Here is a 57,671-nt window from a genome sequence, read left to right on the forward strand (position 1 = left end):
GGGAGTGCGCAGCACCTCGTCAACCTCATCGAGTCGGCGCAGCGCCCGCTGCTTGTGCGGCAGGTGCGGCACCCGACGCAGCTCCGTGCGGCACCGCGCGGTCGATGCTCCCGCCGAGAGCAGGAGAGTCACCACACAGAGCAGCACGCTCCGGTCGAATACGGGGTCGCAGCGCACCAGGTCGACCGCGGTGCGGAACGGATCGGTGACCCACACCGGTCCGGCGGCCACGATCTCGTGGTCTCCGAGCACGACCTGCCGCACCTGCCGGTCGATCGACGGCACGTCGCGGATGCGGTGCGACGAGCGGATGCACAGCTGCACGGGTCGCGGGAAACGCGGCGTCGCCCCGAGTACCCAGGCTGCCGACATCCGCTCGACCACGAGCCCATCGGGCACCAGCGGAGCGAGCGCCGACCCCCGCAGCGCGGCGGACGGATGTACGTCGACCGAGCAGTACGCGCCGCCGAGATCGCGCAGGTCGCCGTCGAGCCGCGCGGCGGTCAGCTCGGCGAGGGGAAGCTGGGTGTGGTCGAGAACGAGCGGGAGCGAGGGAGCCATGCACCGATGATGCCCGTCACATCCTCACGGCGAGGGGCTCACGGACGATCTGTGGACAAATCCGACGGTCGCTCCAGAAGTGGAGGAGCGACCGAGCCACCTCAACCCAGGGCGTCCAACCACACCTTGCGGGCGTCGAGAGCTTCCTGCAACTCGGCGACCTTCTTGGTGTCGCCCGCGGCCGCGGCGTCGTCGATCTCGCGCTGCAGCTTCTCGATCGCGCCGGTGAGCTGCGAGGCGAGGCCCTCCGAGCGGGCCTTCTTCTCGGGGTTGTTCCGGCTCCAGTAGTCCTCGTCGAGCTTGCGCACGGCCGCTTCTACCTTGCGCAGACGCTCTTCGACGGTCTTGACCTGATCGCGCGGCACCTTGCCGATGGCGTCCCAGCGCTGCTGGATCGAGATGAGCGCTTCGCGGGCACGCGTGCGGTCGGTCTCCTTCAGCAGTGGCTCTGCCTCGTCGAGCAGAGCGAGCTTCTGGGTGAGGTTCTCGCCGAACTCCTGCTCGTCGCGGGCGACCACCTCGCTGCGCGCCGAGTAGAGCACGTCGCCGGCCGCCTTGAACTTGTCCCACAGCGCGTCGTCGTACTTCTTGCCGGCGCGACCGGTGGCCTTCCATTCGGCGAGCAGGTCGCGGTAGGCCGTGATGCCGTCGACGCCGCGCGGAGCGAGGGCCTCGGCCTGGTCGACGAGTTCCTGCTTGCGGTTGCGGGCATCCCGGTGCACCTGGTCGAGCTCGGCGAAGAACGACTTGCGCTGCGTCTCCAGCGAGGTGCGAGCCTCGCGGAACCGCTTCCACAACTCCTGGGCTTCGTTGCGCGGAAGGCGCGGGCCCTCGTGCTGGTGCTTCTGCCACCGGGCGAACAGCTCGTCGATCTTGGTGGTGACCGCCTTCCACTGCGCCTTCGCCGGGTCTTGAGCGGCGAGCGCCTCGATCTCCACGACGATCTCGGTGCGGTCGAGAACGGCCTGAGCCACCTCGGCCTGGGCCTCGGCCGACTGCTTCTCGGTGATCTCGCTCACGGTCGAGGCGAGGGCCTCGAGGCGCGTGTGCAGCGATGCGAGGTCGCCGACGGCGTTCGCGGTCTGCACGGATGCGGTCAGGGCCTTGACCGCCTTGGCGATGTCGTTGGCGGGAGCACCGCGCTTGGCGCGCTGCTCGAGCAGGGTCACCTGGCCGGCGAGATCGGAGTATTTGCGCTCGAAGTAGGCGATGGCCTCCTCTTTCGAACCATCGGGATACTGGCCGACCAGTCGCTCACCGTCGGCTTCGAGCACGTAGACGGATCCATCGTCGTCCACACGCCCCCACGGGTGTTGATCACTAGCGGTCACGGAACCATCCTGTCGACGATGTCTGGAGTACGGCCACAAGCCTATTGCACCGGGCGCGCTGGGTTATTGAACTGTGACATTGGTGATGACGGCGGGAGCGGCGGGCTTGCCGTCGCCCGAGCCGTCGGCCGTGCCGGCCGCGACCACGCTCGACTTCAGGGCGTCGAGCCCGCTCGTCACCTGGCCGAGCACGGTGTAGCCGCCCGCCGCATCCGAGGGGATGGTGCTGTCGTCGTAGACGATGAAGAACTGGCTGCCCATGCTGTAGCCGTTGCCGCTCTGGCGGGCCATGGCGAGGGTGCCCGCGGGGTAGACGTCGTCGGCCGGGGCGTTCTCGACCGGGCCGTAGCTGTAGCCCGGACCGCCGGTGCCGGTGCCCTCGGGGTCGCCGCACTGGAGCACGAAGATGCCGCTCGTGGTGAGGCGGTGGCAGGAGGTGCCGGTGAAGAACCCGTCGGAGGCCTGGGAGATGAAGGCCGAGACGGCCTGCGGGGCCGCGGCGCCGTCGAGGGTGATGCCGAGCGGCACGTCGTTGATGGTGAGCGTGCCTGTCCAGTCGCGGCCCTCGGCGAGGGTCGACGACGGCACGTCGCCGGTGTTCTGGCCCGAGGCTTCGGTGTCGTCGGCCGGCGGCGTCGCCGAGGCGCTGGGGGAGGCGACGGACGAGCCCGGGCCCCCGTTGAAGTAGAACAGCTGGGCGGCGGTGACGCCGGCGATCACCACGACCACGACGACCGCGGCGATGACGTTGTCGCGAACGCGTCGTTTGGTGCGCTCCGTGTGAGCCGTCTGCCGGGCCTGGTAATCGCGCAAGCGGGTGCGGGCTTCTCGAGCGGCGCGCTCCTGATTGCTGGGTGCCACGGGTCCTCCATCGGTCTTCGATCGCCGGGCTCTGTCGGCCCATCACAGTACCCTAGACGTATGGCCTATCAGCAACCGGGACTCCACTCCGGAGCAGTCCCGCTCGCTGTCCGCATGCGGCCCCGCAGTCTCGACGAGGTGGCGGGTCAAAAACACCTCCTGCGCCCCGGTTCGCCGCTCGTCAATCTGGCCTCCGACACCGGGGGAACCACCGGTTCCGTCTCCGTCATCCTGTGGGGTCCTCCCGGCACGGGCAAGACCACGCTGGCCCAGGCCATCGCGCATTCGTCCGGTCGCAAGTTCGTCGAGCTCTCCGCGGTGACGGCGGGCGTGAAAGACGTTCGGCAGGTGATGGACGACGCGTTCCGCAACCGCGACCTCTACGGCCTCTCCACCGTGCTCTTCCTCGACGAGATCCACCGCTTCACGAAGGCGCAGCAGGATGCGCTGCTCCCGGGCGTCGAGAACGGCTGGGTCATCCTGGTGGCGGCCACCACGGAGAACCCCTCGTTCTCGGTCATCTCCCCGCTTCTCTCGCGCTCGCTGCTGCTCACCCTCGAACAGCTGACCGACGACGATCTCGGCGTCCTGATCGACCGCGCCGTCACCGACCCGCGGGGTCTGGCCGGCAAAGTCGCGCTCGACGACGAAGCCCGTGCCGCGATCATCCGGATGTCGTCGGGCGACGCCCGTCGTGCGCTCACGGCCCTCGAGGCCTCAGCCGGCACGGTTCTGGCCGCCGTTTCCGAGCAGCACAGTGACGACGACGACGAGGGCGAAGACGACGAGGTGCCGCTCATCACGGGCGCCGTGCTCGAGCAGTCCGTCGACCGCGCGCTGCTGCGCTACGACCGCAATGGCGACGAGCACTACGACGTGATCAGCGCCTTCATCAAGTCGGTGCGCGGCTCCGACGTCGACGCTTCGCTACATTACCTCGCGCGCATGTTCGAAGCGGGCGAAGACCCGCGGTTCATCGCCCGGCGCGTCATCATCCTCGCCTCGGAGGACATCGGCATCGCCGACCCGCAGGCCCTCCCGATCGCGGTGGCGGCCGCCGAGGCCGTGCAGATGATCGGGATGCCGGAAGGACGCATCCCGCTCGCCGAGGCCGTGGTGTACCTCGCCACCGCCCCGAAGTCGAACGCCGCCTACATGGGCATCAACGCCGCCATCGCCGATGTGAAGGCCGGCAACTTCGGCCGGGTGCCCAAGCACCTGCGCGACGCCCACTACGCGGGCGCCAAGCGGCTCGGGCACGGCAAGGGCTACAAGTACCCGCACGACGATGAGCTGGGCGTGGTGCGCCAGCAGTACCTGCCCGACGAGTTGGCCGGCACGACGTACTACGACCCCACCGATCACGGGCACGAGCGCGAGATCTCGGCCCGGCTCGCGAAGCTCCGGGACATCACGCGGGGGCCGCAGAAATAGGCGGATCGGCGGCATCCGCTGTGCTAGTCTTGTCGATGCCTAATCAGCGTCATTTCGGAGCGGCTGCCGATCGACACTGATGACGGGATCGCGTTCTTTAGCCGAACCGCCCGGCGCAACCCCTCTGAATTCATTGTCGCAGTAGCGACAGGTGCAGTCATCGACGCGCGCTCCGGCGCACACCACAACGACTAATTCAGATTCCAACGAAAGGACGTAAGTGGCTACCAAGTCGCGTACGCGCAGCAAGACCCGCCTCTCCCGGGCCCTGGGCATCCCGCTCACCCCGAAGGCAGCGAAGTACCTCGAGAAGCGCCCCTACGCTCCGGGCGAGCACGGCCGCACCAAGCGCAAGCAGGACAGCGACTACGCCGTCCGTCTGCGCGAGAAGCAGCGTCTGCGCGCCCAGTACGGCATCCGCGAGAAGCAGCTGAAGATCGCCTTCGAAGAGGCCCGCAAGGCGAAGGGCCTGACCGGTGAGAACCTGGTCGAGCTCCTCGAGATGCGCCTCGACGCCCTGATCCTCCGCGCCGGCTTCGCTCGCACCACGGCTCAGGCCCGTCAGATGGTCGTGCACCGTCACATCCTGGTCGACGGCCAGCTCGTCGACCGCCCGTCGTTCCGCGTGAAGCCGGGTCAGCTCATCCACGTCAAGGCCAAGTCGGAGGGCACCGAGCCCTTCCAGGTCGCGGCCGCCGGTGGTCACATCGACCTGCTGCCCAAGACTCCGGGTTACCTCGAGGTCGAGCTCGACAAGCTGCAGGCCCGCCTCGTGCGCCGCCCGAAGCGCGCCGAGGTCCCCGTGACCTGTGAAGTGCAGCTCGTCGTCGAGTACTACGCAGCGCGCTGATTCAGAGCACGACATACTAGAAGGCGGGTCACCCCAGGTGGCCCGCTTTCGCGTTTCTGACGAGCGCCGTATCCGAAGAGGGGTTGGACCATGACCGGTGGAGACATCGCAGGACTGATCGCCGCCGGCGTGTTCGCCGTGCTGGTTGCCATCATCGCCATCCCCCTGGTGAAACTCGGGGGAGTGTTCGACCAGACCCGCGACTCGATCAAAGACGTCAGCGACGGAATCACCCCCATCCTCTCCGAGTCGACGGTCACCATCCAGGAGGCGAACAAGCAGCTCGCCCGGGTCGACGTGATCACGCGCAACGTCGAAGAGGTGACCGGCAACGTCTCGTCGCTGGTGTCGCTGTTCGCCGCCTCGGTCGGCGGCCCGTTGATCAAGCTCGCGAGCTTCAGCGCCGCCGTGCGGGCCGCGATGCTGAGCTTCCGCGCTGCCAAGGGCGACGATGCCGACGGCACCGCGCGCCGGCCCAAGAAGCCTACGAAGACCAAGCACTAAACTGGCCGGAGGCTCTTGCGGCCGTCCGACACGAACGAGGAGAACGACGATGAAGAAGTTTCTGTGGTTGATCGCCGGAGTGGGCATCGGATTCCTGGTCGCGCACCAGTTCAACCAGACCGCTCGCGGCAAGCAATTCTTCAATGAGTTCGACAAGAAGACGAAAGAGTTCAGCGACTCGCTGATCGACGGATACCGCGAGCGCGAGGCTGAACTGCGCGCCGCCATCTCCGGCAAGTAACACCCCTGACGCCGCGGCCGGCCGCATCCGAGCCGGCCGTCGCGGCACGACCCGAGGACATCCCGAATACATGCTCACCGCTGACATCCGCTCCCGCTGGCTCGAATTCTTCGGAGATCGGGGGCACACGGTCGTTCCGTCCGCCTCCCTGGTCAGCGACGACCCGTCGCTGCTGTTCACGGTGGCCGGGATGGTGCCGTTCATCCCCTACCTCTCCGGGCTGGTGCCCGCGCCCTATCCGCGCGCCACGAGCGTGCAGAAGTGCATCCGCACCCTCGACATCGAAGAGGTGGGCAAGACCACGCGGCACGGCACCTTCTTCCAGATGAACGGCAACTTCTCGTTCGGCGACTACTTCAAAGAGGGTGCCATCGGCTACGCCTGGGAGCTCCTCACGAAATCCGAGAGCGAGGGCGGCCTCGGTTTTCCCGAGCGCGACCTCTGGGTCACCGTCTATGAAGACGACGACGAGGCCATCGACATCTGGAAGCGGGTGGCCGGGCTCCCGGATGCGCGCATCCAGCGCCGCGGAAAAGAAGACAACTACTGGTCGACCGGCCAGCCCGGCCCCGCCGGCCCCTGCTCGGAGATCTACTTCGATCGTGGGCCCGCCTACGGCGTCGAGGGCGGCCCCGTGGCCGACGAGAACCGCTACATCGAGATCTGGAACCTCGTCTTCATGCAGTACCTCCGCGGCGAGGGCACCTCGAAGACCGAGTTCGAGATCCTGGGCGAACTGCCCCGCAAGAACATCGACACGGGCATGGGGCTCGAGCGGGTGGCCTTCTTGAAGCAGGGCGTCGAGAACCTCTACGAGATCGACCAGGTGCGCCCGGTGCTCGACCGCGCCGCCGAGATCTCGGGCCGTCGGTACGGTGCCGTGCACGACGACGACGTGCGGATGCGCGTGGTCGCCGACCACGTGCGCAGCGCCCTCATGCTGATGTCGGACGGCGTGACCCCGTCGAACGAGGGCCGCGGCTACATCCTGCGCCGCCTGCTCCGCCGCACTGTGCGGTCGATGCGCCTGCTCGGGGTCGACACGGCCACCATGCCCGAGCTGCTCACCGCCTCGCGCGACGCGATGAAGGCCACGTATCCCGAGGTCTCGGCCGACTTCGACCGCATCTCGCGCGGCGCGTACGCGGAGGAGGAGTCGTTCCTTCGCACGCTCACGGGCGGCACGACCATCCTCGACACCGCCGTCTCGAGCACGAAGGCGGGCGGCGCGTCCGTGCTGCCCGGCGACACCGCGTTCCTCCTGCACGACACCTACGGCTTCCCGATCGACCTCACCCTCGAGATCGCCGAGGAGTCGGGGCTCGCCGTCGACCGCGTCGCATTCGAATCGCTGATGGCCGAGCAGAAGCAGCGCGCCAAGGCGGATGCGAAGGCCAAGAAGCTCGGCATCACCGACCTCACGGTCTACAGCCCGTTCCGCGCGCTCGGCGAGACGGTGTTCCGGGGCTACGACGAGCTCGAAGCCGAGGCGCCCGTTCTGGGACTCATCGTGGACGGAGTGTCGGTGAACTCCGCGGTGGCGGGGGAGCAGGTCGAGATCATCCTCGCCGAGACCAGCTTGTATGCCGAGTCGGGTGGCCAGGAGGCCGACTCCGGCACCATCGTGGGCGATGGCTTCGAACTCACCGTGCTCGATGTGCAGAAGCCCGTGAAGGGTCTGATCAGCCACCGCGCAGAAGTCACGAGCGGTCAGGTCGCCGTGGGTGACCTCGCCCGCAGCGTCGTCGACCCGCAGTGGCGTCGCGGCGCAACCCAGGCGCACTCGGCCACGCACCTCATCCACGCCGCCCTCCGGCAGACGCTCGGCGAGCAGGCGCACCAAGCCGGTTCGTACAACAAGGCCGGCTACATGCGGCTCGACTTCTCCTGGAACCAGCCGCTCTCGTTCGAGACGCGCACCGAGATCGAGGAGATCGCGAACCTCGCGATCCGCGACGACCTCGAGGTGGTGACCCGGGAGCTGCCGCTCGACGAGGCCCGCTCGATGGGCGCCATGGCCCTGTTCGGCGAGAAGTACGGCGAGGTCGTGCGGATGGTCGACATCGGCGGGCCCTGGTCGCGCGAGCTCTGCGCCGGCACGCACGTCTCGTCGAGCGCGCAGATCGGCATGATCAACCTGCAGGGCGAGTCGTCGATCGGGTCGACCAACCGCCGCGTCGAAGCCCTCGTGGGCATCGAGGCCTTCCGGGAGTTCGCCACCGAGCGTGCCCTGGTCTCCCAGCTCACCTCGTCGCTCAAGACTCCGCGCGACGAGCTCGCCACGCGCATCGCCGACCTCACCGCGAACCTCAAGGCGGCGGAGAAGAAGATCGCCGCGTTCGAGGCAGGTCAGCTGTCGACGCGCATCCCCGCGCTGGCCGCCACCGCTCATCCGGCCGGTGACCTCACGCTCGTGGCCGAAGACCTCGGTGAGTTGCGCTCGCCCGACGACGTGCGCCAGCTCGTCACCGGCGTGCGCGACGCGCTCACCGCATCCGGAACCGCAGCGGCCGTGGTGGCTCTGGCCGCGGTCGCCGCCGGCAAGCCCGTGGTGATCGTCGCGACGACGGAGGGCGCGCGTGCCGCCGGAGCGAAGGCCGGCGCCCTCGCGAAGCTCGCCGCGGGTGTGCTCGGCGGAGGCGGAGGCGGCAAGGACGACCTCGCCCAGGGCGGAGGGACCGACGTCACCGCGATCGGCGCCGCACTCACCGCGATCACCCAGTCGGTGGCCGGATAGCGGATGCGTCCAGGAGTCCGGATCGGCGTCGACGTCGGCAAGGCGCGCATCGGCGTGGCGCGCACCGACCCGCACGGGATGCTCGCGACTCCGGTGGAGACCGTGCCCCGCGCGAAGGATGGGGACGGTGACGCCGACATCCGGCGCATCCGTGCCATCGTCGACGAGCTCGACGCGATGGAGATCGTGGTAGGCCTGCCGCTCTCGATGAGCGGGAGCGAGACCGCCTCCACGCAAGACGCCCGCGACTTCGCCGGGCGGCTGGCCGCGGCCGGGGGTCCGCCCGTGCGGATGATCGACGAACGCCTCACCACCGTGTCTGCGCAGGCCGCCCTGCACGCCAACGGCCGGAATACTCGCAGTTCCCGTCCCGTGATCGATCAGGTCGCCGCGGTTATACTCGTGCAACACGCTCTGGACAGTGAGCGTTCCTCGGGAAAGCCGCCCGGCATCCTCGTCGACCCGAGTCAAGGAAAAGGTAGTGACTGACCGCCAGCCACCAGAGAACCATCCGTTCGCCGAGTTCTTCCGTGCAGAGACGCCCGTGGAGACGAAGGACGGGCGCGCCGCCACGCGCACCGGGCAGCCCGCCACGAGGCGCGACGCGCGGCGCGTGGCCGAGCAACCCGCCCACCACCGGGCCTCGAGTTCGGGAGGCGTCGGAAGCGGACACGGTGGCTACGACGACCGGGGCCACGAACGCAAGCCCCGGCGCTGGCTGAGACGGCTCATCGTCGCCGTGGTGATCGTGGGGCTGCTGACCGCGGCCGGCGTGTTCCTCTCCAACCAGTTCGGCGCCCAGGTCGCCACGCTGTTCGCCGGACAAGAGGTCGACGACTACGAGGGCACGGGTTCGGGCGAGGTGATGTTCGTGGTGAACGACGGTGACATCGGCGAGACCATCGGCGACAACCTCGCCGCCCAGGGCGTGGTGAAGAGCTCGGCGGCCTTCTACGACCTGCTGCTGAAGCAGGATCCGGCCCCGGTCTTCCAGGCGGGCACCTTCAAACTGGCCGAGAAGATGAGCGCCCAGGCGGCGCTCGACGCTCTGCAGAACCCCGACAACAAGGTCGACTACACCGTCACCATCCCCGAGGGCTCGAGCGCGAAGGGCATCTACCAGGAGCTCGCCGACGTGACCGGCCTGCCGCTGGCCGACTTCGAGGCCGCGGGCGCGAACTACGTGGCACTCGGCGTGCCGGCGCAGGCGCCGAGCATCGAGGGCTTCCTCTTTCCGGCCACCTACACCTTCGAACCGGGCCAGACCGCGGCCGACATGATCACCACCATGGTGCAGCGCACCTTCCAGTCGCTGGATGCCGCGGGCGTGGCTCCCGACGACCGCTTCCGTGTGGTGACTCTGGCCGCCCTCATCCAGAAGGAGGCCGGCAGCGTCGACGACATGTTCAAAGTGTCGCGGGTGTTCACCAACCGCCTCGACCAGGGCATGAACCTGGAGTCCGACGCGACGGTCGCCTACGGCGCCGGTCACAGCCGGGTGGAGACCACCTCGGCCGAGCGCGAGGACGCGTCGAACCTCTACAACACCTACGCGAACCCCGGGCTGCCCATCGGGCCGATCTCGAACCCGGGCGACGACGCGATCAATGCGGCGCTGCATCCGGCCGACGGACCATGGCTCTACTTCGTGACGATCAACCTCGACACCGGCGAGACCGTGTTCTCGGAGACCGCCGACGAGCACGCCGCCGCGGTGGAACAGCTGCAGCAATGGTGGGCGGATCATCCCGATGTCCAATAGCGTCGCGGTTCCCGACGACGGGCCCGACCTGCTGCGCGGCCCGCTGAAACTCGGCGTGCTCGGCTCGCCGATCGCGCACACCCGGTCGCCGCTGCTGCACCGCACGGCCTATGCCGCGCTCGGCCTGCCGTGGAGCTACGACGCCTACGAGGTGACGACGGACGCGCTCCCCGGCTTCGTCGACGCGCTCACCCCGGAGTGGCGCGGGCTCTCGCTCACGATGCCGTTGAAGGAGACCATCCTCGGTTCCCTCGATTCGATCGACACGATCGGATCGGCCACCGGGGCAGTCAACACCGTGCTGATCAGTCAGCACGACGGTCAGCGCCGGCTCGATGGTTTCAACACCGATGTCCACGGCATCCGCGAGGCCCTGCTGCGAGCCGGGGTGGAGCGCACGCTGCGCACCCTGGTGATCGGTGGGGGAGCGACCGCCCGGTCAGCCGTGGTCGCGGCCGGCCAGCTGGGCAGTGAGCACGTCGACATCGTGCTGCGGAGCCCGGCGAAGGCGGCCGATGTCGTGGAGGCCGCTCGATCGGCCGGTGTCAGCTCGACCGTGACGGCGCTGCACGACCCTGCGGTCGCCGGGCTCGAACCCGACCTCACGATCAGCACACTGCCCGGCGGCGTCGGCGTCTCGGTGAATTTCGTCGGCACGAGCATCCCGGCGTCCTCGACCCTGCTCGACGTGGCCTACCATCCATGGCCGAGCGAGCTGGGCGGGCTCTGGGAGGCCGAGGGGCGGCTCGCGGTGCCGGGTCTGTCGATGCTCGTGCACCAGGCGGTGGCGCAGATCCGGGTCTTCCTGCGCGGCGACCCCGTGGTGAAGCTCGACGACGAAGAGCGCATCACCGCGGCGATGCTCGACGCGGTGGGCCTCGACGCCGCCGGGCAGCCGCTGCCCTAGTTCCGGGCTGGGCGGACCGGGGTGCCGTCTGTGGGAAGATCGTAATCATGCTTCGTTGGCTCACAGCCGGCGAGTCCCACGGTCAAGAACTCATCGCGATCGTCGAAGGACTCCCGTCCGGCATCCCGGTTACCCTCGATCGACTCCGCGCGGATCTCGCGCGCCGCAAGCTCGGCTACGGCCGGGGAGCCCGGATGAAGTTCGAGCAGGACGAGTTGGCGATGACCGGTGGTGTCGTGCACGGCCGCACGCTCGGCAGCCCGGTCGCGGTGCGCATCGGCAACACCGAGTGGCCGAAGTGGACCGAGGTGATGGGCGTCGAGCCGCTCGACGAGGAGCTGCCCGGCAAGGGCCGCAGCGCCCCGCTCACGCGCCCGCGCCCGGGTCACGCCGACCTCGTGGGCATGCAGAAGTACGCGTTCGACGAGGCGCGCCCCATCCTCGAGCGCGCGAGCGCCCGCGAGACGGCGGCCCGCGTGGCGCTCGGCGCCATCGCCAAGGCCTTTCTCGAGCAGCTCGGCATCGAATTGGTGAGCCACACGCTGGCCATCGGCCCGGTTCGGGTGCCCGACGGCTCTCCGCTGCCGCGGCCGGGCGACGTCGACGCGCTCGACGCCGATCCGGTGCGCTGCTGGGATGCCGCGACCAGCGCGCTCATGGTGGCCGAGATCGATGACGCGCACAAGGAGGGCGACACCCTCGGCGGCGTCGTGGAGGTGCTCGCCTACGGTCTGCCGCCCGGACTCGGCTCCCACGTGCACTGGGACCGCCGGCTCGACTCGCAGCTGGCCGCCGCCCTCATGGGCATCCAGGCCATCAAGGGGGTCGAGGTCGGCGACGGCTTCGAGACCACCCGTCGCCGCGGCTCGGCCGCGCACGACGAGCTCTACCGCGAGGGCGACGAGATCACGCGGTCGACCGATCGCGCGGGAGGCACCGAGGGCGGCATGTCGACCGGCACCGTGCTGCGCGTGCGCGCCGGGATGAAACCGATCGCGACCGTTCCGCACGCCCTGCACACCATCGACGTGGCGACCGGAGAGGATGCGGCGGCGCACCACCAGCGTTCCGATGTCTGCGCCGTTCCTGCCGCCGGCGTGGTGGCCGAGGCGATGACGGCTCTGGTGCTCGCCAATGCGGTGCTGGAGAAGTTCGGCGGCGACTCGGTGGGGGAGACCCGACGCAACCTCGACTCGTACCTCGCCGCCATCCCCGCGGCCCTCCGAACCGACATCGCCCGCCCGTGACGCTCGTTCTGATCGGCCCGCCCGCCTCCGGCAAGTCGCGCATCGGCAAACGCCTCGCGCGCACGCTCGGCGTGGCGTTCGTCGACACCGACAAGCTCATCATCGAGAAGCACGGGCCGATCCCCGACATCTTCGCCACGCACGGCGAGCCCCATTTCCGCTCGATCGAGCGGGCCGAAGTGGTGCGGGCGCTCCGCTCCGACGCGGTGGTGTCGTTCGGTGGGGGAGCCGTGCTCGACCCGGACACGCAGCACGATCTCGCCGATCACGCGGTGGTGCTGCTCACTGTCGAGCCCCACGCCGTGATCGCACGGCTCGGAAACGGCAGACGGCCCCTGGTGCCCGACATCGACGCCTGGATCGCGCTCTACGAAAAACGGCGCGCCCTCTACGAGCGCCTGGCCGACCACACGGTCGATACCAGCGACCGGCCCACCGAGGAGATCGCGGCCGAGATCGCGGACTGGGCGCGCACCCGGCCGAACGCCCGGGCTCGCGCGACCGTCGACATCCGTTCCACCAGCAGCACCGACTTCACCAGCAGCACCGATTCCAGCAGCAGCACCGATTCCAGCAGCAGCACCGAGGAGACCGCCCGATGACCGCCGACGCCACCACCATCCCGGTGACCGGAGACACCGCCTACGACATCGTCGTGGGGCGCGGGGTGCTCGACCGCATCGGCGAGGGTCTGGGGCCCGGCGTCAAGAAGGTGCTCGTGGTGCATCCGCCGACCCTCGCCGTGCTCGCGGCGGAACTCCGCGAACAGCTGCTCGGCCGCTACGAGGTGCTGCTCGCCGAGGTACCGGATGCCGAAGCCGGCAAACGCGTCGAGGTGGCCGCCTTCTGCTGGCAGGTGATGGGTCAGGCCGATTTCACGCGCACCGACGCCGTGATCGGCTTCGGCGGCGGTGCCGTCACCGACCTCGCCGGCTTCGTGGCCGCCACCTGGCTCCGCGGAGTGACGCTCGTGCAGGTTCCGACGACTCTGCTCGGGGCAGTGGACGCCTCCGTGGGCGGCAAGACGGGCATCAACACCAACGAGGGCAAGAACCTCGTCGGAGCGTTCTACCCGCCGAGCATCGTGGTGGCCGACCTCGACCTGCTCACCAGCCTGCCGCGCAACGAGATCCTGGCCGGGTTCGCCGAGGTGGTGAAGGCCGGGTTCATCGCGGAGCCCGAGATCCTCGACATCATCGAAGCCGACGTCGATCGAGCCACCGATCCCTCCAGCGACGAGTTCCGGCGGCTGATCGAGCTCTCGATCGGGGTGAAGGCCCGCGTGGTGAGCAGCGATTTCAAGGAGGCCGGTCTCCGCGAGATCCTCAACTACGGGCACACGCTGGGGCACGCGATCGAGCACGCCGAGCGCTATCAGTGGCGGCACGGCGCGGCAGTGTCGGTGGGCATGGTCTACGCCGCCGAGCTGTCGCGGCTGACGGGCTCGCTGCCCGACGCCGTGGTCGACCGGCACCGCGAGATCCTCACGTCCCTCACCCTCCCGATCAGCTATCCGGCCGGCCGCTGGCAGACCCTGCTCGCCACGATGCAGCGCGACAAGAAGTCGCGCGGCGGCATGCTGCGCTTCATCGTGCTCGACGACATCGCCCGGCCCAGCGTGCTGCAGGGCCCGGAGACCGCGCTGCTGTTCGCCGCCTACCAAGAGATCGCGTCCTAAGGAGCACCCCATGGCATCCGTCCTCGTTCTGAACGGCCCGAACCTGGGGCGCCTCGGCAGCCGCGAACCGGATGTCTACGGGTCGCAGGATCTCGACTCGCTGCGTGAGTTGCTCGTCGCGACGGCCGACGGCCGGGTCGAGATCGACCTGCGGCAGACCAACGACGAAGCCGAGCTGATCTCGTGGCTCTACGAAGCCGTCGACACCGCGACCCCGGTCATCCTGAACCCGGCCGCGTTCACGCACTATTCCTACGCGCTGCGGGATGCCGCGGCCCTGGTGACCAAGGCGGGCATCCCGTTGATCGAGGTGCACATCTCGAACCCGCACGCGCGCGAGACCTTCCGGCACACCAGCGTGATCTCCGGCGTGGCGTCGGGGGTCATCGCGGGGTTCGGGTTCAGCTCCTACCGGCTGGCTCTTCAGGGCATCCTCGACGCCTGAGCTACACTCTTTCAGGACCGAAACGCCGGTCGCACCCCAGACTTCGAAACGGATCACCTCTTTCATGGCTTCAACGAACGACATCAAGAACGGCACCGTGCTGAGCATCGACGGTCAGCTCTGGAACGTCATCGAGTTCCAGCACGTCAAGCCCGGCAAGGGCGGGGCGTTCGTGCGCACCAAGATCAAGAACGTGATGACCGGCAAGGTCGTCGACCGCACCTTCAACGCCGGCGCCAAGATCGACACGGCCAATGTCGACCGCCGTGACTTCCAGTACCTCTACAAAGACGGCGACAGCTTCGTGTTCATGGACACGAGCGACTACGACCAGATCACCCTGCCGGCCACCATCGTGGGCGACGCGGCGAACTTCCTGCTCGAGCAGCAGACCGCCACGATCGCGCTCTCCGAGGGCGAGCCGCTCTACGTCGAGCTCCCGGCATCCGTGACCCTCGAGATCACCTACACCGAGCCGGGCCTGCAGGGCGACCGCTCGACCGGCGGCACCAAGCCCGCGACGGTCGAGACCGGCTACCAGATCCAGGTTCCGCTGTTCCTCGAGATCGGCACCAAGGTCAAGGTCGACACCCGCACGGGCGACTACCTCGGCCGCGTCAACTAGGCGCGGGCGTTGAGCGCACGCACGAAGGCCCGCAAGCGCGCCCTCGACATCCTGTACGCCGCCGATGTGCGGCAGATCCCGATCGCCGAATCGCTCGCCTCCGAGGCGACCCGGGCGGCGAGCGAGCCGGATCGGCAGAACTCCTGGCTCTATGCCCGCGAGATCGTCGACGGCGTCGTCGACCACTTCTCGGAGATCGACGAGACGATCCAGACCTATTCGCAGGGCTGGACCATCGCGCGCATGCCCACGATCGACCGCGCCCTGCTGCGCATCGCGATCTGGGAGATCCTCTACAACGACGAAGTGCCGGCATCGGTCGCCATCTCGGAGGCCGTGGAGGCCGCGAAGACGCTCTCCACGGAGGATTCCTCGAGCTTCATCAACGGCGTGCTGGGCAAGGTCGCCGAGAGCAGCTAGGGTCCTCCCTCCACTTTTCCGCGATGCGCCGGCCTTCAGCTGGCGCATCGTCTTGTGCTCGCGCCGCCGCTACTGCGGCGCGGTCGCGGCCTCGGCCTGGGTCGTCCCGGCCCGGCCCGCGGCTTTCACCACTGTTCTCATTACTCATTCGCCAAAAAAGGTCGGAATTGAGGGTGTCGTTGCGGCGTGTTTTGGCGTTTCGACACTCACGAGGGTGCAGAAGCAGAACCACTCCGATGGCCCGCGGGATGCGTTGCCGCTGGTAAGGTGGACGACGGTAACAACAGACATCCTTTAAGTCCGTCCGAGAGGCGGGGAAGGAGGTCGGTCGCATGGCGCGCACAGTGCTGCAGCAGGCTGACATAGCCCGGGCGTTGACTCGGATCTCGCACGAGATCCTGGAGTCCAACCGGGGAGCGAACGATCTGGTCATCCTCGGCATCCCGACCCGCGGGGTGGTCCTCGCCGATCGGATCGGTCGGATCATCGCCGGCATCGAGCAGGGCACCGACCCGAGTGCGATCGTCGGTTCTCTCGACATCACGATGTACCGCGACGACCTCGCGCGGCATCCCACCCGCACACCGAGCCCCACCCAGGTGCCGCGGCAGGGCATCGACGGCAAGACCGTGGTGCTCGTCGACGACGTGCTCTACTCGGGGCGCACCATCCGCGCCGCCCTCGACGCCCTGAACGACCTGGGTCGCCCTCGCGTGGTGCGGCTCGCGACCCTCGTCGACCGCGGTCACCGCGACCTGCCGATCCGCGCCGACTTCGTGGGCAAGAATCTGCCCACCTCACGCGAAGAGCGCATCAACGTGAGACTGACCGAGATCGACGGCACCGAAGAAGTGAGCATCGAGGAGGCGACGAGCGAGCGATGAGACATCTCCTCAGCACCAAAGACCTCGGCCGGGCAGAGGCGATCCAGATCCTCGACATCGCCGAAGACATGGCCGACGTGCAGAACCGGGAGGTGAAGAAGCTCCCCACTCTGCGCGGCAAGACCGTCGTGAACCTCTTCTTCGAAGACTCCACCCGCACCCGCATCTCCTTCGAGGCCGCCGCCAAGCGCCTCTCGGCCGACGTCATCAACTTCTCGGCCAAGGGTTCGAGCGTGTCGAAGGGCGAGAGCCTCAAGGACACGGCGCAGACCCTCGCCGCGATGGGCGCCGACGGCGTCGTCATCCGACACTCCGCATCGGGCGCACCGCAGGTGCTCGCGCAGAGCGACTGGATCGACGCGGGCGTGGTGAACGCGGGAGACGGCACCCACGAGCATCCGACGCAGGCTCTGCTCGACGCCTTCACGATGCGCCGGCGCCTGTTCCCCGGCGACAGCCGCGGCCGGGGGCTCGACGGGGTGAGTGTCGTGATCGTGGGCGACATCCTGCACTCCCGCGTCGCCCGCTCGAACCTCTGGCTCCTGGGCACCCTCGGCGCCACCGTCACCTTCGTCGCGCCCGCCACGCTCGTGCCCGTCGGCGCCGACACCTGGCCGGTCGACCTCAGTTTCGATCTCGACGCCACGCTCGCGCTGATGCAGCCCGACGTGGTGATGATGCTGCGCATCCAGAGCGAGCGGATGAACGCCGCCTACTTCCCCTCCGCCCGCGAATACGGGCGGCAGTGGGGGCTCGACGACGAGCGCCTGGCCCGGCTGCGCCCGGATAGCATTGTCATGCACCCCGGACCGATGAATCGCGGTCTGGAGATCTCGGCCGGAGCGGCCGACTCCGCGCAGTCGACGGTTCTCGAACAGGTCGCGAACGGGGTGTCCATCCGGATGGCAGTGCTCTATCTGCTCCTGTCCGGCGAACGAGAGGCCTTGAGTTGAGCGAGTCCAGCTACCTGCTGAAGGGCGCGACGCTTCCGAACGGCCAGGCGGCCGACATCCTGATCCAGGATGGGCGGATCACCTCGACCGCGCCCGGCTCGTCGGCCCCGTCGGGCGCGGTCGTCGTCGACGCCGCCGGCCTGGTCGCCCTGCCGGGCCTCGTCGACCTGCACACCCACCTCCGCGAGCCCGGCTTCGAGCAGAGCGAGACGGTGCTCACCGGAACGCGGGCCGCCGCCGCCGGCGGCTTCACGAGCGTGTTCGCCATGGCCAACACGATGCCGGTCTCCGACACGGCCGGCGTGGTGGAGCAGGTGCAGTCGCTCGGCGACGCCGCCGGCTACGCCACGGTGCGCCCGATCGGCGCCGTGACCGTGGGACTCGCCGGCGAACGCCTCAGCGAGATCGGCGCCATGGCGCAGTCCCGCGCCGCCGTGCGGGTGTTCTCCGACGACGGCAAGTGCGTGCACGACTCGCTGCTCATGCGCCGGGCGCTCGAATACGTGAAGACCTTCGACGGCGTCATCGCGCAGCACGCGCAAGACCCGCGGCTCACCGAGAACGCCCAGATGAACGAAGGCGCGCTCTCCTCCGAGCTCGGTCTCAAGGGCTGGCCCGCCGTGGCCGAGGAGTCGATCATCGCCCGCGACGTGCTGCTGGCCGAACACGTCGGCGCCCGCCTGCACATCTGCCACCTCTCGACGGCCGGATCGGTCGACGTCGTCCGCTGGGCGAAGGCACGCGGCATCCCGGTCACCGCCGAGGCGACCCCGCACCACCTGCTGCTCACCGAAGACCTCATCCGCAGTTACGACGCCCGCTACAAGGTGAACCCGCCGCTGCGCCGCGACGAAGACGTGCAGGCCCTGCGCGCGGGCGTCGCCGACGGCACCATCGACATCGTCGCGACCGACCACGCGCCGCATCCGCGCGAGTCGAAGGAGAGCGAGTGGGATGCCGCCTCCTTCGGCATGGTGGGCCTCGAGTCGGCCCTGCCGGTCGTACAGACCGCCCTCGTCGACACCGGGCTCCTCGGCTGGGACGACGTGGCCCGCGTGCTCTCCACCACCCCGGCTCGGATCGGCCGCCTGAACGGCCACACCCACTCCTTCGAGGAGGGTGCGCCGGCCAACCTCACCCTGGTCGACCCGGCCGACCGCAGCACCTTCACCCTCGACCGTCTGGCCGGCAAGAGCCAGAACACGCCGTTCGAGGGCGTGACGCTCGCCGGCCGGGTGCGCTGGACCTTCCACCACGGCTTCCCGACGCTCCGCGACGGCGAACTCGCCTCGATCGAGGAGGCCGCGGCTCATGCCCGCCACCTCGCCCGCGAGGGGGTGCCCGCCCATGGCTAGAGTGCTGCCCGCCGTGCTCGTCACGGCCCTCGCGCTGCTGCTGCTCGCCGCCATGTTCTGGGCCTGGCGGGCCCGCAACAAGCGCCAGACGGCCTTCCACCGGCCGCTCGAGGCGCCGGAGATCGATGCCCGCGGCGCCGAACTCGGCCGCGCCTCCGTTCTCTACGTGGCCACCACCACCGCCGGCGAACCGCTCGATCGGCTCACCATCCCGGGGCTCGCGTTCCGCGGTCGCGGCACGGTGACCGTGTTCGAGCAGGGGGTGTCGCTCATCATCCCCGGCGAGCCGGAGACGTTCGTCCCGCGCGAGAGCCTGCGCTCGGTCGGCACCTCCACCTGGGCCATCGACCGGGTGGTCGAGACCGGCGGCCTGGTGCGCTTCGACTGGACCTACCAGGCCGCGACCGGCCCGGCCGAGGTGGAGAGCTACGTGCGCGCCATCGAGCTGGGCGATGCCACCCGCCTGATCCGAGCCGCGAACGCGATCGTCCCGGCTTCACAGACCCCGCTTCATACGCAACAGGAAGGACCCTCGTCGTGATCTCAACCGAACCCGCCGTGCTCGTGCTGGAAGACGGTCGACGCTACGAAGGCCGAGCCTACGGAGCCCGTGGCCGCACCCTCGGCGAGGCGGTCTTCGCCACCGGCATGACCGGCTACCAGGAGACGCTGACCGACCCGAGCTACGCTGGGCAGATCGTCATGCAGACGGCACCGCACATCGGCAACACGGGCGTGAACGACACCGACAAGGAGTCGTCGAAGATCTGGGTGGCCGGCTACGTGGTGCGCGACCCCTCCCGGGTCGTGTCGAATTTCCGCGCCCAGCGCAGCCTCGACGACGACCTGGCCACCGACGGCGTGGTGGGCATCTCCGGCATCGACACCCGCGCGGTGACCCGGCACATCCGCTCCTTCGGGGCGATGCGCGCCGGCATCTTCTCGGGGGCCGACTACGAACTCAGCCAGACCGAACAGCTCGGCGCCGTGCGCTCGGGCGCCGAGATGGCCGGGCGCAAGCTCTCGGAGGTCGTGTCGACCCCGGAGCGCTACCAGGTGCCGGCGGTGGGGGAGCGGATCGGCTCCGTGGCCGTGCTCGACCTCGGGGTGAAGACCTCGACGCTCAACTACCTCGCCGAGCGCGGCTTCGACGTGGAGGTGCTTCCCGAGTCGGTCACGGCCGACGAGGTGCGCGCACTGGAGCCCGATGCGCTCTTCTACAGCAACGGCCCCGGTGACCCCGAGGCCTCGGAGAGCCACGTAGAGCTGCTGCAGGACGTGCTGCGCGGCGGCACGCCCTACTTCGGCATCTGCTTCGGCAACCAGCTACTCGGCCGGGCGCTCGGCTTCGGCACCTACAAGCTGCCCTTCGGACACCGCGGAATCAACCAACCGGTACTCGACCGCACCACGGGCCGGGTGGAGATCACCAGCCAGAACCACGGCTTCGCGGTCGACGCCCCGCGCGAGGGCGTGGTCGACTCGCCGGCCGGCTTCGGCCGCGTCGAGGTGAGCCACGTGAGCCTCAACGACGACGTGGTGGAGGGCATCCGCTGCCTCGACATCGACGCCTTCTCGGTGCAGTACCACCCCGAGGCGGCCGCCGGCCCCCACGACTCCATGTACCTCTTCGACCGCTTCCGCGACATGATCCTCGCGAAGAAGGCCGCCCCCGAAATCGATGCTTCCTCTGAAGGAGACCACCAGTAATGCCCAAGAGAGAAGACATCCAGAGCGTTCTCGTCATCGGCTCCGGGCCGATCGTGATCGGCCAGGCCTGCGAGTTCGACTACTCCGGCACCCAGGCCTGCCGCGTGCTCCGCGAGGAGGGCGTGCGCGTCATCCTGGTGAACTCCAACCCGGCCACCATCATGACCGACCCCGACTTCGCCGACGCCACCTACGTGGAGCCGATCACCTGGCAGGTCATCGAGAAGATCATCGCCAAGGAGAAGCCCGACGCGATCCTGCCGACGCTGGGTGGTCAGACCGCGTTGAACGCGGCCATCCAGCTGCACGAGCACGGCATCCTCGAGAAGTACGGCGTGGAGCTCATCGGCGCCAACTTCGAGGCGATCAACAAGGGCGAAGACCGCCAGATCTTCAAGCAGCTCGTGATCGACGCGGGAGCCGACGTGGCTCGCTCCCACATCGCACACACCGTCGAAGAGGCGATCGGATTCGCCGAGGACCTCGGCTACCCGCTGGTCGTGCGCCCGTCGTTCACCATGGGCGGGCTCGGCTCGGGCTTCGCCTACACCGAGGAGGAGCTGCGCCGTATCGTCGGCGACGGCCTGCACCAGAGCCCCACCACCGAGGTGCTGCTCGAGGAGTCGATCCTCGGCTGGAAGGAATACGAGCTCGAGCTGATGCGCGACACGGCCGACAACACGGTCGTGGTGTGTTCGATCGAGAACGTCGACCCGGTCGGCGTGCACACCGGCGACTCGATCACCGTGGCGCCCGCGCTCACGCTGACCGACCGCGAATACCAGAAGCTGCGCGACATCGGCATCGACATCATCCGCGCCGTGGGCGTCGACACCGGCGGCTGCAACATCCAGTTCGCGGTCGACCCGGCGAACGGCCGCATCATCGTGATCGAGATGAACCCGCGCGTGTCCCGGTCGTCGGCTCTCGCGTCGAAGGCCACCGGCTTCCCGATCGCGAAGATCGCCGCGAAGCTCGCCATCGGCTACCGGCTCGACGAGATCCCGAACGACATCACGAAGGTGACCCCGGCCTCGTTCGAGCCCACGCTCGACTACGTCGTCGTGAAAGTGCCGCGCTTCGCCTTCGAGAAGTTCCCGGCCGCCGACCCCACCCTCACCACCACCATGAAGTCGGTGGGTGAGGCGATGGCCATCGGCCGCAACTACTCGCAGGCGCTGCAGAAGGCGCTGCGTTCGCTCGAGAAGCGCGGCTCCTCGTTCCACTGGGAGCCGCTCAGCGCCTCGAAAGAGGAGCTGCTCGCCATCGCCGCGGTGCCGACGGACGGTCGGATCGTGACCGTGCAGCAGGCCCTGCGTGCGGGCGCCACGATCGAGGAGGTCTTCGAGGCCACCAAGATCGATCCGTGGTTCATCGACCAGATCGTGCTGATCAACGAAGTGGCCGAGGCCATCCACGCGTCGGAGAACGCCGACACCGCGATGTTCACGCTGGCCAAGGAGCACGGCTTCTCGGATGCCCAGATCGCATCGCTGCGCGGCTTCGGCGAGAAGGAGGTGCGCGAGGTGCGGCACATCCTCGGCATCCGCCCGGTGTACAAGACGGTCGACACCTGCGCGGGGGAGTTCCCGGCGCTCACGCCGTATCACTACTCGAGCTACGACCTCGAGACCGAGGTCGAGCCGTCGGACCGCCGCAAGGTCGTCATCCTGGGCTCGGGCCCGAACCGCATCGGACAGGGCGTGGAGTTCGACTACTCCTGCGTTCACGCCTCGTTCGCGCTCTCGGACGCCGGGTTCGAGACGATCATGATCAACTGCAACCCCGAGACCGTCTCGACCGACTACGACACCTCCGACCGCCTGTACTTCGAGCCGTTGACGCTCGAAGACGTGCTGGAGGTCATTCACGCCGAGTCGCAGTCGGGGGAGCTCGTCGGCGTCGTCGTCCAGCTCGGCGGACAGACGGCCCTGGGCCTGGCGAAAGGCCTCGAGGAGGCCGGCGTGCCGATCCTCGGCACGACTCCGGATGCGATCGATCTCGCCGAGGAGCGCGGGCTGTTCTCGGGCATCCTCGACGCCGCCGGCATCCTGGCGCCGAAGAACGGCACCGCCACCGACTACGAGTCCGCTGTCGCGGTGGCCGAGGAGATCGGCTTCCCGGTGCTCGTGCGCCCCTCCTACGTGCTGGGCGGCCGCGGCATGGAGATCGTCTACGACACCCCCTCGCTCGCCGACTACTTCGAGCGGATCGCCGGTCAGGGCATGGTGGGCGTCGCCAATCCGCTGCTGGTCGACCGCTTCCTCGACGACGCCATCGAGATCGACGTCGACGCGCTGTACGACGGGCACCAGCTCTACATCGGCGGCATCATGGAGCACCTCGAGGAGGCCGGCATCCACTCCGGCGACTCCAGCTGCACGCTGCCGCCCGTGACGCTCGGCCGCGACCAGATCAACCACGTGCGCGAGGCGACACTCGCCATCGCGCAGGGCATCGGCGTGCAGGGGCTGCTGAACGTGCAGTTCGCCATCGGCGCCGGCATCCTCTACGTGCTCGAGGCGAACCCGCGGGCGTCGCGCACCGTGCCCTTCGTCTCGAAGGCGCTCGGCATCCCGCTCGCCAAGGCCGCGTCGCGCATCATGGTGGGCTCGACCATCGAAGAGCTGAAGGCCGAGGGGATGCTCCCGGTACAGGACGGCTCGATCGTGCCGCTCGACTCGCCGGTGGCCGTGAAGGAGGCGGTGCTGCCGTTCAAGCGGTTCCGCACCAAGGAAGGCCTCATCGTCGACTCCGTGCTCGGCCCGGAGATGCGCTCGACCGGCGAGGTCATGGGCATCGACCGCGACTTCCCGCGGGCCTTCGCGAAGAGTCAGGAGGCCGCGTACGGCGGCATGCCGACATCCGGCACCGTGTTCGTCTCGGTGTCCGACCGCGACAAGCGGGCCATCGTGCTGCCGGTGCTGCGACTGCAGCAGCTCGGCTTCGAGATCCTCGCGACGAGCGGCACGGCGGAGGTGCTGAACCGCAACGGCATCCACGCCCGCCTGGTGGCGAAGTACTCCGAGGGACGCGACGGCGAAGGCGGCGAGACCGTGGTCGACCTGATCAACGCGAACAAGGTCGACATCGTCATCAACACGCCGAGCGGCCGGTCGGCGCGGGCCGACGGCTACGAGATCCGTGCCGCCGCGGTGGCCGCCGACAAGCCGCTGTTCACGACGATCGCCCAGCTCGGCGCGGCCGTGGCCTCCTTCGACGCGCTCTCCGAGGGCTTCGAGGTGACCTCGCTGCAGGAGTACGCGACCGCGCGGAGCGCCCGCGGATGACCGCAGCACAGCCCAGCTTCGGGGAGCGTCTCGACTCCGCCATCGCGGCGAGCGGTCGCCTCTGCGTGGGCATCGACCCGCATCCGTACCTCCTCGAGGCGTGGGGACTCCCCACGAGCGCCGACGGGGCGCGGAGCTTCGGCCTCGCGGTCGTGTCGGCGGCTGCCGGACGCGTCGGCGTCGTGAAGGCGCAGGTCGCGTTCTTCGAGGCCTACGGCGCGGCAGGCTTCGCGGCCCTGGAAGATGTGCTGGCCGCGGCCCGGGCCGCGGGACTCCTCGTGATCGGCGACGCGAAGCGCGGCGACATCGGCTCCACCAACGACGGCTACGCGAGCGCCTGGCTCGAACCGGGGGCTCCGCTCGAGGTCGACGCGCTCACCGTGACCGCATTCACCGGCGTCGGCGCCCTCAGCGGCCTGTTCGACCGGGCCGAGGCGAACGGCAAGGGCGTGTTCGTGCTGAGCGCGACGTCGAACCCCGAGTCCCGCGTGCTGCAGACGGCGCGAACGGATGCCGGCGCCACCGTGTCGAGGCTCGTCGCCGACGAGGTGGCCGCCCGCAACACCGACCGCACCCGGCTCGGCGACTTCGGCCTGGTGCTCGGCGCCACGAAACGCCTCGACGACTACGGCTTCACCAACGAGGCCGTGCGGGCGTTGTCCACCACCCCCGTACTCGCTCCGGGCTTCGGCTTCCAGGGCGCGGAGTTCTCGCAGCTGACGAGCGTCTTCGGCCCGCTCGCGCCGAACGTGCTCGTGGCCGTGTCGCGGTCGATCCTGCAGCACGGCGCATCCGGTCTCGCCGACGCGATCGACGCCGACGTCGCCCACCTGGCCGGGGTGAACCGGTGAAGCCGCCCGAAGTCGACCGCGTCGCCGCCTCCCGCGCCGCCGTTGCCGCCCGGCGTGCACGTGCCTCCGTGAAGCGCGCCGTGAACGAGCGACGGCTGAGTGCCGTGGCCGTGCTCGACACCGCTCTCTCGTCGACCGAGAGCGTCGAAGCGACGATGCGGGTGCGCGATCTGCTGCTCAGCATCCCGGGCCTCGGTCCGGTGCGGGTCGACCGCATCATGGGGCGGCTCGAGATCGCCGCGTCGAAGCGGCTCTCCGGTCTGGGCGTGCACCAGCAGCAGCGGTTACGCGAGTTCCTGGTGAAGCGGGCGCCGCGGGTCGAGCAGCCGGAGCAGAGCCGGCTGGTGGTGCTCGCCGGGCCGACGGCCGTGGGCAAGGGCACCGTCTCCACCTACATCCGCGAGAACTACCCGGAGGTGCTTCTCTCGGTCTCGGCCACCACTCGGGCGCCGCGGCCCGGCGAGGTCGACGGCGTGAGCTACTACTTCATCGACGACGACGAGTTCGACCGGATGGTCGCGGCCGGCGAATTCCTCGAGTGGGCGGTGGTGCACAACAAGTCGCGCTACGGCACGCCGCGCACCCCGATCGACACCGCCCTCTCGGCCGGGCGCAGCGTTCTGCTCGAGATCGACATCCAGGGCGCACGCCAGGTCAAGGCCGCCATGCCCGAGGCCACGCTGGTGTTCCTGCTGCCGCCGACCTGGGAGGAATTGGTGCGCCGATTGATCGGCCGCGGCACCGAATCGCTCGAGGAACAGGAGCGCCGGCTCACCACCGCGCGGGTCGAATTGGCGGCCCAAGACGAGTTCGATCACCGCGTCGTGAACCGGGATGTGCAGGCGGCGGCGGCGGAGGTCGTAGAATTGATGCAGATTCAGAAGGCGATCGACCTTCACGGCAAGGAGTAACCACACAATGGCCACCAACAAGCTCGGCATCATCGACCCGCCCATCGACGAACTTCTCTCGAAGGTCGACTCGAAGTACGCCCTCGTGATCTTCGCGTCCAAGCGCGCCCGCCAGATCAACGACTACTACGCCGACCTGCACGAAGGCAGCCTGTTCGACAATGTCGGACCGCTCGTCGACTCCACGATCGACGACAAGCCGCTGTCGGTCGCCATGCACGAGATCAACGAGGACAAGCTCGAGGTCCGTCCCGCCGCACCGATCGAGTAGACCGCACCGGCGCATCCGGAACGGCTTCCAATTGAACATCGTCGTCGGGATCACGGGTGGCATCGCGGCCTACAAGGCCGTGAACGTCATCCGTGGTCTCGTTCTCGCCGGACATGACGTGCACGTCGTGGCCACCGAGGCGGCTCTCCGCTTCGTCGGCCGGCCGACCCTCGAGGCCATCTCGCGCAACACGGTGAACACGGATCTCTACGAGGCCGTCGCGGAGGTGCGGCACGTCGCCATCGGGCAGGCCGCCGACCTGATCGTGATCGCCCCGGCGACCGCGAACACCATCGCGAAACTCGCGGCCGGTCTCGCCGACGACCTGCTCGGCAACACCGTGCTGGCGTCGAAGGCCCCGCTCGTCATCGCACCGGCGATGCACACCGAGATGTGGCAGAACCCGGCGACCGTGGCCAACATCCGCACGCTCGAATCGCGGGGGGTGCACCTGGTCGGTCCGGTCAGCGGTCAGCTCACCGGCAAGGACTCGGGTGCCGGACGGATGGCCGAGCCCGACGACATCGTGCGCGGGGCGCTGGCCGTCGCGGCCTCCGCTTCTGCTCGTCTGCGCGATCTCGAGGGCCGCTCGGTGCTCGTCACGGCCGGCGGCACGCGCGAACCCCTCGACCCGGTGCGCTACATCGGCAACCGTTCCAGCGGGCGCCAGGGCATCGCCATCGCCCGTGCTGCCCAGGCGCGCGGCGCCCGGGTGACGCTGATCGCCGCGCACGTGGAGGTCGAGCTGCCGACCGGCATCGAGATCGTGCGCGTGGAGACCACGGCCGAACTGCTCGACGCCGCCACCGCGGCGGCGCCCCTGCACGACCTCGTGATCATGGCGGCGGCCGTGGCCGACTACCGGCCCGTCAGCGTCTCCGACGACAAGATCAAGAAGGCCCACACGGGAGACCGTCTCACACTCGAGCTGGTGCAGAACCCCGACATCCTGGCCACGCTCTCGCACGCCGAGCGCGACGGTCGGCTGATCGTCGGCTTCGCCGCGGAGACCGCCACCGATCGCGACGACCTGATCCGGCTCGGCCGCGAGAAGATCGCGCGCAAAGGCTGCGACTACCTCGTCGTGAACGGGGTCGGCTGGACCACGGGATTCGCGCGCGACGACAACTCGGTCACCGTGCTCGACGCCTCCGGCGCTATAGTTTTCGAGGCATCCGGCAGCAAATCATCGGTGGCCGATGACATCCTCGGAGTGTTCGCCACCGCCCTATCAGGAGCAGAATGACCTCTCTTCGCCTCTTCACCTCCGAGTCCGTCACCGAGGGCCACCCCGACAAGATCTGCGACCAGATCTCCGACAGCATCCTCGACGCCCTGCTGACGGTCGATCCGCACTCGCGGGTGGCCGTGGAGACCCTCGTCACCACGGGCCTCGTGCACGTGGCCGGCGAAGTGACCACGAAGGGCTACGTCGAGATCCCCGCGATCGTGCGCGAGAAGATCACCTCGATCGGCTACACCTCCTCCGATGTCTGGTTCGACGGCCGCTCCTGCGGCGTCTCCGTGTCGATCGGCGGGCAGTCGCCCGACATCGCGCAGGGCGTCAACAACGCGTTCGAGACGCGCGAAGGCTCGTCGACCGATGAGGTCGACCGCCAGGGTGCGGGCGACCAGGGCATCATGTTCGGCTACGCCACCACCGAGACCCCGCAGCTGATGCCGCTGCCGATCTGGCTGGCCCACCGGCTCTCGGAGCGGCTCGCCGCCGTGCGCAAGGAGGGCATGCTCGACTACCTGCGGCCCGACGGAAAGACCCAGGTCACCATCGGGTACGACGGCGTCGTGCCGAAGACGGTCGACACCGTGGTGCTCTCCACCCAGCATTCGCCGAAGGTCGGGCTCGACCAGCTGCGCCACGACGTGGAGGCCACGGTCATCCGACCCGTGCTCGACGCAGCCGAGGAGGGCGGGCTGAAGCTCGACTCATCCGACGTGCGGGTGCTGATCAACCCCACCGGCGTGTTCGAGATCGGCGGCCCGCAGGGCGATGCCGGTCTCACCGGCCGGAAGATCATCGTCGACACCTATGGCGGGGCATCCCGCCACGGCGGGGGCGCCTTCAGCGGCAAAGACCCGTCGAAGGTCGACCGCTCGGCCGCCTACGCGATGCGCTGGGTGGCGAAGAACGCGGTTGCCGCCGGACTGGCCTCTCGGCTCGAAGTGCAGATCGCCTACGCCATCGGCAAGGCCGCCCCCGTGGGCTTCTACGTGGAGACCTTCGGCACCGGCGTGGTCTCCGACGAGGTCATCACCGAGGCGCTTCGCGAGGTGTTCGACCTGCGGCCCGCCGCGATCATCGAAGACCTCGATCTGCTGCGCCCGATCTACGCCCGCACGGCCACCTACGGCCACTTCGGCCGGGAGCTCCCCGAGTTCACCTGGGAGCGTCTCGACCGGGTCGAGGAGATCCGCACCGCCGCAGGCCTGTAGTCGTGGCCGGCGAGGGAGCGCCGGGCGAGGTGGTCCCGGAAGGCGCTGCGCGGGTGGCACGGGTGATGCTCGAGTCGCCCCTGCCGCAGCTGGATCGCCTGTTCGACTACCTCGTTCCCGCTGCCCTGGCGCCGGATGCGCATGCCGGTGTGCGCGTCAAAGTGCCGTTGCGCTCGGCCGGCCGCACGGCCCGCGGCTACATCGTCGAACTCACCGAGCGGGGCGACTACGGCGGATCGCTGAGCGAGATCGACGAGATCGTCTCGCCGTTGCCGGTGCTCACGCCCGAGGTCTGGGCGCTCGCACGCCGGCTCGCCGATCGCGCCGCCGGGAGCGCGTGCGACATCGTGCGGCTCGCCATCCCGCCGCGATTCGTGCGCGTGGAGAAGGCCTTCCTGGCACGCCAGGGAGCGGCCGGTACCGCATCCCCGGAGGTTGCCGGCCCGCCCGTGACCGGCGTGCTGACCGGGTATTCGGAGTCGGATGCCGCTCATCTCGCCGAACCCGGTGCGCGGGCCGCGATCGACGCGATCGCCACCGTGGTGCCCGTGCACGCCGCCGACGGCGTCGACCACACGGTGGGGCACTGGGCGCTGACCGTGGCAGAGCTCGCGGCATCCGTCTTCCGCCGGGGTGAATCCGTGATCGTGGCGGTGCCCGACTACCGCGACCAGATCTCGCTCGAGCAGGCGCTCTCGCACCTCGGGGTGGGCAACGCGGTGGTGCCGCTCGATGCCCGGCAGGCGCGCAACGACCGCTACGCGCACTTTCTCACCGCACTCGACGGGGCTCCGCACATCGTGGTGGGCAACCGCTCGAGCATCTACGCGCCGGTGTCGCGCCTCGGGCTCATCGTGATCTGGGACGAGGGGGATTCCCTGCAGAGCGAGCCGCTCGCCCCCTACGTGCACGTGCGCGATGCGGCACTGGTGCGGCAGGAGCAGTCCGGCTCGCGTCTGGTCTTCGTGGCGCACTCCCGGAGCACCGAGGTCGAGCGCCTGGTCGAACTCGGGTTCCTGCACCAGGTCTTCCCGGCGCCGCGCTACCTCCCGCGCGTGGTGCCGACGGCGGAGCAGGACGACGCGGATGCTCCGCAGAACGCCGCGCGCATCCCCACCGCCGCCTGGCAGGTGGCCCGCAAAGCACTCGAATCGGGACCGGTGCTCGTGCAGGTGGCCCGGCCCGGCTACGCGCCGGTGCTGGCCTGCCAGACCTGTAACGCGCCCGCGGCCTGCACGGTCTGCGGCGGGCCGTTGCACGTCGGTCGTGCCGGCCAACGCCCGTCGTGCACCCTGTGCGGGGCGATCGCGGCGAACTGGACCTGCTCGCACTGCCAGGGCACGCGCTATCGCTTCGCGTCGATCGGCGCCGGGCGCACGGCCGACGAACTCGGCCGGGCCTTTCCCGGTGTGCGGGTGATCGTGTCCGACGGCGAGCGCACGGTGCTCACCGTCGACGCCCGCCCGGCGCTGGTCGTGGCGACCCGAGGCGCCGAGCCCATCGCATCCGGAGGGTACCGCGCGGTGCTCTTGCTCGACGGGCCCAGGATGCTGGCCCGCGAATCGCTCCGGGTGGCGGAGGACTGCCTGCGCTGGTGGTCGAACGCGATCGCGTTGTCGGCGCCGCGAGCCCCGAACGTGCTCGTGGGCGTCGGTGGGGAGCTGGCGAAGGCCCTCGTCACGTGGCAGCAGGAGGCGGTGGCCGGGTCGGAACTCGCCGACCGACGGCGGCTGCGCTTTCCTCCGGCGGTGCGGATCGCGACGATCACGGGCGCGGCCGAGACCGTCGCCACCGCCCTGTCCGACCTGCGCGCGCTGCTCAGCGACGAGGAATGGGCGAAGATGGACACACTGGGTCCGGTGCCCACCGAAGAGGCAAGCGTGCGGGCGATCGTGCGTTTCGACTACGCGGTCGGCGGTGCCGTCGCCCGGCACCTGCGTGCCCTCGTCGTGAAGAACGCGACGAGCAGACGGGCGAAGCCCGGGCGTGCGCCCGGATTCCGCCCCCCGCCCACGCTGCGCGTGCGGTTCGACGATTCGGAGATCATGGAATGAGAGTCGTGTTCGCCGGCACCCCCGCTGTCGCGGTGCCGAGCCTGGCGGCCGTGGCCGCGCGCCACGAGGTCGTGGGGGTGGTGACGCGGCTCGACGCCCCGCTCGGCCGCAAACGCGTGCTGACGCCCTCTCCAGTTGCCCTCGCGGCAGCGGAGGCCGGTCTCCCGGTGATCAAGGCGAATCGCCTCGACGACGAGGTGACCCGCCGGATCACCGAGCTCGACGCCGACCTCGGCGTGATCGTGGCCTACGGCGGGCTCGTGCGGGAGCCGTTGCTGAGCACGCCGCGCCGGGGCTGGATCAACCTCCACTTCTCCCTGCTGCCGCGCTGGCGCGGTGCGGCGCCGGTGCAATGGGCGGTGATCTCGGGCGACGCGCAATCGGGCGCCACCGTGTTCCAGCTGGTGGCGGGTCTCGACGCCGGGCCCGTCTGGTCGGAGTCGTCGACGCCGATCGGGCAGCACGAGACCGCCGGGAACCTCCTCTCGCGGCTCGCGATCTCGGGGGCGGAGCAGCTGGCCGACGCGGTCGACGGCATCGCCGCCGGCCGGCTCACCCCCACCGAGCAGTCGGGCGAGGTGACGCTGGCGCCGAAGCTCTCCATCGACGACGCCCGTCTCGATTTCACGGCCGGGCTCGACGAGGTGTACGCCCGGCTGCGCGGCGTGACGCCCGAACCGGGTGCGTTCACCGAGATCGACGGCGTGCGTGTGAAGGTCCTCGAGGCCTCGCCCGCCCGTGACCGGGCGCGGCTCGACCCCGGCGTGGTCGTGGCCGAAGGGCAGCACGTCTACGTGGGAACCGCGGGGAGCCCGCTCGAACTCGTGTCGGTGCATCCGGCCGGCAAGAAGCCGATGGCGGCGGCCGACTGGTGGCGCGGCGCGGGCGCGGAACGGATGGTGGCACGATGAGCGGCGCAGCGCGCGAGGGTCAAGGCGGTTCAGCGGGCGGAGGCCGCCGCGGCGCTTCCGGGGGCGGCGCGGATCGGCGCGGCCCGCAGCGGCGCAAGCCGGCGACGCCGTCGCCAAAGCCCGGCCCCGTGCAGCCGGCGCGCCGCATCGCCCTCGAGGTGATCACCGCGGTGCGCGCCGACGACGCCTACGCCAACCTGCTGCTGCCCTCGAAGATCGCCGCGGCGCACCTCGACGCCGCCGACGCGGGGCTCGCGACCGAACTGACCTACGGCACCCTCCGCATGCGCGGCTACTACGACCGGGTCATCGAACTCGCCTCCGGCCGCCCGATCGACGAGATCGACGGTGCGGTGCGCGACGTGCTCGAGCTCGGCTGCCATCAGATCCTCTCGATGCGGGTCGCCCAGCACGCCGCCGTGAACGAATCCGTCGAACTCGCCCGGCAGGTCGCCTCGCGCTCGGCGACGGGCTTCGTGAACGGCGTGCTGCGGGCCATCACGCGCACTCCAGCCAGCGAATGGCTGGAGCGGGCGATGGACACGGCCACCGACGACGACGATCGGCTCGCCGTGGCGGCGTCGCATCCGGCCTGGGTGATCCGCGCCTTCCGCCGGGCGCTGGTGGCCGACGGGGTTCCGCCCGACGACCTGCCGTTCCAGCTCGACGACCTGCTCGAGTCCGACAACACGCCGGCGCGACTGAGTCTCACGGCGCTGCCCGGCCTGATCGAGCGGGATGCGGTCGGTCACGGCACGGAGCCGTCGCCGCTCTCGCCGATCGGGCTGCTCGCCCCGACCGGCGATCCGGCCGGAATCCCCGCCGTTCACGAGGGCACGGCGCGTGTGCAGGACGAGGGATCGCAACTGGCGGCGCTCGCGCTCACCCGGGCGCGGCCGATCACCGCGGGGGAGCGCTGGCTCGACCTCTGCGCCGGCCCCGGCGGCAAGACCGCCGTGCTCGCGGCGGAGGCCCGGCTCGGGGGCGCGACGGTGATCGGGAACGAGCCGGTCGCCGCCCGCGCGGGGCTGGTGCGGCGTGCGATCGCCGCGATTCCGGATGCCCCGGAGGTCTGGGAGCGCGACGGCACGACCATCGGCGCCGACGACCCGGAGTCGTTCGACCGGATCCTGGTCGACGCGCCGTGCACCGGGCTGGGTGCGCTGCGCCGCCGGCCCGAGGCGCGGTGGCGCAAGACGCCGGGCGATGTCGCGGCGCTGGTCATCCTGCAGCAGGAGCTGATCGATTCGGCCGTCAGAGCCCTCAAGCCGGGGGGCCTGCTGGCCTACGTCACGTGCTCGCCGCACGTCGCGGAGACCCGTGGCCAGGTGCAAGGAGCGCTCCGGCGCTGGGACGGCGTTCTCGAGCAGGTCGACGCCCAGGCCGTGCTGCGTGCCGTGACCGATGGAGCGGTGACGCTCGGCGCTCCGGATGCCGCGGTGCAGCTCTGGCCGCACCGCAACAACACCGACGCGATGTTCGTGGCCCTCTTCCGGAAGCTCTGACGTCTCCACCGGCTCTGACTTCTCCACCACATCACGACTCCGTGGGTCTCTGTCCACAGATTCGCGCGGCCACTGCCGTCGACTCGGGCGCTCGGCGATCGTTGATGCATGATCCTCCACACGACGCCGGCTCAGATCGCCGCGCAATTCCCCCTCCGCTCCGACGCCGATCTCATCGAATTGGTCAGTGCCCTCATAGGCGAGGCCGGTCGCCGCCAGCTCTGGCTGATGTTCATCGACGGCGAGAATCGCCCGCTGCCGTTGATCGTGCCGTGCGCCGGTTTTCCCGACGACCCGCCGCCCGACGAACTCGCGACCTTCGGGGCGCGAGCGTGCGAGATCGCCGGGCTGGTCGGAGCTTCGGCGATCGTTCTCACCTGGGAACGACCGGGCGGCCCCGCACTCGACGACGCGGAGCGACGGATGGTTGCCGCCATCGTGGCCGGGATCACCGGCGGGGGAGTCGCCGTGCGCGGTTCGTTCCTCAGCCACTCCGACGGCGTCGTACAACTCACGGAGAAGGCGTCATGACCATGGTGGCATCGCGATTCAGCACCGTGTCGCGCCTCGAAATCGGCTTCGCCACGCGATCGGCGGTCGGTGACTGTCACAGTGGCGGGAGCGGGAGTGAAGCGGGCGGGCGGTAGGGTCGAATAGTGGTAGTGCGCATCAACCCCAGCATCCTGGCCGCCGATTTCGCGAACCTCGAGACCGAGCTCGGCCGCATCGCCAACGCCGACCTGGCCCACGTCGACGTGATGGACAACCATTTCGTGCCGAACCTCACGCTCGGCCTCCCCGTGGTGGAGCGACTGCAGCAGGTGTCGCCGATCCCGCTCGACCTCCACCTGATGATCGAAGACCCGGCGCGCTGGGCGCCCCTCTACGCCGAGACCGGCGCCTTCTCCGTCACGTTCCACGCCGAGGCCACCACCGATCCGGTGGCCGTCGCCCGCAGTCTCCGTGAGCGCGGCGCCCGGGCGGGCATCGCGATCAAGCCGGGCACCGAGATCGAGCCCTACCTCGAGTTGCTGCCCGAGTTCGACCTCGTGCTGATCATGACGGTGGAGCCCGGTTTCGGCGGCCAGTCGTTCATGGCCGGCACCATGCCGAAGCTCGGCCGGCTCTCCGAGGCGGTGAAGGCGTCCGGGCTCGACATCTGGGTCGAGGTCGACGGCGGCATCAACGACGACACGATCGCCGTCGCGGCCGAGGCCGGCGCCACCACCTTCGTGGCCGGGTCGAGCGTGTTCGGCGCCGAGAGCGCCGCCGCCCAGGTCGACCACCTGCGCTCCCTCGCGGCCCGGCACACCCACTGACACCGGTACCCTTGACACGTGAAGACTTTCGACGAGCTGTTCCTCGAGCTCTCCGCGAAGGCGGTCGAGCGACCCGAGGGCTCGCGCACCGTCCGTGAACTCGACGGCGGCGTGCACACGATCGGCAAGAAGATCGTGGAAGAAGCCGCCGAGGTGTGGATGGCGGCGGAATACGAGTCGCAGGAGAACGCCGCCGAGGAGATCTCGCAGCTGCTCTACCACCTGCAGGTGATGATGCTGGCGAAGGGTCTGACCCCGGCCGACATCTACCGACATCTGTAGCCGATTGATCGCTGTCGCGATCGCGAGTGGGAACCGGCAGCCCACGGAATGCTCCGGCCGAAATCCAGCTGACCCTCACTGAAAGTTCGTCGAAATGCTCAAGATCGCGGTGCCCAACAAGGGCTCCCTGTCCGAAACCGCCGCCCAGATGCTCGCCGAGGCGGGCTACGTGGGCCGCCGAGACCCGCGCGAACTCGTCGTGCTCGACCCGCGCAACGACGTGGAGTTCTTCTATCTCCGCCCACGCGACATCGCCACCTACGTCGGCTCCGGCGCCCTCGACGTCGGCATCACCGGCCGCGACCTGCTGCTCGACTCCGAGTCGACCGCCACCGAGACGGCAGCCCTCAACTTCGGCGAGTCGACCTTCCGCTTCGCGCGTCCCGAAGGCACCGCGATCGAGCTGGCCGACCTGCAGGGCGCTCGTGTCGCCACGAGCTACCCGGGCCTGGTCGGCGCATTCCTCGCCACCCACGGCATCACGGCCACCCTCATCCGTCTCGACGGGGCGGTCGAGTCGGCCGTGCGCCTGGGAGTCGCGGATGCAGTGGCCGACGTCGTGTCCACCGGCTCCACACTGCGCAAAGCGGGACTCGAGATCTTCGGTCCGGTCATCCTCGAATCGACCGCCGTGCTGATCAGCTCCGGCACCGAACACCCCGGCGCCGAGACCCTGCTGCGCCGCCTGCAGGGCGTGCTGGTGGCCCGGCAGTACGTGCTGATGGACTACGACGTGCCGGTCACGAACCTCGACGAGGCCGTCGCCCTCACGCCGGGAATCGAGTCGCCCACCATCTCGCCCCTGCACGACCCCGAATGGGTCGCGGTGCGCTCGATGGTGCCGCGTTTCGACACCAACCACGTGATGGACGCGCTCTACGCCGTCGGCGCGCGGGCCATCCTCGTCAGCCCCATCCACGCCGCGAGAATCTGATGTCGCTCGCGGTACGCGTCATCCCGTGTCTCGACGTGGCCGGCGGCCGCGTGGTGAAGGGTGTGAACTTCGAGAACCTGCGCGATGCGGGCGATCCGGTCGAGCTCGCGGCCCTCTACTCCGCGCAGGGCGCCGATGAGCTCACCTTCCTCGACGTCACGGCCACGGTGGATGCGCGCGACACGATGTACGACGTGGTGCGCCAGACCGCCGAACAGGTCTTCATCCCGCTCACGGTGGGTGGCGGAGTGCGGTCCACCGACGACGTGGCCCGCCTGCTCGCCCACGGGGCCGACAAGGTGGGCGTGAACAGCGCCGCCATCGCCCGCCCCGGACTGCTCGACGAGATCGCCGATCGCTTCGGTGCGCAGGTTCTCGTGCTCTCGCTCGACGTTAAGCGCACCGAGCCGCGGGAGAGCATCCCCTCGGGCTTCGTGGTCACCACACACGGCGGCCGGCGCGAGACCGAGCTCGATGCGCTCGCCTGGGCGCGCGAGGCGATCGAACGCGGCACCGGCGAACTGCTCGTCAACTCGATCGACGCCGACGGCACGAAAGACGGCTTCGATCTCGAGCTCGTGGCCCTCATGCGCGAACTGAGCTCGGTGCCGGTGATCGCCTCGGGCGGCGCCGGCACGGTGGAGCACTTCGGGCAGGCGGTGGCGGCGGGTGCGGATGCGGTGCTCGCGGCATCCGTCTTCCACCTGCGCGAGATGACGGTCGGCGACGTGAAAGACGAACTGAGGAGAGAAGGGGTGGTCGTGCGATGAGCGACGTGGATGCCGTGATCGAGCGGGCGACGTTCGACGATGCCGGGCTGCTGCCGGCGATCATCCAGCAGTGGGACACCAAGGAGGTGCTGATGCTCGGCTACATGAACGCCGAAGCCCTCCGCCGCACGCTGACCGAGGGGCGGGTGACCTTCTGGTCGCGCTCCCGCCAGGAGTTCTGGCGCAAGGGAGACACCTCCGGCAACGTGCAATACGTGAAGGGCGCGGCCCTCGACTGCGACGACGACACGCTCCTCGTGCAGGTCGACCAGATCGGTGCCGCCTGCCACACGGGTGCGCGCCGCTGCTTCGATGTCGACCCCCTCGACCCGGTGATCGGGGATCCGGTCGTCGGTTCGCCCACGACCTGAAATACTCGTAAGACCATGACTTCCACCACTCAGAACTCGACCACGCGTGCCGAGTTCGGGCAGCTGCACGCGAGTCACCGGGTCATCCCGGTGATCCGCGAGTTGTTCGCCGACGGGGAGACACCGGTAGGCATCTACCGCAAGCTCGCCGACGGCCGCCCGGGCACCTTCCTGCTCGAATCCGCGGAGCAGGGCGGCATCTGGTCGAGGTTCTCGTTCATCGGCGTCTCGAGCTTCGGGGTGCTGACGGAGAAAGATGACCGGGCGGTCTGGCTCGATCTCGGCCTGCCCGAGCAGCGCGCCTTTCCGGCCGGCCTCCCCGAAGGGCCGCTCGAGGCGCTGAGCGCGCTCTACGATCTGTGGAAAACTCCGGCCGTGGCCGCTCATCCGCCCCTCACCGGCGGGCTCGTGGGCTTCATCGGCTGGGAATCGGTGCGCCAGATCGAGCGCCTGCCGAACCGGCCGCCGGCCGATTACCGGATGCCGAGCCAGGGTCTGTCGTTCGTCTCCGAGATCGCGGTGGTCGACCACAGCACCAGCACCGTGCAGCTGCTCGTGAACGTGCTGACCGACGACGGCGCGGATGCCGACACGCTCTGGAACGCGGCCCAGGCCCGACTCGACGAATTGCAGAACGCGCTCGCGCAGCCCGCCGAGGCGTGGCTCGCCACCGTGGACTTCGCCCGCAGAGCGGAGCCGCGCCACCGCACCGATCGCGAGGATTTCCTCGCCGCGATCGAGGTGGCCAAGGAGCACATCCGCGAGGGCGACATCTTCCAGGTGGTGATCTCGCAGCGCTTCGAGCTCGACGTGGTCGCGCATCCGCTCGACGTCTACCGGATGCTGCGCACGCTCAATCCGAGCCCCTACATGTATCTGCTGAGCCTCGTCGACACCGACGGCACGCCGTACGAGATCGTCGGATCGAGCCCCGAGGCGCTCGTGAAGGTCGAGCGCGGGCGGGCGCACACGCACCCGATCGCCGGTTCGAAGCCCCGCGGTGCGACCCCGCAGGAAGACCTGGATCTCGAGCACGAGCTGCTCGGCGACCAGAAGGAGAAGGCCGAGCACCTGATGCTCGTCGATCTCGCCCGCAACGACCTGCTGAAGGTGTGCGAGGCCGATTCGGTCGAGGTCACGGAGTTCATGCGCGTGGAGCGGTTCAGCCACATCATGCACATCGTGTCGTCGGTCGAAGGCACGATGCGCGACGGCGTCGACGCGATCGATGTGTTCCGCGCCACCTTCCCGGCCGGCACCCTGTCGGGGGCGCCGAAGCCGCGCGCGCTCGAGATCATCGACGCCCTGGAACCGGCCCAACGCGGTCTGTACGGGGGAGTCGTGGGCTACTTCGGCTTCGGAGGCGACGCCGATCTCGCCATCGCGATCCGCACCGCCACCATCCGCGACGGCGTCGCGCACGTGCAGGCGGGCGGGGGACTGGTGGCCGACTCGAACCCGGAGAGCGAGTTCGAGGAGTCGCAGAACAAGGCCGCGGCGCCGTTGCGTGCGGTGGCGGTGGCGAACGCGATGACGAGAGTGCGCTGATGACTGCGGATGCGACGGGCGGCGCCGCGGGTGACGGTGCGACGGCCGATGCCTCGGTGCGCTCCGGCCGGCGCGTCAAGTCGCTCGCCATTCTCGCTGTTCTGGTGCTCAGCGGACTGACCTTCCTGGCTTGGTCGCAGTCGTGGGGTTCGCTCACCATCGTGGCGGGCACCACGAGCGCGGCCACGCTCGACGTTCCGGGCTCGGTGGCCGCGCCCGCTCTCTCGGCGCTCGCCCTCGCGGGGATCGCCCTGGCGGGCGCGCTCGCCATCGCCGGCCCGGTCATCCGCATCGTGCTCGGCGCTCTCGAGGTGCTGCTCGGGGCGAGCGTGCTCGCCTCGGCCATCGGCGCGTTGACTGATCCGGTCGCCGCCGGGGCTTCCGTGGTCACGACGAGCACCGGGGTGGCGGGCACGCAGTCGGTGCGCGATCTCGTGACGGTCAGCACCACCACGCCCTGGGCCGCCGTGACCGCGTTGCTCGGCGGGCTGATGATCCTCGCGGGACTGCTCGTGATCGTCACCGTCCGGCGCTGGCCGAACGCGGGCCGGAAATACCAGGCCGTGGCCTTCGAGAGCGACGACGGGCGGCGCAGCGCCGATCCGGCCGACTTCTTCGACGACGAGCCGGCCGATGTTGAACAGACCGATTCCGAGCAGACTGACCGCGAGGCGCCCGACGCCGGGAACGCGGCGGGCGCCGAGTCGACCGCCGGGGCGCCCGCGGCTGCGCCGGGCACCCCCAAGCCCACCACCGCGAGGCCTCCTGCGACGACCGCGCGAGACGCCGCGGTCGACGACTGGGACAGCCTGACCCACGGCACCGACCCCACCCGCTGAATCCCGATGCCGCTGCCGGACCCCGGTAGACTCTTGGCGTACGACCACTTGTGAGACAGGAAGCGATCGATGAGCTCTGACGTTGAAGAACTAGGCGAAGGCCACTCTCCCGCCGCATGGACGGCCGTCATCGTGTCGCTCCTCGGCATCGCGATCGGAACGGTCGCCTTCGTGCTCGACATCCAGTGGCTCGTCTGGGGCGGTGCCGGGCTCGCCGTCGTCGGCTTCATCCTGGGCTGGGTGCTCGCCCGAGCGGGTTTCGGCGTCAACGGGTCACGTACGCAGCACAAGGAGCACTGACCCTGTGCTCGCCGATCTCGTAGCCGGAGCGCTCGAGGATGCGGCGGAACGGCAGAAGTCACGCGGTCTCGACCAGGTTGAGGCTGCGGCCCTTGCCGCGCCGCCCGCGCTCGATGCTCTGAGCTTCCTCGCGCCCGCCGACCGGGTGAAGATCATCGCCGAGGTCAAGCGCGCGAGCCCTTCGCGTGGCGCCCTGGCCACGATCGCCGATCCCGCCGCTCTCGCCGCGCGCTACGCCGCCGGAGGAGCAAGCGCCATCAGCGTGCTCACCGAGCAGCGCAAGTTCCAGGGCTCGCTGGCCGACCTCGAAGCCGTGCGCGCGGCCGTCGACGTCCCGGTGCTGCGGAAGGACTTCATCGCCACCGACTACCAGGTGCTCGAGGCGCGGGCGGCGGGTGCCGACCTCGTGCTCCTCATCGTGGCGGCGCTCGATCAACCGACTCTCACGCATCTGCACGCGCTCATCACCGAGCTCGGCATGACGCCGCTGGTCGAGACGCACGACGCCGTCGAGGTCTCGCGGGCCGTCGACCTCGGGGCCCGCCTCGTGGGTGTCAACGCGCGCAACCTCAGCACGTTCGAGCTCGACCGCGATCTCTTCGGCCGCTTGGCCGATCGCATCCCTTCCGGCACGATCAAGGTGGCGGAGTCCGCCGTCTCGACGGCCGGCGACGTCGACCACTATCGTTCGTCGGGCGCCGACGTGGTGCTGGTCGGCGAAGCCCTCGTCACGGGCGACGACCCGGTGGCGACACTGAAGGAGTTCCTCTCCGTATGACCGACATCTCCCACTCCCTCCGCGAGGAGGCCGGGCCCTTCTTCGGCGAATTCGGCGGCCGTTTCATGCCGGAGTCGCTCGTCGCCGCTCTCGACGAACTCGCCGAGGCCTACCAGCTCGCGAAGCTCGACCCGGCGTTCCACGAAGAACTGGCTGCCCTCGGCCGCACCTACACGGGCCGGCCGTCGATCCTCACCGAGGTGCCGCGCTTCGCCCGCCACGCCGGCGGTGCGCGCGTCATCCTGAAGCGCGAAGACCTCAACCACACCGGTTCGCACAAGATCAACAACGTGCTCGGCCAGGCGCTGATCGCGCGCCGCATCGGCAAGTCGCGCCTCATCGCCGAGACCGGTGCCGGTCAGCACGGCGTCGCCACGGCGACCGCCGCCGCCTTGTTCGGCATGGAGTGCGTCGTCTACATGGGCGAGGTCGACACCGAGCGTCAAGCCCTCAACGTCGCCCGGATGCGTCTGCTCGGCGCGGAGGTCATTCCCGTGAAGAGCGGCACGCGAACCCTGAAAGACGCGTTGAACGAGGCCTTCCGCGACTGGGTGGCGAACGTCGAGAACACGCACTACCTGCTCGGCACGGTCGCGGGCCCGCATCCGTTCCCTGTCATGGTGCGCGATTTCGTCAAGATCATCGGCGAAGAGGCCCGTCAGCAGATGCTCGACCTCACCGGCGCGCTGCCGGATGCGGTCACCGCGTGCGTCGGCGGCGGTTCGAACGCGATCGGCATCTTCCACGCCTTCCTCGACGACACGTCGGTGGGCCTCTACGGCTACGAGGCCGCGGGGCTCGGCGCCGACACCGACAAGCACGCCGCCACCATCACCAAGGGTCGCCCGGGCGTGCTGCACGGCTCGCGCAGCTACATGCTCCAGGATGCCGACGGCCAGACGCTCGACTCGCACTCGATCTCGGCGGGACTCGACTACCCCGGCGTCGGGCCGGAGCACGCCTGGCTGGCGTCGATCGGGCGCGCGAACTACCGCCCGATCACCGATGAGCAGGCGATGCAGGCGTTCCGCCTGCTCTGCGGCACCGAGGGCATCATCCCCGCCATCGAATCGGCCCACGCCCTCGCCGGCACCATCGAGCTCGGTCGTGAGCTCGGCCCGGATGCGACGATCCTGGTGTCGTTGAGCGGCCGCGGAGACAAAGACGTGGAGACCGCGGGGCGGTACTTCGACGTGCTCGACGAGCAGGGGAACGCGAAGATATGAGCGACACGATCCACGACGTCACGGCCGCAACGCCGTCGGCCGCCGAGTCGCCCGTGGCGCGCACCATCGCGGCCGCCAACGCCGGGCGCGCCGGCGCCTTCGTCGGCTACCTGCCGGTCGGCTTCCCGTCGCTCGACGCCAGCGTCGACGCCGCGGTCGCCCTGGTCGAGAACGGGGTCGACGTGCTCGAACTCGGCTTGCCCTACTCCGATCCGGTGATGGACGGCCCGGTCATCCAGGCCGCCACCCTCGCCTCCCTGCAGGGTGGCTTCCGGCTGGCGGATGCCTTCACCGCGGTCGAGCGCATCCGTTCCCGCGTCGACGCCCCGGTGCTGCTGATGACGTACTGGAACCCCGTGCTCCAGTACGGGGTCGACCGCTTCGCCGACGACCTGGCCTCGGCTGGCGGCGCCGGGCTCATCACGCCCGATCTCACCGTCGACTCCGGCGCCGATTGGCTCGCCACCAGCGACCGTACCGGTCTCGACCGGGTCTTCCTGGCCGCGCCGACGTCGACCGATGAGCGTCTGCGTCTCGCCGTCGAGAACAGTCGGGGATTCGTCTACACGGTCTCCACCATGGGCATCACGGGCGCCCGCGCCGACCTCGACGCTGCGGCCCGCACGCTGGTGGCGCGCCTGCGCGAGCAGGGCGGCGAGAGCCTCGCCGTGGGCATCGGCATCTCCACGGCCGACCAGATCGCCGAGATCCTCGGCTATGCCGACGGCGCGATCGTCGGCTCGGCGCTGGTGAAGGCGCTGGCCGACGGGGGAGTCGCCGCAGTGGGCCGCCTGGCGGCAGAACTGGCCGAGGGCACGCACCGGTAGGGTAGCGGGATGTTCGTGCCCCTCAGCATCCCGAGCCCCGAGGTGAGTTCCTTCGACCTCACCCAGTGGCTCTCGAGCATCGGCCTGACCTTCTTCGGCCAATGGAACCTGCCCATCCGGTACTACGCCCTCTGCCTCATCGCGGGCATCGTGCTGGCCACCTGGCTCACCTCGCGCCGGCTCACGAAGCGTGGCGCGGAGCCCGGCGTCGTGCTCGACATCATCATCTGGGCCGTGCCGCTCGGGTTCGTGGGAGCGCGGGTGTTCCACGTGCTCACGCATCCGGGCGACTACTTCTACGACGGTGCTGACCCGCTTCGGGTGCTCTACATCTGGGAGGGCGGGATCGCGGTGTTCGGCTCGCTGATCGGCGGAGCCGTCGGCGCGCTCATCGGATGCCGGCTGAGCGGCATCCGCTTCTGGACCTTCGCGGATGCGCTCGCCCCCGCACTCCTGGTGGCCCAGGCCGTCGGGCGGCTCGGCAACTACTTCAACACCGAGCTCTTCGGCCAGCCCACGACGCTGCCCTGGGGGCTCGAGGTGCCCTCCGACAATCCGGCGTTCCCCACCGGACTCGCCGACGGCACGCTCTTTCACCCCACCTTCCTCTACGAGATCGTCTGGAACCTCGTCGGCGTCGCCTTACTGCTCTGGCTGGAGCGCCGGTTCCGGCTGCAATGGGGCGAGCTCTTCGGCTTCTACCTCGTCTGGTACGGCATCGGGCGCTCCTGGTTGGAGACGATCCGGGTCGATCCGAGCGAGATCTTCCTCGGCGTGCGCACCAACGTCTGGGGCGCCTGGGCCGCCGTTCTGGCCGGAATCATCCTGATCGCGGTGCAGTCGCGGCGGCACCCCGGGCTCGAGCCGAGCCCCTACCGACCGGGGGCGGAATGGGTTCCGTCTTCTGCTGAGGTAGAATCGACCGACACGTATTCGGACGACGAGCTGGAGGGCGAGGAAGCTCCCGAGGCTTCCGAGAACGAGGTAGTCGAACCGAGCGCCAAAAGTGAAGTCGGAGCGAAGCCCTAGTCCGCGCACTGACAGCACCCTGCGCGGCCACATCGGACCCCCACAGGGAGACAGCATCCCGGTGGAAACACACTGACATCCTTGGGCCATTGGCGTCCCAGTTCCCTAAGAAACACGTAGAGGACGGTTCTCTATGGCCGATCAGCCCGCACAGCGCTCCACGCCCGGCTTCAGCTTCAGCACGCTCCCACCCGCTCAGGGTCTGTACGACCCGAGCTCCGAGAAAGACGCCTGCGGTCTGGCGATGGTGGCCACCCTGCGCGGAACCGCGGGGCACGACATCATCGACACGGCGCTCGGCGCCCTGCGCAACCTCGAGCACCGTGGCGCCATCGGATCCGACGCCGGCACCGGTGACGGCGCGGGCATCCTGACCCAGATCCCGGATGCGTTCCTGCGGGCGGTCGCGCCCGTCGAGCTGCCCCCGGTGGGGCGCTACGCCGTGGGCAACGCGTTCCTCCCGCTGCACGCGGGGGAGCGTCAAGAAGTGATGGACCGCATCCGCGACCTCGCCGAACAAGAAGACCTGCGCATCCTGGGCTGGCGTGAGGTGCCGGTGCGCCCCGGCGAACTCGGCCGCCTCGCCCGTGACGCCATGCCGGCGATCTGGCAGCTCTTCGTGCAGTCGACCCGCACCACGGAGTCGGGCGCCACGCTCTCCGACCTGCCGCTGGATCGCCAGGCCTTCCGCCTGCGCAAGCGCGCCGAGCTCGAGCACCAGGTGTACTTCATGTCGCTCTCGTGCCGCACCATCACCTACAAGGGCATGGTCACGACGCTCCAGCTCGAGCCGTTCTACCCGGATCTCTCCGACGAGCGGTTCGCGTCGAAGCTCGCGCTCGTGCACTCCCGCTACTCCACGAACACCTTCCCGTCGTGGCCGCTCGCCCAGCCGCTGCGGATGATGGCGCACAACGGCGAGATCAACACGGTTCAGGGCAACCGCAACTGGATGCGCGCCCGCCAGTCGCAGCTCGAGTCGGAGCTGCTCGGCGATCTCTCGCCTCTGTACCCGATCGTCACGCCCGGCCTCAGCGACTCCGGGTCGTTCGACGAGGTCGTGGAGCTGCTGACGCTCGCCGGACGCTCGCTGCCGCACGCCATCATGATGATGGTGCCGGAGGCCTGGGAGAACCAGGCCGACTTCGAAGACGCCCGCCGCGCCTTCTACGAGTACCACTCGATGCTCATGGAGCCGTGGGACGGCCCGGCCGCCCTCATCTTCACCGACGGCACGCTCGCCGGTGCCACGCTCGACCGCAACGGTCTGCGCCCCGGTCGCTACCTGATCACCGACGACGGCCTCGTCGTGCTCGCGAGCGAGATCGGCGTCATCGACGTCGAGCCGTCGCGCGTGGTGCGCAAGGGGCGCCTGCGCCCCGGCAAGATGTTCCTCGTCGACACGGCGGCCGGTCGCCTGATCGAAGACGACGAGATCAAGGCGGAGCTCGCCGCCGCCGAGCCCTACGGGCAGTGGCTCGACGAGGGCCGCATCAACCTGCGCGACCTCCCGGAGCGCGAGCACATCGTGCACACGCCGGCATCCGTCACCCGCCGCCAGCGCACCTTCGGCTACACCGAGGAAGAGGTGCGCATCCTGCTCACCCCGATGGCGAAGAACGCGGCAGAGCCGCTCGGCGCCATGGGGTCCGACACGCCGATCGCGGTGCTCAGCGACCGCCCGCGCCTGCTCTTCGACTACTTCACGCAGCAGTTCGCCCAGGTCACGAACCCGCCGCTGGACTCCATCCGCGAAGAGGTCGTCACGAGCCTCCGGCTCGGTCTCGGCCCGGAGCGCAACCTGCTCGACGCCACGCCCGAGCACACCCGGCAGGTCATCCTCGACTTCCCGGTGATCGACAACGACGAGCTGGCGAAGATCCAGCACATCGACCCGTCGTCGGGCAGCCGTCTGACCACCACGATCAAGGGCCTCTACCGCGTCGACGAGGGCCCCAAGGCCATGCAGAACCGCATCGCGGCGATGTGCGCCGAGGCCGACGAGGCGATCGAGCACGGTGCGCAGTTCATCGTGCTCTCCGACCGCGACTCCAACCGCGAGTTCGCGCCCGTTCCGTCGCTCCTGATGCTGGCCGGGGTGCACCACCACCTCATCCGCAAGCAGACCCGGATGAAGGTGGGTCTGATCGTCGAGGCCGGTGACGTGCGCGAAGTGCATCACGTGGCTCTGCTGATCGGCTACGGCGCCTCCGCGGTCAACCCGTACCTCGCCATGGAGACCTGCGAGAACCTCGTGCGCTCGGGCGACATCTCCGGTGTCACACCCGAGAAGGCCGTGAAGAACCTGATCAAGGCGCTCGGCAAGGGTGTGCTCAAGATCATGTCGAAGATGGGCATCTCCACCGTGTCGTCGTACGCGGGCGCTCAGACCTTCGAAGCGGTCGGCCTCGCGCCGGAGTTCGTGGAGGAGTACTTCACCGGCACCTCGTCGAAGCTCGGCGGCGTCGGAATCGACGTCATCGCCGGCGAGAGCGCGGCGCGTCACGCGGCTGCCTATCCCGAAGACGGCGCGACCACCGTGCACGAACCGCTGGCCACCGGCGGCGAGTACCAGTGGCGCCGCGAGGGCCCGCCGCACCTGTTCAACCCCGACACGGTGTTCCGTCTGCAGCACGCCACCCGCGCGCGCCGCTACGACATCTTCCGCGAGTACACGAAGCTGGTCGACGACCAGGCCGAGAACCTCATGACGATGCGCGGGCTCTTCAAGCTGCGCACCGGCGTGCGCCCGGCCGTGCCGCTCGACGAGGTCGAGTCGGTCGAGTCGATCGTGAAGCGTTTCTCCACCGGAGCGATGAGCTACGGCTCGATCTCCAAGGAGGCGCACGAGACGCTCGCGATCGCCATGAACCGGCTCGGCGCGAAGTCGAACACGGGTGAGGGCGGCGAGGACGTCGACCGCCTGCTCGATCCCGAGCGGCGCAGCGCGATCAAGCAGGTCGCCTCCGGTCGCTTCGGGGTGACCAGCATGTACCTCACCCACGCCACCGACATCCAGATCAAGATGGCGCAGGGTGCGAAGCCCGGCGAGGGTGGTCAGCTGCCGCCCACGAAGGTCTACCCCTGGGTCGCCCGCACGCGGCACGCGACCGCCGGCGTCGGCCTCATCTCGCCGCCGCCGCACCACGACATCTATTCGATCGAGGACCTCAAGCAGCTCATCTTCGACCTCAAGCGGGCCAACCCGGAGGCGCGGGTACACGTGAAGCTGGTGTCGCAAAACGGCATCGGTGCGGTCGCCGCGGGCGTCACGAAGGCGCTGGCCGACGTGGTGCTGGTCTCCGGCCACGACGGCGGAACCGGCGCGAGCCCGCTCAACTCGCTCAAGCACGCGGGAACGCCCTGGGAGATCGGCCTGGCCGAGACCCAGCAGACCCTGATGCTGAACGGGATGCGCGACCGCGTCGTGGTGCAGGTCGACGGCCAGATGAAGACCGGTCGCGACGTCGTGATCGGTGCGCTGCTGGGCGCCGAGGAATACGGATTCGCGACGGCGCCGCTGGTGGTGGAGGGCTGCATCCTGATGCGCGTCTGCCACCTCGACACCTGCCCGGTGGGCGTCGCCACCCAGAACCCCGAGCTCCGCGCCCGGTTCAGCGGCAAGCCCGAGTTCGTGGTGAACTTCTTCGAGTTCCTCGCCCAAGAGGTGCGCGAATACCTGGCCGAGCTCGGTTTCCGGAGCCTCGAGGAGGCCATCGGCCACAACGAGCTGCTCGACGTGAACGCCGCGATCGAGCACTTCAAGACCGACGGCCTCGACCTCAGCCCCGTGCTGGTGGGGCCGCACTTCGAGCCTGAGGAGCCCCGTTCGAACCGGCGCCCGCAGGAGCACGAGCTGGAGAAGCACTTCGACAAGCGCCTCATCCACGAGACGGTGGCCGCGCTCGACCACGCCGAACCGGTGGCCGTCACCCTGCCGATCCGCAACACCGAGCGCGCGGTCGGCACCATGCTCGGCCACGAGGTCACGAAGCGCTACGGCGAGCAGGGTCTGCCCGACGGCACGATCCAGATCACGCTGCTCGGCTCGGCCGGCCAGTCGCTCGGCGCCTTCCTTCCCTCCGGCATCACGCTGCGTCTCGAGGGCGACTCGAACGACTACGTGGGCAAGGGCCTCTCGGGCGGACAGATCATCCTGCGGCCCGATCGGCACTCGGTGTTCCCGGCCGAACGCAACGTCATCGCCGGCAACGTCATCGGCTACGGCGCGACCCGGGGCAGCATGTTCCTCCGCGGCATCGTGGGAGAGCGATTCCTGGTGCGCAACTCCGGCGCGACCGCGGTGGTGGAGGGCGTGGGCGACCACGCGCTCGAATACATGACGGGTGGGCTCGCACTCATCCTCGGCTCCACCGGGCGCAACCTCGGCGCCGGGATGTCGGGCGGAACCGCCTACGTCTACGACCTGCACGAGGAGCGCGTGAACGCCGATTCGCTGGCTTCGGGCGAGCTGCAGCTGCTGCCGCTCGGTGGCGCCGACGTGGAGATCGTGCGCGATCTGCTGCAGCGGCACGAAGCCGAGACCGGGTCGCCTCTGGCGGCACGGATGCTCGCCGATTTCGACGCGACGATCGCCTCCTTCGTGAAGGTGCTCCCACGTGACTACGCCGCTGTTCTCGCCACCCGGCAGACGGCGGTCGAAGAAGGACTCGACCCCGACGGCGACGTCGTCTGGGGACGCATTTTGGAGGTGACAGGTGGCTGACCCCAAGGGCTTCCTGAAGGTACAAGAACGAGAACTGCCGCCTCGGCGGCCGGTCTCCGTGCGGCTCATGGACTGGAAAGAGGTCTACGAGCAGGGTGACGCGGCGACCACCCGGCGGCAGGCCGGCCGCTGCATGGACTGCGGCATCCCGTTCTGCCACCACGGCTGCCCGCTCGGCAACCTGATCCCGGAATGGAACGACCTCACCCGTCGCGACGAGGGCCGTCAGGCCATCGAGCGGCTGCATGCCACGAACAACTTCCCGGAGTTCACCGGCCGGCTCTGCCCGGCGCCGTGCGAGTCGTCGTGCGTGCTCGGCATCAACCAGCCGCCGGTCACGATCAAGCAAGTCGAGGTGTCGATCATCGACCAGGCCTTCGCCAATGGCTGGGTCACCCCGCACCCGCCGGAGCGCCTGACCGGCAAGACCATCGCCGTGGTCGGTTCGGGCCCCGCCGGCCTCGCCGCCGCCCAGCAGCTCACCCGGGCCGGCCACACCGTGGCCGTGTACGAGCGCGACGACCGCATCGGCGGCCTGCTGCGCTACGGCATCCCGGACTTCAAGATGGAGAAGAAGCACCTCGAGGGCCGGCTCACCCAGATGATGGCCGAGGGCACCCGCTTCCGCGCCGGCATCGAGATCGGCGTCGACATCTCCTGGGACGACCTGCGCGCCCGTTACGACGCCGTGATCGTGTGCACCGGCGCCACCGTGCCGCGCGATCTCCCCATCCCGGGCCGCGACCTCGACGGCGTGCACTACGCGATGGAGTACCTCGTTCAGCAGAACAAGGTCGGCGCGGGCGACGACATCCTCGGCCAGATCACGGCGGAGGGCAAGCACGTGGTGGTTCTCGGCGGTGGCGACACCGGCGCGGACTGCATCGGCACCGCGCACCGTCAGGGCGCGCTCTCGGTCACCAACCTCGCCATCGGCAAGCAGCCGCCGGCGGAGCGCCCGGAGCACCAGCCCTGGCCGATGTTCCCGACCCTGTTCGAGGTCTCGAGCGCCCACGAGGAGGGCGGGGAGCGCAGCTACCTCGCCTCGACCGTGGAGTTCCTCTCGAACGAGTCGGGCGAGGTGCGCGCCATCCGCGTCGCCGAGACGGAGTTCCTCGACGGCCGCCGGGTACCGAAGGCGGGCACCGAGCGCGAGATCCCGGCCGACCTGGTGCTGCTGGCCCTCGGGTTCACCGGCGCCGAGTCCGACGACATCTCCGCGCAGCTCGGCACCCGCTTCGACCAGCGCGGAAACGTCGAGCGCGACGGCGACTACCAGAGCACCACGCCCGGCGTCTTCGTGGCCGGCGATGCCGGTCGCGGCCAGTCGCTCATCGTCTGGGCGATCGCGGAGGGCCGCGCCGCGGCATCCGCCGTCGACCGCTACCTCGAGGGGGAGACCGACCTGCCGTTCCCCGTGAAGCCGACCGACCGCGCAATCTCGATCTGATAGCCTCCCGGTCGAGACTCCCACCAACCACCACCTCCACCACCACCATGCGTTTCGGCGCAGAACTCGGAGCAATACACACTGATGAGACGCGCGAAAATCGTCGCAACACTGGGTCCGGCAACGTCGACCTATGAAACCATCAGAGCGATCATCGATGCGGGCGTCGACGTCGCGCGGATGAACCTCAGCCACGGCAGCTACGACGTGCACGAGGAGGTCTACCGCAACGTCCGACAGGCGGCCGACGACTCCGGCCGCGCCGTCGCGGTGCTCGTCGACCTCCAGGGCCCGAAGATCCGTCTCGGCAAGTTCGAGAACGGTCCCTACGACCTCGCCGAGGGTGACATCTTCAAGATCACCATCGACGACATCATCGGCAACAAGGAGATCTCCTCCACCACGTTCAAGGGCCTGCCCCAGGACGTCAAGCCCGGCGATCCGCTGCTGATCGACGACGGCAAGGTGACGCTGCGCGTGCTCGAGACCGACGGAACCGTCGTGACCACGCGCGTGGAGGTGCCCGGAGCGGTCTCCAACAACAAGGGCATCAACCTGCCCGGTGTCGCGGTGAACGTTCCGGCCATGTCGGAGAAGGACATCGCCGACCTGCGCTGGGGCCTCCGCCTCGGTGCGGACCTGATCGCGCTGTCGTTCGTGCGCGACGCCTCCGACGTCGATCTCGTGCATGAGATCATGGCGGAGGAGGGCCGCAAGGTCCCCGTGATCGCCAAGATCGAGAAGCCGCAGGCGGTCGACAACCTCGAGGAGATCATCGACGCCTTCGACGGCATCATGGTCGCCCGTGGCGACCTCGGCGTCGAACTGCCCCTCGAGGCCGTGCCGATCGTGCAGAAGCGCGCGATCGAGCTCTCCCGCCGGATGGCCAAGCCGGTCATCGTCGCCACCCAGGTGCTCGAATCGATGATCTCCTCGCCGCGCCCCACGCGCGCCGAGGCATCCGACTGCGCCAATGCCGTGCTCGACGGCGCGGACGCGGTCATGCTCTCGGGCGAGACCAGCGTCGGCGAATATCCGGTGATCACCGTGCAGACCATGGCGCGCATCATCGAGTCGACCGAAGACCACGGCCTGGAGCGCATCCCGGCCCTCGGCACGAAGCCCCGCACCCAGGGCGGCGCCGTGACACTCGCCGCCGCCGAGGTCGGTGACTTCGTGGGGGCCAAGTTCCTCTGCGTGTTCACCGAGTCGGGCGATTCGGTGCGCCGGATGACACGTCTGCGCTCGACGATCCCGATCCTCGGCTTCACGCCGTTGCCCGGCATCCGCAACCGTATGGCGCTGAGCTGGGGCGTGCAGAGCTATCTCGTGCCGCGTGTGACGCACACCGACGAGCTCATGGTTCAGGTCGACGACGTGCTGCTCGGCCTCGGCCGCGCGCAGATCGGCGACAAGGTCATCGTCATCTCCGGGTCCCCTCCCGGAGTCTCAGGCACCACGAACGACATGCGCGTGCACATCATCGGTTCCGCGCACAACCCGCTGAAGCCGGAGACCTTCGACAACTAGCGGGGCGGCAGCCTCACGATCCGGCCAGGATTCGATCAGTTTGTGATCGGCTCCTGGTCGGATCGCGTCAGCACGGGTTATCGCGCTGTTCGTTTCGGGCTCACCCGTACCTTTCGACCCGAAACCGAAAGCATCCGCCGATGCCGTACTGCCGTTCGCCTCGGTGTCCACCGACACGGGTCGGTGCATCCGGCCGCCACGATCGCCGATCAGCTCTCGACGTGTGGGCCGAGCAGAAGACGCACGACAGGACCTCGGATACCGACAAGCGCTTCTCACCTCGGCGGTGAGCGGAGCCGTCGAATCACCGCACGTCTTGAACACTCGGACGCCTACTCCCACCCCCATCCCGGTGGGATGAGGGTGGGAGTTTTGGGTACCGGTGGTGGGACTCGAACCCACACGCCCTCACGGACAACGCATTTTGAGTGCGTCGCGTCTGCCATTCCGCCACACCGGCTTGCTACGAGCGAGGTCCAGAATACCGTAGGGTTGAAACGTGACTGACCAAGAACCAACGACAGCAGTGCCCCGCCGTGTTGTGGTGGCCGAAGACGAATCGCTGATCCGCCTCGACATCGTCGAGATCCTGCGCGACAACGGGTTCGATGTCGTCGGCGAGGCCGGAGACGGCGAGACGGCCGTGGCCCTCGCCACCGAACTCCGCCCCGACCTGGTCATCATGGATGTCAAGATGCCGCAGCTCGACGGCATCTCGGCGGCCGAGCGCCTGTCGAAAGACCACATCGCACCCGTCGTGCTGCTCACCGCGTTCAGCCAGAAGGAGCTCGTGGAGCGGGCCACCGAGGCGGGAGCGCTCGCCTATGTCGTGAAGCCGTTCACTCCGAACGACCTGCTGCCCGCGATCGAGATCGCCCTCTCGCGCTACGCCCAGATCATCACGCTGGAGTCCGAGGTCGCCGACCTCGTCGAGCGCTTCGAGACGCGCAAGCTCGTCGACCGGGCCAAGGGCCTGCTCAACGAGAAGATGGGCCTCACCGAGCCCGAGGCGTTCCGCTGGATCCAGAAGGCGTCGATGGATCGCCGTCTCACCATGCACGACGTCGCCCAGGCGATCATCGAGCAGCTCAGCCCGAAGAAGTAGCTCTACTTCGTCTCGAAGACCTGGCCCTCCGGCCGGTCTTTGATGAAGTTGGTCATGCGCACGGTGGAGAGCCGGCGGCCCTTCTCGTCGCTGATCGCGATCTCGTGCGTCACCAGGGTGCGGCCCAGGCTGATCGCCGTGCAGACGCCGGTGACCCAGCCCTCGGTGGCGGAGCGGGAGTGGCTGGCGTTGATCTCGATGCCGACCGCGATCTTCGTGGGCCCGGCATGCAGATTCGCTGCGGTCGAGCCGAGGCTCTCGGCGAGCACGACGTAGGCGCCGCCGTGCACCAGGCCGAGGGGCTGCGTGTTGCCTTCGACGGGCATCCGCGCCACCGAGCGCTCGGGAGTGAGTTCGAGGAACTCGATGCCCATGCGCTCGGCGAGGGCGCCGATGCCGCGATAGCCGAAGACCTCCATCACATCGAGGGGAAGGGCCTCCTGAGGCTCCTGGGCGGCGGATTCGGGCAGCGTCATCGTCGGTGATCCTGAACTCTGTGAGGCCTCCGGGCCCCGCCTTCGGGCGGTGCCTCCGGCGTGTCGGAGGGGCTGTGTAGGCTTGCCGTGTGCCGGACAAAGAACAGCCTACCCTTCTCGTCATCGACGGACATTCGCTCGCATTCCGGGCGTTCTACGCCCTTCCGGTCGACAGTTTCTCCACCCGCGACGGGCAGCACACCAACGCCATCCACGGGTTCATCGCGATGATGATCAACCTGCTGAAGGCCGAGAATCCCACGCATCTCGCGGTGGCGTTCGACGTCTCGCGGTCGTCGTTCCGCACGCGCGAGTACCCCGAATACAAGGGCACGCGGGGCGAGACGCCACCCGAGTTCGTGGGCCAGGTGCCCCTCCTGCAGGAGGCGTTGCACGCTCTCGGCATCACCACCATCGAGAAGCCCGACTACGAGGCCGACGACATCCTCGCCACCCTCGCTCTGCAGGGTGTGGAGCAGGGTTATCGCGTGCTCGTCGTGTCGGGTGACCGGGATGCGATCCAGCTCGTCAACGACGACGTGACCTTGCTCTATCCCTCGCGTCAGGGCGTCTCCGACCTCACGCGGTACGACGTGGCGAAGGTGCAGGACCGTTATGGCATCCGCCCGGAGCAGTACCCCGAGATCGCGGCGCTGGTGGGCGAGACCAGCGACAACCTGCCCGGCATCCCGAAGGTCGGCGAGAAGACCGCCGTGAAGTGGCTCAACCAGTTCGGGTCGCTGGATGCGATCCTCGAGCACCGCGACGAGATCCCCGGCGTGGTGGGCAACAACCTGCGCGAGTTCGCCGAGAACGCGATCCGCAACCGCAAGCTCAACCGGCTGCTGACCGATGTCGAGTTGCCGGTGGGTCCCGCCGATCTCGCGCGCCAGCCGATCGACGAGCAGGCGATGCGCGACGTGTTCGCGCGGCTGGAGTTCCGCACGCTGCTCGACCGCATCCTGAAGCTCGAGGGCATCGGGGGAGACTCCGAGGTGGGGCAGGCGGCTGCGGCCGCCGCCGCGGCGAAGGCCGAGAAGGCGCCGGTGCCGGTGACGTTGCTCGATGACGAGCTGGCCGCGTGGCTGGCGCGGCACTCGGGGTCATTCGACGCGTCGTCGGCCGATCCCGCCGACCTCAGCGGCGCGGTCGCCGTGCAGGTGGAGACGCTCGACGGGTTCCCGATCGCGATCGGCTTGGCCACGCCGCACGAGACGGTGTACCTGCCGTGGGCGCGCGACAGCAGCGAGCTCGCCCCGTTCGAGGCGTGGCTCGCCGGGCCGAGCCCCAAGATCCTGTTCGACGCGAAGAAGCAGATCAAGTCGCTGCGCTCGGCCGGCCTGGCGTTCGACGGTCTGCTCTTCGACCCGGTGATCGCAGCCTGGCTGCTGAAGCCGGATTCGAGTGCCGATCGCTCGCTCGCCCAGCTCGTCGACCGGCATCTGCTGGAGACGCTGCCGACTCCCGATCCGAATCAGCTCGTGCCCGACGACGACACGATGGTGGGTCCGGCCGAGGAGGCCTGGTACGCCTGGCGGGTGGCGCAGTCGCTCTCGGCGGTGCTCGACGACCGCACCCGTCGCGTGCTCACCGACATCGAGATGCCCACATTGCTCGTGCTCGCGCAGATCGAACTCACGGGCGTCACCGTCAGCCACGACGAGCTGGCGGCGCTCTCGGCCGAGCTCGGCGAATCGGCCGCGCAGATCGCCTCCGACGCGTTCGGCATCATCGGGCGCGAGATCAACCTCGGGTCGCCGAAGCAGATCCAGGAGGTGCTCTTCGATCAGCTCGACATGCCGAAGACGCGCGCCACGAAGACCGGCTATTCGACGGATGCCGGTGCTCTCGCCGATCTGCAGGCCACGAATCCGCATCCCTTCCTCGGGCTGCTGCTCGCGCACCGCGACGCGACGAAGCTGCGGCAGATCATCGAGTCGGTCGACAAGGCGATCGCGCCCGACAACCGGGTGCACACCACCTACGTGCAGACCGGATCGTCGACCGGGCGCATCTCCTCCACCGACCCGAACCTGCAGAACATCCCCGTTCGCACCGAGGAAGGCCGACGCATCCGTGCGGCCTTCCAGGTGGGCTCCGGATTCGAGACGCTGCTCACCGCCGACTACTCCCAGATCGAGATGCGCATCATGGCGCACCTCTCGGGCGACGCGGGGCTGATCGACGCTTTCCACTCGGGCGAAGACCTGCACCGTTTCGTGGGAGCGCGCATCTTCGGTGTCGACCCGTCCGACGTCACGCCGAACATGCGCACCAAGGTCAAGGCGATGTCGTACGGCCTGGCCTACGGTTTGTCGGCCTTCGGGCTGTCGAAGCAGCTGCGCATCGAGACCGCTGAGGCGAAGCAGTTGATGACCGACTACTTCGAGCGTTTCGGCGCGGTGCGTGACTACCTGCGCAACGTGGTGGTGCAGGCCAAGATCGACGGCTACACCGAGACGATCTTCGGCCGGCGTCGGCCCTTCGCGAACCTCAACAGCGCCAACCGGGTGCTGCGCGACAACGACGAGCGGGCGGCGCTCAACGCGCCGATCCAGGGCACGGCCGCCGACATCATCAAGATCGCGATGATCGGCATCTCCGCCGATCTCGCGTCGGCCGGGCTGACTTCGAAGATGCTGCTGCAGGTGCACGACGAACTCGTGTTCGACGTCGCTCCGGGCGAGTGGGACGCGCTGGCCCAGATCGTCACCACGCGCATGTCGTCGGCGGCGTCGCTCTCGGTGCCGCTCGAGGTGCAGCTGGGTCGCGGCCAGAACTGGAACGAGGCCGCGCACTAGGGCGCCGCGGCTGACTCGGGGCGTAGCAGCGACCCGGAGCGGTCGCGCGCTCCTGGTGGCTCGGCGCCGGCGCGTATCTCGCCGGGGAGGGCGCTGACGAGGTGGTGACCGGTATCGTGTGGTTCGAACATCTGTCGTGCGTGCGGATGCCACCGAAGGGGGACCGATGTCGCTCACCACTCCACCCGACCAGCCCGAATCGCCCACCCCAGGCTCGGTGACCCCCGGCTCGGTGCCTGCCGGCTCGGTGCCTGCTGACGACAGCTCCGTGCCTGCGAGCGGGAATCCCGTGCCTGTGGGCGGCCCGCCGTCGACTCCGGGCGGCCCGCCGTCGACTCCCGGCGCGCCGGTTCCGTCGTCTCCTTCGTCACCGCGTGCTCCTCGGCCGGTGACGCTGCCGGTGCTGCTCGGGGTCGCGGCTGCCGTCGTCGTGCTCGTGTTCGGCGCCTCCTTCCTCGGTGCGAGTCTCGCGCGTGGTTCGGATGCGGGCTCTGCCGCCGTCGAGGTGCCGGCGACCGAGGCTGTGACGTCACCAGACGCCACAGACGCGTCAGACGCGTCCGATGACTTCGCCGATTCTGACGACTCGGCCGAGGATGCCATCGACGAGGAGTACCTCGCTGAGGTGCTTCCGGCCGGTTCGGCCATTCGCGCCGGCAAGGGAACACCCGACGAGGGGGCGGGCATCGACGGTGACATCTATCTCGACATCGCCACCGCGAACGTCTACCTGCATCGCGACGGCACCTGGACCACGGTCGGTAACCTGAAGCAGTCGGCTGCCGAGCACCTCACCGGCGCGCAGGGCGAGACGGGAGCCCAGGGTGAGACCGGTGCGCAGGGCGAAACCGGGGCGACGGGCGCGCAAGGCGAGACCGGCGCTCAGGGGCCGGCCGGCAAAGACGGCACCCAGATCGTTCTGGGTTCCGGAGCGCCTCCGGTCACCGATCCGTGCGGCAACGACGGCGACATCTACTTCGACACCGACAACTCGGGCTTCTACGTCTGCACGGCGGGCTCCTGGGTCGCCCGCTGACGCTGCTCATCGGAACGGCGACGCTGCTCATTGGAAGTCCCGGGAGCGGGTCTTGGCGGAGAGCGGCAGCGGTTCGAAGCGGTCGGCGACGAGGTTGGTGACACCCTCCTTCGATCGTTCGAGGATGCCCCGAACGATCAACGCGGGGGAATCACGGGCCACCCGGCGATGTCGTGACCAGACCCCGACGCTACAGATGACGTTGAGGATGCCCGTCTCGTCTTCGATGTTCATGAAGGTGATCCCACTCGCCGTGGCCGGCCGCTGCCGATGCGTCACCACTCCGCCGACTTCGATGCGACGGCCGTTCTCGGCGGTCGCGAGATCGGCGACGGACAATGCTCCGCGCATCCGGAGTTCTTCTCGCACATGGTGCAGCGGATGGTCGTCGGGTGAGATGCCGGTGGCCCAGAGATCGTAGACCACCTGCTCTTCGGGGGTGAGCATCGGCAGCAGCGGTGGCTGCACCGAGACGAAGGTGCCGGGGAGGTACTCAGCACGCTCTTGGGACGCGTTGCCGGCCTCCCACAGCGCCTCGCGCTTGGTCAGGCCGAGCGACTCGAAAGCGCCGGCGGTGGCGAGAGCCTCGAGCTGAGGTGTGGTGAGTCCCACCCGGCGAGCGAGGTCGGCCATGCTCTGGTAGGGGCCGTGGTGCTCGCGTTCGGTCACGATCCGCTCCGCGAGCTTGTCTCCGATCGAGGTGATCTCGGCGAGCCCCAGCCGGACGGCCAGGCGGCCGTCGCGGCGATGCTCGGCCGTGCGGTCGGGAGCCCCACGGTCGAAGGTCTGCGGCTCCGGGGTGGACGGATGCACGCACTCCTCGAGCCCGGTCTCGGCGCACGGCCCCTCCGCCGTCAGCAGCAGCGGCTCGAGCCCGGCCCGCACGCCCGAGCGCTGGATGTCGGGCCGACGCACCTCGACGCCGTGCCGCCGTGCATCCGCCGTCAACGTCTGCGGCGAATAGAAGCCCATCGGCTGCGCCCGCAGCAGCGCGGCCAGGAAGGCGGCGGGATAGTGCAGCTTGAACCAGGAGCTCGCGTAGACGAGCAGCGCGAAGCTCGTGGCGTGACTCTCGGCGAAGCCGAAGTTCGCGAAGGCCTCGATCTTCGTGTAGATGATGTCGCGATCCTCCGGCGAGATGCCGTTCGCCGCCATACCGGCGTAGAGCTTTTCCCGAATCGACGAGATCTTCTCCAGCCCGCGTTTGGAGCCCATGGCGCGGCGGAGGAGATCGGCGTCTTCGGCCGAGCAATCGCCCACCGCCATGGCCATCTGCATCAGCTGCTCCTGGAACAAGGGAACCCCCAGGGTGCGTTTCAGCACCGGCTCCAATTTCGGATGGATGTACGTCTTTTCTTCGAAGCCGAGCTTGCGCCGGATGTAAGGGTGCACGGCCCCACCCTGGATCGGGCCGGGCCGGATGAGCGCGATCTCCACCACGAGGTCGTAGAACTCGCGTGGCTGCAATCGCGGGAGGGTGCCCATCTGGGCGCGGCTCTCCACCTGGAAGACGCCGATCGAATCGGCGCGGCAGAGCATGTCGTAGACGCCTTCCTCCTCTTTCGGGATGCTGTC

52 protein-coding genes and 1 tRNA gene (2 of these 53 cut by a window edge) are annotated in these 57,671 nt (G+C 69.2%); 47 read left to right on the forward strand and 6 right to left on the reverse strand.

Going from position 1 to position 57,671, the window contains the following annotated elements:
* From BLW00_RS09360 to BLW00_RS09370, 3 genes are all read right to left on the reverse strand, one after another.
* Positions 1 to 561 carry the 5' portion of a hypothetical protein gene (locus BLW00_RS09360; RefSeq protein WP_092552774.1) on the reverse strand. Its footprint begins 9 nt before the window's first position, so the window shows 561 of its 570 coding nt (coding positions 1-561); it begins with the start codon at positions 559 to 561; the stop codon falls past the left edge of the window.
* A 101-nt stretch (positions 562 to 662) separates the two neighbouring features.
* Positions 663 to 1,892: a DUF349 domain-containing protein gene (locus tag BLW00_RS09365; protein ID WP_092552777.1), complete on the reverse strand. Its 1,230-nt coding sequence runs from the start codon at positions 1,890 to 1,892 to the stop codon at positions 663 to 665.
* 63 nt (positions 1,893 to 1,955) lie between these two features.
* A complete protein-coding gene (locus tag BLW00_RS09370) occupies positions 1,956 to 2,753 on the reverse strand; it encodes a peptidylprolyl isomerase (protein ID WP_092552781.1) in 798 nt (265 codons plus the stop codon).
* 60 nt (positions 2,754 to 2,813) lie between these two features.
* Between BLW00_RS09370 and BLW00_RS09375 the strand changes: the two genes are divergently transcribed.
* The 44 genes from BLW00_RS09375 to pyk all read left to right on the forward strand — a co-directional run bounded on the left by BLW00_RS09375 (position 2,814) and on the right by pyk (position 50,678).
* Positions 2,814 to 4,187: a replication-associated recombination protein A gene (locus BLW00_RS09375; RefSeq protein WP_092552784.1), complete on the forward strand. Its 1,374-nt coding sequence runs from the start codon at positions 2,814 to 2,816 to the stop codon at positions 4,185 to 4,187.
* A gap of 220 nt (positions 4,188 to 4,407) precedes the next feature.
* Entirely contained in the window at positions 4,408 to 5,037 is a 630-nt protein-coding gene (rpsD, locus tag BLW00_RS09380; protein WP_092552787.1) for a 30S ribosomal protein S4, read from the forward strand.
* Positions 5,038 to 5,127: 90 nt separating this feature from the next.
* Entirely contained in the window at positions 5,128 to 5,541 is a 414-nt protein-coding gene (locus tag BLW00_RS09385; RefSeq protein WP_092552790.1) for a DUF948 domain-containing protein, read from the forward strand.
* A 49-nt stretch (positions 5,542 to 5,590) separates the two neighbouring features.
* Positions 5,591 to 5,782 (forward strand): hypothetical protein, encoded by a 192-nt coding sequence (locus tag BLW00_RS09390; protein ID WP_092552793.1) that lies wholly within the window; start codon positions 5,591 to 5,593, stop codon positions 5,780 to 5,782.
* Positions 5,783 to 5,852: 70 nt separating this feature from the next.
* Positions 5,853 to 8,519 carry an alanine--tRNA ligase gene (gene alaS, locus BLW00_RS09395; RefSeq protein ID WP_092552796.1) on the forward strand — a complete coding sequence of 889 codons (2,667 nt, stop codon included), beginning with the start codon at positions 5,853 to 5,855 and terminating at the stop codon, positions 8,517 to 8,519.
* Positions 8,520 to 8,522: 3 nt separating this feature from the next.
* Positions 8,523 to 9,008, forward strand: coding sequence for a Holliday junction resolvase RuvX (gene ruvX / locus BLW00_RS09400; protein WP_092552798.1), 486 nt, complete (start codon positions 8,523 to 8,525; stop codon positions 9,006 to 9,008).
* Positions 9,001 to 10,281, forward strand: a complete 1,281-nt coding sequence (gene mltG, locus BLW00_RS09405) for an endolytic transglycosylase MltG (RefSeq protein ID WP_245741490.1) — start codon at positions 9,001 to 9,003, stop codon at positions 10,279 to 10,281. Before ruvX ends, mltG begins: the two co-directional genes overlap by 8 nt.
* Entirely contained in the window at positions 10,271 to 11,188 is a 918-nt protein-coding gene (locus BLW00_RS09410) for a shikimate dehydrogenase family protein (RefSeq protein WP_092552801.1), read from the forward strand. Before mltG ends, BLW00_RS09410 begins: the two co-directional genes overlap by 11 nt.
* Before the next feature lie 47 nt (positions 11,189 to 11,235).
* Positions 11,236 to 12,435: a chorismate synthase gene (gene aroC / locus BLW00_RS09415; protein ID WP_092552804.1), complete on the forward strand. Its 1,200-nt coding sequence runs from the start codon at positions 11,236 to 11,238 to the stop codon at positions 12,433 to 12,435.
* Positions 12,432 to 13,037 (forward strand): shikimate kinase, encoded by a 606-nt coding sequence (locus tag BLW00_RS09420; RefSeq protein WP_092552807.1) that lies wholly within the window; start codon positions 12,432 to 12,434, stop codon positions 13,035 to 13,037. Before aroC ends, BLW00_RS09420 begins: the two co-directional genes overlap by 4 nt.
* Positions 13,034 to 14,113: a 3-dehydroquinate synthase gene (gene aroB / locus BLW00_RS09425; protein ID WP_092552810.1), complete on the forward strand. Its 1,080-nt coding sequence runs from the start codon at positions 13,034 to 13,036 to the stop codon at positions 14,111 to 14,113. Before BLW00_RS09420 ends, aroB begins: the two co-directional genes overlap by 4 nt.
* A gap of 10 nt (positions 14,114 to 14,123) precedes the next feature.
* Positions 14,124 to 14,558: a type II 3-dehydroquinate dehydratase gene (aroQ, locus tag BLW00_RS09430; RefSeq protein ID WP_092552813.1), complete on the forward strand. Its 435-nt coding sequence runs from the start codon at positions 14,124 to 14,126 to the stop codon at positions 14,556 to 14,558.
* Positions 14,559 to 14,622: 64 nt separating this feature from the next.
* Positions 14,623 to 15,183, forward strand: coding sequence for an elongation factor P (efp, locus tag BLW00_RS09435; protein ID WP_092552816.1), 561 nt, complete (start codon positions 14,623 to 14,625; stop codon positions 15,181 to 15,183).
* A gap of 9 nt (positions 15,184 to 15,192) precedes the next feature.
* Entirely contained in the window at positions 15,193 to 15,603 is a 411-nt protein-coding gene (gene nusB, locus BLW00_RS09440; protein WP_092552819.1) for a transcription antitermination factor NusB, read from the forward strand.
* A 332-nt stretch (positions 15,604 to 15,935) separates the two neighbouring features.
* A complete protein-coding gene (gene pyrR, locus BLW00_RS09445; RefSeq protein WP_092552822.1) occupies positions 15,936 to 16,487 on the forward strand; it encodes a bifunctional pyr operon transcriptional regulator/uracil phosphoribosyltransferase PyrR in 552 nt (183 codons plus the stop codon).
* Positions 16,484 to 17,440: an aspartate carbamoyltransferase catalytic subunit gene (locus BLW00_RS09450; RefSeq protein ID WP_092552825.1), complete on the forward strand. Its 957-nt coding sequence runs from the start codon at positions 16,484 to 16,486 to the stop codon at positions 17,438 to 17,440. The genes pyrR and BLW00_RS09450 overlap by 4 nt, the downstream gene beginning before the upstream one ends.
* Positions 17,437 to 18,795, forward strand: coding sequence for a dihydroorotase (locus BLW00_RS09455; protein WP_092552828.1), 1,359 nt, complete (start codon positions 17,437 to 17,439; stop codon positions 18,793 to 18,795). Before BLW00_RS09450 ends, BLW00_RS09455 begins: the two co-directional genes overlap by 4 nt.
* On the forward strand, positions 18,788 to 19,336 hold the full coding sequence (locus BLW00_RS09460) for a PH-like domain-containing protein (RefSeq protein WP_139256673.1): 549 nt from the start codon (positions 18,788 to 18,790) through the stop codon (positions 19,334 to 19,336). Before BLW00_RS09455 ends, BLW00_RS09460 begins: the two co-directional genes overlap by 8 nt.
* The gene (carA, locus tag BLW00_RS09465) at positions 19,333 to 20,505 is read left to right on the forward strand and encodes a glutamine-hydrolyzing carbamoyl-phosphate synthase small subunit (protein ID WP_245741491.1); all 1,173 of its coding nucleotides are present in this window, start codon (positions 19,333 to 19,335) and stop codon (positions 20,503 to 20,505) included. Before BLW00_RS09460 ends, carA begins: the two co-directional genes overlap by 4 nt.
* The gene (gene carB, locus BLW00_RS09470; protein WP_092552834.1) at positions 20,505 to 23,795 is read left to right on the forward strand and encodes a carbamoyl-phosphate synthase large subunit; all 3,291 of its coding nucleotides are present in this window, start codon (positions 20,505 to 20,507) and stop codon (positions 23,793 to 23,795) included. Before carA ends, carB begins: the two co-directional genes overlap by 1 nt.
* Complete coding sequence (gene pyrF, locus BLW00_RS09475; RefSeq protein ID WP_092552837.1) at positions 23,792 to 24,646, forward strand: orotidine-5'-phosphate decarboxylase; 855 nt, start codon at positions 23,792 to 23,794, stop codon at positions 24,644 to 24,646. Before carB ends, pyrF begins: the two co-directional genes overlap by 4 nt.
* Positions 24,643 to 25,557, forward strand: a complete 915-nt coding sequence (gene gmk, locus BLW00_RS09480) for a guanylate kinase (protein WP_092552839.1) — start codon at positions 24,643 to 24,645, stop codon at positions 25,555 to 25,557. The genes pyrF and gmk overlap by 4 nt, the downstream gene beginning before the upstream one ends.
* 7 nt (positions 25,558 to 25,564) lie before the next feature.
* Positions 25,565 to 25,828: a DNA-directed RNA polymerase subunit omega gene (rpoZ, locus tag BLW00_RS09485; protein WP_092552842.1), complete on the forward strand. Its 264-nt coding sequence runs from the start codon at positions 25,565 to 25,567 to the stop codon at positions 25,826 to 25,828.
* Between the two features lie 31 nt (positions 25,829 to 25,859).
* Positions 25,860 to 27,074 carry a bifunctional phosphopantothenoylcysteine decarboxylase/phosphopantothenate--cysteine ligase CoaBC gene (gene coaBC / locus BLW00_RS09490; protein WP_175494211.1) on the forward strand — a complete coding sequence of 405 codons (1,215 nt, stop codon included), beginning with the start codon at positions 25,860 to 25,862 and terminating at the stop codon, positions 27,072 to 27,074.
* Positions 27,071 to 28,279 (forward strand): methionine adenosyltransferase, encoded by a 1,209-nt coding sequence (gene metK, locus BLW00_RS09495; protein WP_092552850.1) that lies wholly within the window; start codon positions 27,071 to 27,073, stop codon positions 28,277 to 28,279. The genes coaBC and metK overlap by 4 nt, the downstream gene beginning before the upstream one ends.
* A 2-nt stretch (positions 28,280 to 28,281) precedes the next feature.
* Positions 28,282 to 30,333, forward strand: a complete 2,052-nt coding sequence (locus BLW00_RS09500) for a primosomal protein N' family DNA-binding protein (protein WP_245741493.1) — start codon at positions 28,282 to 28,284, stop codon at positions 30,331 to 30,333.
* Positions 30,330 to 31,244, forward strand: coding sequence for a methionyl-tRNA formyltransferase (fmt, locus tag BLW00_RS09505; protein ID WP_092552853.1), 915 nt, complete (start codon positions 30,330 to 30,332; stop codon positions 31,242 to 31,244). The genes BLW00_RS09500 and fmt overlap by 4 nt, the downstream gene beginning before the upstream one ends.
* Positions 31,241 to 32,749, forward strand: a complete 1,509-nt coding sequence (locus BLW00_RS09510; RefSeq protein ID WP_092554628.1) for an RsmB/NOP family class I SAM-dependent RNA methyltransferase — start codon at positions 31,241 to 31,243, stop codon at positions 32,747 to 32,749. Before fmt ends, BLW00_RS09510 begins: the two co-directional genes overlap by 4 nt.
* 108 nt (positions 32,750 to 32,857) lie before the next feature.
* Positions 32,858 to 33,280, forward strand: coding sequence for a hypothetical protein (locus tag BLW00_RS09515; protein ID WP_092552856.1), 423 nt, complete (start codon positions 32,858 to 32,860; stop codon positions 33,278 to 33,280).
* A gap of 125 nt (positions 33,281 to 33,405) precedes the next feature.
* Positions 33,406 to 34,068 carry a ribulose-phosphate 3-epimerase gene (gene rpe / locus BLW00_RS09520; protein ID WP_092552859.1) on the forward strand — a complete coding sequence of 221 codons (663 nt, stop codon included), beginning with the start codon at positions 33,406 to 33,408 and terminating at the stop codon, positions 34,066 to 34,068.
* Positions 34,069 to 34,086: 18 nt separating this feature from the next.
* Positions 34,087 to 34,350 carry a phosphoribosyl-ATP diphosphatase gene (locus BLW00_RS09525; RefSeq protein WP_092552861.1) on the forward strand — a complete coding sequence of 88 codons (264 nt, stop codon included), beginning with the start codon at positions 34,087 to 34,089 and terminating at the stop codon, positions 34,348 to 34,350.
* Between the two features lie 94 nt (positions 34,351 to 34,444).
* Entirely contained in the window at positions 34,445 to 35,284 is an 840-nt protein-coding gene (gene hisG, locus BLW00_RS09530) for an ATP phosphoribosyltransferase (protein ID WP_092552864.1), read from the forward strand.
* On the forward strand, positions 35,284 to 36,054 hold the full coding sequence (gene hisF, locus BLW00_RS09535; protein WP_092552867.1) for an imidazole glycerol phosphate synthase subunit HisF: 771 nt from the start codon (positions 35,284 to 35,286) through the stop codon (positions 36,052 to 36,054). Before hisG ends, hisF begins: the two co-directional genes overlap by 1 nt.
* On the forward strand, positions 36,051 to 36,425 hold the full coding sequence (gene hisI / locus BLW00_RS09540) for a phosphoribosyl-AMP cyclohydrolase (RefSeq protein ID WP_092552870.1): 375 nt from the start codon (positions 36,051 to 36,053) through the stop codon (positions 36,423 to 36,425). Before hisF ends, hisI begins: the two co-directional genes overlap by 4 nt.
* Positions 36,426 to 36,440: 15 nt before the next feature.
* Positions 36,441 to 37,973 carry an anthranilate synthase component I gene (locus BLW00_RS09545; RefSeq protein WP_092552873.1) on the forward strand — a complete coding sequence of 511 codons (1,533 nt, stop codon included), beginning with the start codon at positions 36,441 to 36,443 and terminating at the stop codon, positions 37,971 to 37,973.
* Entirely contained in the window at positions 37,973 to 38,812 is an 840-nt protein-coding gene (locus BLW00_RS09550; RefSeq protein ID WP_092552876.1) for a Trp biosynthesis-associated membrane protein, read from the forward strand. The genes BLW00_RS09545 and BLW00_RS09550 overlap by 1 nt, the downstream gene beginning before the upstream one ends.
* A 69-nt stretch (positions 38,813 to 38,881) precedes the next feature.
* On the forward strand, positions 38,882 to 39,112 hold the full coding sequence (locus tag BLW00_RS09555; RefSeq protein WP_092552879.1) for an HGxxPAAW family protein: 231 nt from the start codon (positions 38,882 to 38,884) through the stop codon (positions 39,110 to 39,112).
* A 4-nt stretch (positions 39,113 to 39,116) separates the two neighbouring features.
* Entirely contained in the window at positions 39,117 to 39,890 is a 774-nt protein-coding gene (gene trpC / locus BLW00_RS09560; RefSeq protein ID WP_092552882.1) for an indole-3-glycerol phosphate synthase TrpC, read from the forward strand.
* The gene (trpB, locus tag BLW00_RS09565) at positions 39,887 to 41,116 is read left to right on the forward strand and encodes a tryptophan synthase subunit beta (RefSeq protein WP_092552885.1); all 1,230 of its coding nucleotides are present in this window, start codon (positions 39,887 to 39,889) and stop codon (positions 41,114 to 41,116) included. Before trpC ends, trpB begins: the two co-directional genes overlap by 4 nt.
* Positions 41,113 to 41,943 (forward strand): tryptophan synthase subunit alpha, encoded by an 831-nt coding sequence (gene trpA, locus BLW00_RS09570; protein WP_092552888.1) that lies wholly within the window; start codon positions 41,113 to 41,115, stop codon positions 41,941 to 41,943. Before trpB ends, trpA begins: the two co-directional genes overlap by 4 nt.
* A 9-nt stretch (positions 41,944 to 41,952) precedes the next feature.
* On the forward strand, positions 41,953 to 42,972 hold the full coding sequence (gene lgt / locus BLW00_RS09575; RefSeq protein WP_092552891.1) for a prolipoprotein diacylglyceryl transferase: 1,020 nt from the start codon (positions 41,953 to 41,955) through the stop codon (positions 42,970 to 42,972).
* 133 nt (positions 42,973 to 43,105) lie between these two features.
* Entirely contained in the window at positions 43,106 to 47,698 is a 4,593-nt protein-coding gene (gene gltB / locus BLW00_RS09580) for a glutamate synthase large subunit (RefSeq protein ID WP_092552894.1), read from the forward strand.
* Positions 47,691 to 49,148: a glutamate synthase subunit beta gene (locus BLW00_RS09585; protein WP_092552897.1), complete on the forward strand. Its 1,458-nt coding sequence runs from the start codon at positions 47,691 to 47,693 to the stop codon at positions 49,146 to 49,148. The genes gltB and BLW00_RS09585 overlap by 8 nt, the downstream gene beginning before the upstream one ends.
* A gap of 84 nt (positions 49,149 to 49,232) precedes the next feature.
* Positions 49,233 to 50,678, forward strand: coding sequence for a pyruvate kinase (pyk, locus tag BLW00_RS09590; RefSeq protein ID WP_092552900.1), 1,446 nt, complete (start codon positions 49,233 to 49,235; stop codon positions 50,676 to 50,678).
* A gap of 377 nt (positions 50,679 to 51,055) precedes the next feature.
* Here the strand turns inward: pyk and BLW00_RS09595 are convergent.
* Positions 51,056 to 51,138, reverse strand: a tRNA-Leu gene (locus BLW00_RS09595).
* A 39-nt stretch (positions 51,139 to 51,177) separates the two neighbouring features.
* On the opposite strand from BLW00_RS09595, the gene BLW00_RS09600 reads away from it, so the two are divergent.
* The gene (locus BLW00_RS09600) at positions 51,178 to 51,783 is read left to right on the forward strand and encodes an ANTAR domain-containing response regulator (RefSeq protein WP_092552903.1); all 606 of its coding nucleotides are present in this window, start codon (positions 51,178 to 51,180) and stop codon (positions 51,781 to 51,783) included.
* 2 nt (positions 51,784 to 51,785) lie between these two features.
* Here BLW00_RS09600 and BLW00_RS09605 read toward each other — a convergent pair whose 3' ends face one another.
* Positions 51,786 to 52,202: a PaaI family thioesterase gene (locus BLW00_RS09605; RefSeq protein ID WP_245741556.1), complete on the reverse strand. Its 417-nt coding sequence runs from the start codon at positions 52,200 to 52,202 to the stop codon at positions 51,786 to 51,788.
* 146 nt (positions 52,203 to 52,348) lie between these two features.
* On the opposite strand from BLW00_RS09605, the gene polA reads away from it, so the two are divergent.
* Positions 52,349 to 55,060, forward strand: a complete 2,712-nt coding sequence (polA, locus tag BLW00_RS09610) for a DNA polymerase I (RefSeq protein ID WP_092552909.1) — start codon at positions 52,349 to 52,351, stop codon at positions 55,058 to 55,060.
* Between the two features lie 166 nt (positions 55,061 to 55,226).
* Entirely contained in the window at positions 55,227 to 56,096 is an 870-nt protein-coding gene (locus BLW00_RS09615; protein ID WP_092552912.1) for a collagen-like protein, read from the forward strand.
* Between the two features lie 27 nt (positions 56,097 to 56,123).
* On the opposite strand, the gene BLW00_RS09620 is transcribed toward BLW00_RS09615, so the two are convergent.
* Positions 56,124 to 57,671: the end of an error-prone DNA polymerase gene (locus BLW00_RS09620; protein ID WP_092552915.1), read on the reverse strand. Its footprint extends 1,854 nt past the window's final position; the window shows 1,548 of its 3,402 coding nt (coding positions 1,855-3,402); the start codon falls outside the window, past its right edge; its stop codon occupies positions 56,124 to 56,126.

The sequence above is a fragment of the Herbiconiux ginsengi genome (assembly GCF_900107435.1).
GTDB classification, from domain to species: domain Bacteria; phylum Actinomycetota; class Actinomycetes; order Actinomycetales; family Microbacteriaceae; genus Herbiconiux; species Herbiconiux ginsengi.

Bases quoted from the DNA above. Each gene is read 5' to 3' on its own strand.
- BLW00_RS09375 (WP_092552784.1), top strand. From the start codon at position 2,814: ATGGCCTATCAGCAACCGGGACTCCACTCCGGAGCAGTCCCGCTCGCT.
- BLW00_RS09385 (WP_092552790.1), top strand. From the start codon at position 5,128: ATGACCGGTGGAGACATCGCAGGACTGATCGCCGCCGGCGTGTTCGCC.
- BLW00_RS09390 (WP_092552793.1), top strand. From the start codon at position 5,591: ATGAAGAAGTTTCTGTGGTTGATCGCCGGAGTGGGCATCGGATTCCTG.
- alaS (WP_092552796.1), top strand. From the start codon at position 5,853: ATGCTCACCGCTGACATCCGCTCCCGCTGGCTCGAATTCTTCGGAGAT.
- ruvX (WP_092552798.1), top strand. From the start codon at position 8,523: ATGCGTCCAGGAGTCCGGATCGGCGTCGACGTCGGCAAGGCGCGCATC.
- BLW00_RS09410 (WP_092552801.1), top strand. From the start codon at position 10,271: ATGTCCAATAGCGTCGCGGTTCCCGACGACGGGCCCGACCTGCTGCGC.
- aroC (WP_092552804.1), top strand. From the start codon at position 11,236: ATGCTTCGTTGGCTCACAGCCGGCGAGTCCCACGGTCAAGAACTCATC.
- aroB (WP_092552810.1), top strand. From the start codon at position 13,034: ATGACCGCCGACGCCACCACCATCCCGGTGACCGGAGACACCGCCTAC.
- aroQ (WP_092552813.1), top strand. From the start codon at position 14,124: ATGGCATCCGTCCTCGTTCTGAACGGCCCGAACCTGGGGCGCCTCGGC.
- efp (WP_092552816.1), top strand. From the start codon at position 14,623: ATGGCTTCAACGAACGACATCAAGAACGGCACCGTGCTGAGCATCGAC.
- pyrR (WP_092552822.1), top strand. From the start codon at position 15,936: ATGGCGCGCACAGTGCTGCAGCAGGCTGACATAGCCCGGGCGTTGACT.
- BLW00_RS09450 (WP_092552825.1), top strand. From the start codon at position 16,484: ATGAGACATCTCCTCAGCACCAAAGACCTCGGCCGGGCAGAGGCGATC.
- BLW00_RS09460 (WP_139256673.1), top strand. From the start codon at position 18,788: ATGGCTAGAGTGCTGCCCGCCGTGCTCGTCACGGCCCTCGCGCTGCTG.
- carB (WP_092552834.1), top strand. From the start codon at position 20,505: ATGCCCAAGAGAGAAGACATCCAGAGCGTTCTCGTCATCGGCTCCGGG.
- pyrF (WP_092552837.1), top strand. From the start codon at position 23,792: ATGACCGCAGCACAGCCCAGCTTCGGGGAGCGTCTCGACTCCGCCATC.
- rpoZ (WP_092552842.1), top strand. From the start codon at position 25,565: ATGGCCACCAACAAGCTCGGCATCATCGACCCGCCCATCGACGAACTT.
- metK (WP_092552850.1), top strand. From the start codon at position 27,071: ATGACCTCTCTTCGCCTCTTCACCTCCGAGTCCGTCACCGAGGGCCAC.
- fmt (WP_092552853.1), top strand. From the start codon at position 30,330: ATGAGAGTCGTGTTCGCCGGCACCCCCGCTGTCGCGGTGCCGAGCCTG.
- BLW00_RS09510 (WP_092554628.1), top strand. From the start codon at position 31,241: ATGAGCGGCGCAGCGCGCGAGGGTCAAGGCGGTTCAGCGGGCGGAGGC.
- BLW00_RS09515 (WP_092552856.1), top strand. From the start codon at position 32,858: ATGATCCTCCACACGACGCCGGCTCAGATCGCCGCGCAATTCCCCCTC.
- hisG (WP_092552864.1), top strand. From the start codon at position 34,445: ATGCTCAAGATCGCGGTGCCCAACAAGGGCTCCCTGTCCGAAACCGCC.
- hisF (WP_092552867.1), top strand. From the start codon at position 35,284: ATGTCGCTCGCGGTACGCGTCATCCCGTGTCTCGACGTGGCCGGCGGC.
- hisI (WP_092552870.1), top strand. From the start codon at position 36,051: ATGAGCGACGTGGATGCCGTGATCGAGCGGGCGACGTTCGACGATGCC.
- BLW00_RS09545 (WP_092552873.1), top strand. From the start codon at position 36,441: ATGACTTCCACCACTCAGAACTCGACCACGCGTGCCGAGTTCGGGCAG.
- BLW00_RS09550 (WP_092552876.1), top strand. From the start codon at position 37,973: ATGACTGCGGATGCGACGGGCGGCGCCGCGGGTGACGGTGCGACGGCC.
- BLW00_RS09555 (WP_092552879.1), top strand. From the start codon at position 38,882: ATGAGCTCTGACGTTGAAGAACTAGGCGAAGGCCACTCTCCCGCCGCA.
- trpB (WP_092552885.1), top strand. From the start codon at position 39,887: ATGACCGACATCTCCCACTCCCTCCGCGAGGAGGCCGGGCCCTTCTTC.
- trpA (WP_092552888.1), top strand. From the start codon at position 41,113: ATGAGCGACACGATCCACGACGTCACGGCCGCAACGCCGTCGGCCGCC.
- lgt (WP_092552891.1), top strand. From the start codon at position 41,953: ATGTTCGTGCCCCTCAGCATCCCGAGCCCCGAGGTGAGTTCCTTCGAC.
- gltB (WP_092552894.1), top strand. From the start codon at position 43,106: ATGGCCGATCAGCCCGCACAGCGCTCCACGCCCGGCTTCAGCTTCAGC.
- pyk (WP_092552900.1), top strand. From the start codon at position 49,233: ATGAGACGCGCGAAAATCGTCGCAACACTGGGTCCGGCAACGTCGACC.
- BLW00_RS09605 (WP_245741556.1), bottom strand. From the start codon at position 52,202: ATGGAGGTCTTCGGCTATCGCGGCATCGGCGCCCTCGCCGAGCGCATG.
- BLW00_RS09615 (WP_092552912.1), top strand. From the start codon at position 55,227: ATGTCGCTCACCACTCCACCCGACCAGCCCGAATCGCCCACCCCAGGC.